Annotated in this window: 56 protein-coding genes (2 of these 56 only partly in view); 46 read left to right on the top strand and 10 right to left on the bottom strand. The window is 46.1% G+C overall.

Annotation, left to right across the window (positions count from 1 at the left end; all coding sequences use genetic code 11):
* The 21 genes from AC58VC_RS12040 to AC58VC_RS11940 all read left to right on the top strand — a co-directional run.
* Positions 1–576 carry the final stretch of a polysaccharide lyase family 8 super-sandwich domain-containing protein gene (locus AC58VC_RS12040; RefSeq protein WP_497368973.1) on the top strand. It extends 3,327 nt beyond the left edge of the window, so only the last 576 of its 3,903 coding nucleotides appear in the window; its start codon lies off the left edge, out of view; it ends in the stop codon at positions 574–576.
* 137 nt (positions 577–713) lie between these two features.
* A complete protein-coding gene (locus AC58VC_RS12035) occupies positions 714–1,616 on the top strand; it encodes an SMP-30/gluconolactonase/LRE family protein (RefSeq protein ID WP_497368972.1) in 903 nt (300 codons plus the stop codon).
* 4 nt (positions 1,617–1,620) lie between these two features.
* Positions 1,621–2,433, top strand: a complete 813-nt coding sequence (locus tag AC58VC_RS12030; RefSeq protein WP_497368971.1) for an MBL fold metallo-hydrolase — start codon at positions 1,621–1,623, stop codon at positions 2,431–2,433.
* A 214-nt stretch (positions 2,434–2,647) separates the two neighbouring features.
* Positions 2,648–3,508, top strand: coding sequence for an AraC family transcriptional regulator (locus tag AC58VC_RS12025; protein ID WP_497368970.1), 861 nt, complete (start codon positions 2,648–2,650; stop codon positions 3,506–3,508).
* Between the two features lie 1,016 nt (positions 3,509–4,524).
* Complete coding sequence (locus tag AC58VC_RS12020) at positions 4,525–6,486, top strand: ABC transporter substrate-binding protein (protein ID WP_497368969.1); 1,962 nt, start codon at positions 4,525–4,527, stop codon at positions 6,484–6,486.
* A gap of 125 nt (positions 6,487–6,611) precedes the next feature.
* Positions 6,612–7,610, top strand: a complete 999-nt coding sequence (locus AC58VC_RS12015; protein WP_145657296.1) for an ABC transporter permease — start codon at positions 6,612–6,614, stop codon at positions 7,608–7,610.
* On the top strand, positions 7,607–8,767 hold the full coding sequence (locus tag AC58VC_RS12010) for an ABC transporter permease (protein WP_497368968.1): 1,161 nt from the start codon (positions 7,607–7,609) through the stop codon (positions 8,765–8,767). Before AC58VC_RS12015 ends, AC58VC_RS12010 begins: the two co-directional genes overlap by 4 nt.
* 12 nt (positions 8,768–8,779) lie before the next feature.
* Positions 8,780–9,814 (top strand): ABC transporter ATP-binding protein, encoded by a 1,035-nt coding sequence (locus tag AC58VC_RS12005; RefSeq protein ID WP_497368967.1) that lies wholly within the window; start codon positions 8,780–8,782, stop codon positions 9,812–9,814.
* Complete coding sequence (locus AC58VC_RS12000) at positions 9,811–10,836, top strand: ABC transporter ATP-binding protein (RefSeq protein ID WP_497368966.1); 1,026 nt, start codon at positions 9,811–9,813, stop codon at positions 10,834–10,836. Before AC58VC_RS12005 ends, AC58VC_RS12000 begins: the two co-directional genes overlap by 4 nt.
* Positions 10,833–11,231, top strand: a complete 399-nt coding sequence (locus AC58VC_RS11995) for a hypothetical protein (protein WP_497368965.1) — start codon at positions 10,833–10,835, stop codon at positions 11,229–11,231. The genes AC58VC_RS12000 and AC58VC_RS11995 overlap by 4 nt, the downstream gene beginning before the upstream one ends.
* Positions 11,215–11,670 (top strand): hypothetical protein, encoded by a 456-nt coding sequence (locus tag AC58VC_RS11990; RefSeq protein ID WP_497368964.1) that lies wholly within the window; start codon positions 11,215–11,217, stop codon positions 11,668–11,670. Before AC58VC_RS11995 ends, AC58VC_RS11990 begins: the two co-directional genes overlap by 17 nt.
* Positions 11,671–11,697: 27 nt before the next feature.
* Positions 11,698–12,519 carry a sugar phosphate isomerase/epimerase family protein gene (locus tag AC58VC_RS11985; RefSeq protein ID WP_497368963.1) on the top strand — a complete coding sequence of 274 codons (822 nt, stop codon included), beginning with the start codon at positions 11,698–11,700 and terminating at the stop codon, positions 12,517–12,519.
* Positions 12,520–12,569: 50 nt separating this feature from the next.
* Complete coding sequence (locus AC58VC_RS11980; RefSeq protein ID WP_497369029.1) at positions 12,570–13,328, top strand: DeoR/GlpR family DNA-binding transcription regulator; 759 nt, start codon at positions 12,570–12,572, stop codon at positions 13,326–13,328.
* 75 nt (positions 13,329–13,403) lie between these two features.
* Positions 13,404–14,360, top strand: a complete 957-nt coding sequence (locus AC58VC_RS11975; protein WP_497368962.1) for an AraC family transcriptional regulator — start codon at positions 13,404–13,406, stop codon at positions 14,358–14,360.
* Positions 14,361–14,381: 21 nt separating this feature from the next.
* Positions 14,382–15,371, top strand: coding sequence for a Gfo/Idh/MocA family protein (locus AC58VC_RS11970; RefSeq protein WP_497368961.1), 990 nt, complete (start codon positions 14,382–14,384; stop codon positions 15,369–15,371).
* A gap of 19 nt (positions 15,372–15,390) precedes the next feature.
* Entirely contained in the window at positions 15,391–16,191 is an 801-nt protein-coding gene (locus tag AC58VC_RS11965) for a sugar phosphate isomerase/epimerase family protein (RefSeq protein ID WP_497368960.1), read from the top strand.
* Positions 16,192–16,222: 31 nt separating this feature from the next.
* Positions 16,223–17,671, top strand: coding sequence for a sulfatase family protein (locus AC58VC_RS11960; protein ID WP_497368959.1), 1,449 nt, complete (start codon positions 16,223–16,225; stop codon positions 17,669–17,671).
* Positions 17,665–18,660, top strand: coding sequence for a Gfo/Idh/MocA family protein (locus AC58VC_RS11955; protein ID WP_497368958.1), 996 nt, complete (start codon positions 17,665–17,667; stop codon positions 18,658–18,660). The genes AC58VC_RS11960 and AC58VC_RS11955 overlap by 7 nt, the downstream gene beginning before the upstream one ends.
* Positions 18,661–18,684: 24 nt before the next feature.
* Positions 18,685–19,224 (top strand): adenylyl-sulfate kinase, encoded by a 540-nt coding sequence (cysC, locus tag AC58VC_RS11950; RefSeq protein ID WP_497368957.1) that lies wholly within the window; start codon positions 18,685–18,687, stop codon positions 19,222–19,224.
* Positions 19,221–20,615: a sulfatase family protein gene (locus AC58VC_RS11945; protein ID WP_497368956.1), complete on the top strand. Its 1,395-nt coding sequence runs from the start codon at positions 19,221–19,223 to the stop codon at positions 20,613–20,615. Before cysC ends, AC58VC_RS11945 begins: the two co-directional genes overlap by 4 nt.
* A 5-nt stretch (positions 20,616–20,620) precedes the next feature.
* Positions 20,621–22,036, top strand: coding sequence for a sulfatase family protein (locus tag AC58VC_RS11940; protein WP_497368955.1), 1,416 nt, complete (start codon positions 20,621–20,623; stop codon positions 22,034–22,036).
* A gap of 103 nt (positions 22,037–22,139) precedes the next feature.
* On the opposite strand, the gene AC58VC_RS11935 is transcribed toward AC58VC_RS11940, so the two are convergent.
* Both AC58VC_RS11935 and AC58VC_RS11930 read right to left on the bottom strand, forming a co-directional pair.
* Entirely contained in the window at positions 22,140–22,319 is a 180-nt protein-coding gene (locus AC58VC_RS11935; RefSeq protein ID WP_497368954.1) for a hypothetical protein, read from the bottom strand.
* Positions 22,320–22,447: 128 nt separating this feature from the next.
* On the bottom strand, positions 22,448–23,380 hold the full coding sequence (locus tag AC58VC_RS11930; protein ID WP_497368953.1) for an NHL repeat-containing protein: 933 nt from the start codon (positions 23,378–23,380) through the stop codon (positions 22,448–22,450).
* Between the two features lie 186 nt (positions 23,381–23,566).
* Here AC58VC_RS11930 and AC58VC_RS11925 point away from each other — a divergent pair, with 186 nt between their 5' ends.
* Both AC58VC_RS11925 and AC58VC_RS11920 read left to right on the top strand, forming a co-directional pair.
* Positions 23,567–24,379, top strand: a complete 813-nt coding sequence (locus tag AC58VC_RS11925) for a phytanoyl-CoA dioxygenase family protein (RefSeq protein WP_497368952.1) — start codon at positions 23,567–23,569, stop codon at positions 24,377–24,379.
* A gap of 9 nt (positions 24,380–24,388) precedes the next feature.
* Positions 24,389–25,180, top strand: coding sequence for an aminoglycoside adenylyltransferase domain-containing protein (locus tag AC58VC_RS11920; protein WP_497368951.1), 792 nt, complete (start codon positions 24,389–24,391; stop codon positions 25,178–25,180).
* Between the two features lie 48 nt (positions 25,181–25,228).
* Here the strand turns inward: AC58VC_RS11920 and AC58VC_RS11915 are convergent, their stop codons facing one another.
* Positions 25,229–26,959 (bottom strand): sigma-54 interaction domain-containing protein, encoded by a 1,731-nt coding sequence (locus tag AC58VC_RS11915; protein WP_497368950.1) that lies wholly within the window; start codon positions 26,957–26,959, stop codon positions 25,229–25,231.
* A gap of 230 nt (positions 26,960–27,189) precedes the next feature.
* On the opposite strand from AC58VC_RS11915, the gene AC58VC_RS11910 reads away from it, so the two are divergent.
* Entirely contained in the window at positions 27,190–28,104 is a 915-nt protein-coding gene (locus AC58VC_RS11910; RefSeq protein WP_497368949.1) for a proline dehydrogenase family protein, read from the top strand.
* 27 nt (positions 28,105–28,131) lie between these two features.
* Positions 28,132–29,700, top strand: coding sequence for an L-glutamate gamma-semialdehyde dehydrogenase (gene pruA / locus AC58VC_RS11905; protein ID WP_497368948.1), 1,569 nt, complete (start codon positions 28,132–28,134; stop codon positions 29,698–29,700).
* Positions 29,701–29,771: 71 nt separating this feature from the next.
* Here pruA and AC58VC_RS11900 read toward each other — a convergent pair whose 3' ends face one another.
* On the bottom strand, positions 29,772–30,584 hold the full coding sequence (locus tag AC58VC_RS11900) for an ABC transporter permease subunit (RefSeq protein ID WP_497368947.1): 813 nt from the start codon (positions 30,582–30,584) through the stop codon (positions 29,772–29,774).
* Positions 30,581–31,471, bottom strand: coding sequence for an ABC transporter ATP-binding protein (locus AC58VC_RS11895; RefSeq protein ID WP_497368946.1), 891 nt, complete (start codon positions 31,469–31,471; stop codon positions 30,581–30,583). Before AC58VC_RS11895 ends, AC58VC_RS11900 begins: the two co-directional genes overlap by 4 nt.
* Before the next feature lie 148 nt (positions 31,472–31,619).
* Between AC58VC_RS11895 and AC58VC_RS11890 the strand changes: the two genes are divergently transcribed.
* From AC58VC_RS11890 to murI, 7 genes are all read left to right on the top strand, one after another.
* Positions 31,620–32,231, top strand: a complete 612-nt coding sequence (locus tag AC58VC_RS11890) for a TetR/AcrR family transcriptional regulator (protein WP_497368945.1) — start codon at positions 31,620–31,622, stop codon at positions 32,229–32,231.
* A 67-nt stretch (positions 32,232–32,298) separates the two neighbouring features.
* Positions 32,299–33,387 (top strand): lactonase family protein, encoded by a 1,089-nt coding sequence (locus AC58VC_RS11885; protein ID WP_497368944.1) that lies wholly within the window; start codon positions 32,299–32,301, stop codon positions 33,385–33,387.
* A gap of 1 nt (position 33,388) precedes the next feature.
* The gene (locus tag AC58VC_RS11880) at positions 33,389–33,706 is read left to right on the top strand and encodes an MGMT family protein (RefSeq protein WP_497368943.1); all 318 of its coding nucleotides are present in this window, start codon (positions 33,389–33,391) and stop codon (positions 33,704–33,706) included.
* A 123-nt stretch (positions 33,707–33,829) separates the two neighbouring features.
* On the top strand, positions 33,830–35,830 hold the full coding sequence (locus tag AC58VC_RS11875) for an MASE4 domain-containing protein (RefSeq protein WP_497368942.1): 2,001 nt from the start codon (positions 33,830–33,832) through the stop codon (positions 35,828–35,830).
* A gap of 148 nt (positions 35,831–35,978) precedes the next feature.
* Entirely contained in the window at positions 35,979–36,509 is a 531-nt protein-coding gene (locus AC58VC_RS11870; RefSeq protein ID WP_497368941.1) for an ATP-dependent Clp protease proteolytic subunit, read from the top strand.
* Positions 36,510–36,635: 126 nt separating this feature from the next.
* Entirely contained in the window at positions 36,636–37,406 is a 771-nt protein-coding gene (locus AC58VC_RS11865) for a Cof-type HAD-IIB family hydrolase (RefSeq protein WP_497369028.1), read from the top strand.
* A gap of 31 nt (positions 37,407–37,437) precedes the next feature.
* Positions 37,438–38,214: a glutamate racemase gene (murI, locus tag AC58VC_RS11860; protein WP_497368940.1), complete on the top strand. Its 777-nt coding sequence runs from the start codon at positions 37,438–37,440 to the stop codon at positions 38,212–38,214.
* Between the two features lie 81 nt (positions 38,215–38,295).
* Here the strand turns inward: murI and greA are convergent, their stop codons facing one another.
* A complete protein-coding gene (gene greA, locus AC58VC_RS11855; RefSeq protein WP_497368939.1) occupies positions 38,296–38,766 on the bottom strand; it encodes a transcription elongation factor GreA in 471 nt (156 codons plus the stop codon).
* 155 nt (positions 38,767–38,921) lie between these two features.
* Here greA and AC58VC_RS11850 point away from each other — a divergent pair, with 155 nt between their 5' ends.
* Positions 38,922–39,665 carry a hypothetical protein gene (locus AC58VC_RS11850; protein ID WP_497368938.1) on the top strand — a complete coding sequence of 248 codons (744 nt, stop codon included), beginning with the start codon at positions 38,922–38,924 and terminating at the stop codon, positions 39,663–39,665.
* Positions 39,666–40,009: 344 nt separating this feature from the next.
* Positions 40,010–41,761, top strand: coding sequence for a sensor histidine kinase (locus AC58VC_RS11845; RefSeq protein ID WP_497368937.1), 1,752 nt, complete (start codon positions 40,010–40,012; stop codon positions 41,759–41,761).
* A gap of 49 nt (positions 41,762–41,810) precedes the next feature.
* Here AC58VC_RS11845 and AC58VC_RS11840 read toward each other — a convergent pair whose 3' ends face one another.
* Positions 41,811–42,314: a metal-dependent hydrolase gene (locus tag AC58VC_RS11840; protein ID WP_497368936.1), complete on the bottom strand. Its 504-nt coding sequence runs from the start codon at positions 42,312–42,314 to the stop codon at positions 41,811–41,813.
* A gap of 300 nt (positions 42,315–42,614) precedes the next feature.
* Here AC58VC_RS11840 and AC58VC_RS11835 point away from each other — a divergent pair, with 300 nt between their 5' ends.
* The 7 genes from AC58VC_RS11835 to AC58VC_RS11805 all read left to right on the top strand — a co-directional run bounded on the left by AC58VC_RS11835 (position 42,615) and on the right by AC58VC_RS11805 (position 49,119).
* Positions 42,615–42,884 carry a late competence development ComFB family protein gene (locus AC58VC_RS11835; RefSeq protein ID WP_161406248.1) on the top strand — a complete coding sequence of 90 codons (270 nt, stop codon included), beginning with the start codon at positions 42,615–42,617 and terminating at the stop codon, positions 42,882–42,884.
* A gap of 223 nt (positions 42,885–43,107) precedes the next feature.
* On the top strand, positions 43,108–44,139 hold the full coding sequence (locus tag AC58VC_RS11830) for a BMP family lipoprotein (protein WP_497368935.1): 1,032 nt from the start codon (positions 43,108–43,110) through the stop codon (positions 44,137–44,139).
* A 90-nt stretch (positions 44,140–44,229) separates the two neighbouring features.
* Positions 44,230–45,729: an ABC transporter ATP-binding protein gene (locus AC58VC_RS11825; RefSeq protein WP_497368934.1), complete on the top strand. Its 1,500-nt coding sequence runs from the start codon at positions 44,230–44,232 to the stop codon at positions 45,727–45,729.
* The gene (locus AC58VC_RS11820; protein ID WP_497368933.1) at positions 45,722–46,789 is read left to right on the top strand and encodes an ABC transporter permease; all 1,068 of its coding nucleotides are present in this window, start codon (positions 45,722–45,724) and stop codon (positions 46,787–46,789) included. Before AC58VC_RS11825 ends, AC58VC_RS11820 begins: the two co-directional genes overlap by 8 nt.
* Positions 46,773–47,696 carry an ABC transporter permease gene (locus tag AC58VC_RS11815; RefSeq protein ID WP_497368932.1) on the top strand — a complete coding sequence of 308 codons (924 nt, stop codon included), beginning with the start codon at positions 46,773–46,775 and terminating at the stop codon, positions 47,694–47,696. Before AC58VC_RS11820 ends, AC58VC_RS11815 begins: the two co-directional genes overlap by 17 nt.
* 21 nt (positions 47,697–47,717) lie before the next feature.
* Entirely contained in the window at positions 47,718–48,395 is a 678-nt protein-coding gene (locus tag AC58VC_RS11810; protein ID WP_497368931.1) for a sulfite oxidase-like oxidoreductase, read from the top strand.
* Position 48,396: 1 nt separating this feature from the next.
* A complete protein-coding gene (locus AC58VC_RS11805; RefSeq protein WP_497368930.1) occupies positions 48,397–49,119 on the top strand; it encodes a nucleoside phosphorylase in 723 nt (240 codons plus the stop codon).
* Positions 49,120–49,240: 121 nt separating this feature from the next.
* Here the strand turns inward: AC58VC_RS11805 and AC58VC_RS11800 are convergent, their stop codons facing one another.
* Entirely contained in the window at positions 49,241–49,888 is a 648-nt protein-coding gene (locus tag AC58VC_RS11800; protein WP_497368929.1) for a response regulator transcription factor, read from the bottom strand.
* 14 nt (positions 49,889–49,902) lie between these two features.
* Positions 49,903–52,209 (bottom strand): sensor histidine kinase, encoded by a 2,307-nt coding sequence (locus AC58VC_RS11795; protein ID WP_497368928.1) that lies wholly within the window; start codon positions 52,207–52,209, stop codon positions 49,903–49,905.
* Positions 52,210–52,283: 74 nt separating this feature from the next.
* On the opposite strand from AC58VC_RS11795, the gene AC58VC_RS11790 reads away from it, so the two are divergent.
* The 4 genes from AC58VC_RS11790 (at position 52,284) to AC58VC_RS11775 (ending at position 55,161) form a co-directional block, all read left to right on the top strand.
* Positions 52,284–52,469 (top strand): hypothetical protein, encoded by a 186-nt coding sequence (locus AC58VC_RS11790; protein WP_497368927.1) that lies wholly within the window; start codon positions 52,284–52,286, stop codon positions 52,467–52,469.
* 223 nt (positions 52,470–52,692) lie between these two features.
* On the top strand, positions 52,693–52,863 hold the full coding sequence (locus AC58VC_RS11785) for a hypothetical protein (RefSeq protein ID WP_497368926.1): 171 nt from the start codon (positions 52,693–52,695) through the stop codon (positions 52,861–52,863).
* Positions 52,853–53,227 (top strand): hypothetical protein, encoded by a 375-nt coding sequence (locus AC58VC_RS11780; protein ID WP_497368925.1) that lies wholly within the window; start codon positions 52,853–52,855, stop codon positions 53,225–53,227. The genes AC58VC_RS11785 and AC58VC_RS11780 overlap by 11 nt, the downstream gene beginning before the upstream one ends.
* 167 nt (positions 53,228–53,394) lie before the next feature.
* Positions 53,395–55,161 carry a methyl-accepting chemotaxis protein gene (locus tag AC58VC_RS11775; protein ID WP_497368924.1) on the top strand — a complete coding sequence of 589 codons (1,767 nt, stop codon included), beginning with the start codon at positions 53,395–53,397 and terminating at the stop codon, positions 55,159–55,161.
* Between the two features lie 141 nt (positions 55,162–55,302).
* Here AC58VC_RS11775 and AC58VC_RS11770 read toward each other — a convergent pair whose 3' ends face one another.
* Entirely contained in the window at positions 55,303–56,520 is a 1,218-nt protein-coding gene (locus AC58VC_RS11770; protein WP_497368923.1) for a PASTA domain-containing protein, read from the bottom strand.
* A 464-nt stretch (positions 56,521–56,984) separates the two neighbouring features.
* Here AC58VC_RS11770 and AC58VC_RS11765 point away from each other — a divergent pair, with 464 nt between their 5' ends.
* Positions 56,985–57,671: the start of a hydroxysqualene dehydroxylase gene (locus AC58VC_RS11765; RefSeq protein WP_497368922.1), read on the top strand. 966 nt of this gene lie beyond the right edge of the window; 687 of the gene's 1,653 nt are visible here — the first part of the coding sequence; its start codon is at positions 56,985–56,987; its stop codon lies off the right edge, out of view.

Genomic DNA, 57,671 nt, shown 5'->3' with positions numbered 1-57,671 from the left:
GGCGTGCATCAAATTCGTTATTACAGTGTTGATCAAGCCGGCAATCAAGAACCAGTCAAAACGGTTGAAGTCAAAATCGATACAAAGGGGCCAGTTATCACATCTACGGTCACGAAGGATGTTTATTGGACAGATGGTGGCATTCTAAACTTCGACGTGAGTGATGGAGGAAGCGGAGTGGTTGCCAAATCTGTTAGACTTGACGGTGCAAGTGTTAGCCTTCCCTATACGTACAAACCGTTCTCGCTTCGTATTGGTGAGCATCAAGTAAATGTGGCGGCAACGGATGCTGCAGGGAATGAAGTGGCACTGAACTATGTGCTAAAGGTGCATATGGATGTCATGCATTTGGATGAAGCAGTGCGTTATGCCTACCAACAAGGCTGGATTACGAATCAAGGCATCTATAACAGCCTGTTGATGATGGTTGAGGCTTTGCAAAAGCATAAGGATGACAACGGCGTCAAAATAGCTCTAAATGCCATAGAACAGTATGTTCGAGCTCAATCAGGTAAAAAAATCGACAGCAATTTTGCAACATTTTTGCTGAATGCCATCTCATTTTTGAAGGCATAAACATCCTAATAGGGTTTTCCCAAAAGTCATGAATATGGCGGAGGGAAAGCCCTTTCTTTTTTTTGCGGAAAGGCATTCCTACTTCTTCCAATTCATACGAGGACGGTTTACAATAGCGGAAGAGGAGTTGATGTCTAATGGGTTCGAAGAACGTAAAGCTGGTTCTGGACGCTAAAGCCACTCTAGGAGAAGGACCAAGCTGGAATGAAGAGGAGAAAGCGCTCTATTGGGTTGATATTCTAGGTGAAAAGTTTTGTAGGTTTTATCCGGAAACGGGTCAAAATGAATCATTTCTTATTGGCGAATATGTAGGTGCAGTTGTTTGCTCTAGGAAAGATGAGGTCGTTTTGGCGACACAATCCGGTTTTCAATCCTACCACACGCAGCAGCACACTTTAACGCCTCTTGTTGATCCAGAAGCACATTTGCACTCCAATCGGTTCAACGATGGAAAATGTGATAGCCACGGCCGATTTTGGGCGGGAACGATGGAAATCATAGAAAAAGGGGCAACAGGCTCCCTCTATGTGCTTGAAACAGATTATAGCTACCGCAAAGTTCACGAGGGTGTGGGTGTATCCAACGGAATTGCCTGGAGCCTTGATGAAAAAGAGATGTATTATATTGATTCAATGAGAAAACAGGTGCTAGTTTTTGATTTTGATGTGGAAAAAGGAGAAATTAGCCGTCCTAGAACATTGATCGATTTCACTAGTGAACAAGGATTTCCAGACGGTATGACGATCGATGCAGAAGGGATGTTGTGGATCGCTCACTGGGATGGTTGGCAGGTGTCCCGCTGGAATCCTCGAACGGGTACTAAACTGGAGAGCATCGCAGTCCCAGCGGCGAAAGTAACCTCGTGTATTTTTGGCGGAGATGACCTGGACATTTTATACATTACGAGCGCACGAAAAGGGCTTGAGGATGAAAAAGCAGGAGATCAACCTCACGCTGGAGGCATTTTTGCTGTCAAACCTGGTGTTAAAGGAACGAAGACGCATGCATTCGGTGCACCATACATAGAGCAAAAGGAGTAGTTATATGTCATTAGAACCTAATCAACTAACCATTCAGTATATTGGACAGGTTGGCGTTATTTTGCGAAAAAACGACATTGCCATAGCAATTGACCCGTATTTGACAGATTCTGTCGATCAACTCGGAGGGTCTCCCAATGGGTTCTGGCTGAGAAGGTACGCACCACCAGTGAAACCCGAGACATTGACGGATCTGGATCTTGTACTTTGTACGCACGAACATATGGATCATATGGATCCGGGGACGCTGCGGGCTATTGCGGAGGCATCTCCGAGCTGCCGATTCGGTGCTCCTAAGGTTTGCTTGCCGGCGCTAGAGGCGATGGGGATTACCCCAAGTAGGCTGCAGGCGCTTGGTGTTCAGGAGGCTTGGTCGTTCACTGACGAGCTGAGTATTCAACCGATACCAGCGTGGCATGAAGAGCGTGTGCAGGATGAAGGGGGCTGGGACCATTATTTAGGCTACATGCTAAAATGGGACAACTTATGCCTCTATCATGCAGGCGATACGCTTTTGAAGGATGAGTTGGTTGAAGCGCTGTCGGGTTATACCATTGATGTAGGCTTCCTGCCGATTAATGGCCGGGATATTTTCCGCAACAGACTTGGCGTCGTTGGCAATATGAACGCTCTGGAAGCGGCAGACCTGGCTGCTTATCTTCATTTTGATATCGTGGTGCCTGTTCACTTCGATATGTATCCTAATAATAGTGAAGGCATTTCGCCGTTCGTGGAGAGGCTTTATCAGAAGCATCTGGGGCAGAAGTTTCATATTTTTCAACCAGGTGAGACGCTTGTGTATAGGAAAGTGAAATAGTGATAAGGCCGTTTAATGTCAGTCTGAGTTAGACACTAAGCGGCCTTATTTTCAGAACATTCGACATGACCGAGCGGTGAAAATAGGCCACTTAGGCTATTGTAACTAAGCACATCTTCATCTACAGATATCACATGTTCTGTGATATGCTGAAGAGGCTGGTACGAACCTAAACAGCTGCTAACATGACCATTATGAATGGAGTGTTGTTCAGATGAAAATGTACCAATCCGTTGACTATATCCAGCAAACTGAGAAAATCGCGCTTTACAAGCTTCATCAACAGGCGAATGAGCCGGAGCATACGCACAATTTTGTTGAGCTGGTTTATATCTGTCAAGGAGCCGGCTATCATCAAGTGAATGGGAAGTCATTTGCCGTGCAGCGCGGAGACTTTTTGTTCATGAATGTTGGGGATCGGCACTCATTTGAAATTCAGAAGAACATGCAGTATATGAATATCTTGCTGGACCCTGAGTTTTTGAGCAATCGTCTGCATGCTACCGAAAGCGCTTCCGAGTTTCTCCCGCTCAAACTGTTTCAGGAGTTTAAGTCCTCACTCGCGAATCCTTCACCGCACGTCACGTTCAGGGGGAAAAGCATGATTGAGGTCGAGCAGCTGCTCGAAACGATGTACACGGAATATTACGGTAAAAAGAGCGGTTACTTGGCTATGCTTCACGGCTACGCGACATTGTTGTTGACACGGATGTTCAGATCGATGCAAGAAAACTTACATAATTCAGAATTGCGAACAGCGTATCACATGCTCCCTCAGTTGTTGTCTTACATCGAGGAGCATTATGCGGGGCATATTACGCTAAATGATTTGGCTAAAGAGAGTTTTTATTCCCCCTACTATTTGAGCAAAATGTTCAAAGATTGCCTGGGGTTCACCTTTACGGAATACGTTCACGACGTTAGGCTGCGCGAAGCGAAGCGAATGCTGCTGGAAACGAAGGATTCTGTCGAAAGCATCGGACGAAGTGTCGGTTATGAGGATAAAACGCAGTTTTTCCGCCTTTTTAAGCAAACCTTGGGCATGACGCCTCAGCAGCTTAGGAAGCAGATGTGAAAGTGCGCTTGAAGAGCGACTACGATGGAGAAGTGCTTGAAGCAAATGCAAATATGAGGGATAAGCGCGTGAAAAGCGAGTACGAACAATTAGATTTGTAAACGCTTAATATGGGAAAAAGGATGATTGGCCTGCTCCGTTTTTGGAGTGGGCTATTTGTGTTTGGGTAGGTTGTTGGGACTGGGTGCTGGCGGCCAGGCGAGTGATAAGCGTTTGGAGCGAGTCGCGCAGGTTAGCGATGGAAAACAGCGTTAGAGCGAAGGAACACGTAGATTGGGGTGACTTCTACGATAGCTAAGGATGTTTTACATCGTTACAGCGGGCATTTGGAGCGAGTCGCGCAGGTTAGCGATGGAAAACAGCGTTAGAGCGAAGGAACACGTAGATTGGGGTGACTTCTACGATAGCTAAGCATGTTTTACATCGTTACAGCAGGCAATTGGAGCATTCAGCACACGTTAGCGATGAAAAACAGCGTTAGAGTGAAGGAACACGTAGATTGGGGTGACTTCTACGATAGCTAAGCATGTTTTACATCGTTACAGCAGGAAATTGGAGCGTTCAGGACACGTTAGCGATGAAAAACAGCGTTAGAGTGAAGGAACACGTAGATTGGGGTGACTTCTACGATAGTTAAGCATGTTTTACAACGTTACAGCAGGAAATTGGAGCGTTTAGGCCAAAACACAAGTCCTGTTTTGACTTTGTGGGACTTTCTTTGCAAATATGCGACTCAGCGCTTGAGTCCAGCTTTTGTCTCTATGCCGCCTCCATGTTGAGGCGGCATATCTTCATTTTCATAGCAGCAAATGATGTCGAGAAACTATTGGTAGCGATTACATTTTATGCGCAAAGAGCCGATTCGGTCTAATCTTGTCGAATCTTAACGATGAGTAGTGTGTTTAGTGAAGATAGTGAATTTTCAGAAAATAAGGTTGATTATTAGGGGCAATCTCCATAACAATGAGGATGAGTCCACAAACTCAAAAACATTTTATGAAATCGGAGGGTTGCAAATGAAGTCAAGGAGGAAGTCGATTATTTTACTCCTGGTTTCAGCACTCATGTTGACGCTTGTACTTGGGGGGTGTCAAGACAGTCCAGCTTCGACAACTCCAGCGCCAACGACTGCTGCGGTACAAGCAACGAAAGCGCCGGATCCAACAAAAGCACCTGACGGTGGGGGCGGACAGCCTGCGCAATTGACAGACTTTAAGGATTCACCGGTTTTGGCGTCAAAAGGGCTGCCACCCGTGAAAGATCGCTTGCCAAGCGATTATAAATTCACGAATGAAATACCGGAGAGCCAAATGAAATACGAAGTAGGTACGTTTGGCGGTGTATTGAGAACGGTTACATCGGCGCCAAACTGGGATGCTGACGTTTTCGTCATGAGCAATGAACCGCTGCTCAACACACCGGGTATTCTGGGCGACACGATTACAGGTAACGTGCTCAAAGATTACAAAGTCAGCGATGATCAAAAAACATTCACTTTCTCCATGCGCAAAGGATTGAAATGGTCCGACGGGAAGCCGGTTACAACGGAAGACGTCAGATTTACGGTTGAGGATATTTTGAACGATCCTGAGCTGACGCCAATCTTTCCTGTATGGCTGCGTGGCGGCGGTGAAGCGGATGCGGCTCCGATGAAACTGGAAGTTATCGACGACTTGAACTTCAAGCTGACGTTCGACCGTCCGTACGGAGGTATCCTGATTCGCTTCGCTATTCAAGGCTGGCGTGGATACACAGAGCTCATTCGTCCGGCGCATTACCTCAAACAGTTCCACAAAAAATATACACCGATGGATAAACTGGAGCCATTGATTAAAGAAGGAGGCTTCCAGCCTGGCGAATGGTTCAATCTTTTTAACGATAAAGATATTACGAACTGGGAACTTGCGAATAAGAAAGCTGTTGGATTCCCTGTCCTTTATCCGTGGATGATGACCAAAACAACAGAAAGCTTAACAACGTATGAGCGCAACCCCTATTACTTCAAAGTAGACAGTGCAGGCAACCAATTGCCGTACATCGACAGCATCCAAAGTACGCTCGTACAAGACATTGAGATGGTTGGTTTAAAAACGATTTCAGGAGAAGTCGACTTCTCCAGAGAATCAGCAGCTCTGATCAAAATGCCGCTTTATCGTGAAAATGAGAAAAACGGCTACAAAGCATTGCTGGCCAACATGCACGTTACGCCAACGGATATCTTCCTGAACGAAACGTTCAACGATCCGAACTGGCAAAAAGTCGTTCAGGATGTTCGCTTCCGCAAGGCGCTAAGTCTCGCGCTCAACCGCAAAGAGATCATTGACACGATCTACTATGGCTTTGCGAAACCGGGCAGCATCGAAGATCCGACATATGATCTGGCTGCAGCGAACAAATTGCTTGATGAGATGGGCCTCGCCAAAGGAGCAGACGGCAAACGTCTTGGACCGGATGGCAAAGTGTTCACGATTCCGTTCGAAGTTGGAGCCCAAGCACCGGATATCGTGCCATTGACGCAATTGATCGTGGAGATGTGGAAGCAGCTTGGTCTGAACGTCACGATGAAAACGATCGACCAAACGCTCTGGACCACTCGGAATACGAATAATGAATTGCAAGCAACCATGATTTGGACACATACACCGCTCTGGTACATGGGCGATTGGGGTACGCAGCTTTGGGGAGCACAATGGGATCTCTGGCGTACTTCAGGCGGTAAGAACGGTCAAGAGCCGCCTGCAGACATCAAGAACCTATACAAAATGATCAACGACGCTGCAGCTGCCAAACCAGAAGATGCTAAGAAAAAAGTAGCTGAAATTAAACAAGTAATGAAAGACAAAGTGTACTATTTCATTCCGATTACAGAAGTGAAGCAGCCTCTCATCGTCAATGCGAAGCTGCGCAACATCCCGAATGACACCAGCTTTGCGATCGGCGCGAACTTCAGCGGCGAGCAGTTCTTCTTTAGTAAATGAGATTAGTAAATAATTAGCAAATAATTGAACAGGAACCTTGTGTGAGCCCGGACGGCGGCAGGTCGTTTGATCCGGGCTCCACGGTTCGTTCAGAGACAGGGTACATTTTTGGAAGGAGGAATCACATGCTGAACTATATCTCGTATCGGCTCCTGCAGCTTATCCCGCTGCTTGTTGCCATCAGTATTATCGTTTTTGTGATCATTCAGCTTCCACCTGGGGATTTCTTGACACAATATATTGCCACGTTAAAGCAGTCCGGATCGGCGGTTTCAGAAAGTACGGTCATTAACCTCCAGCAGCTTTATGGGTTAGATAAATCTTTGATTGTTCAATACATCATTTGGATCAAAAATATTATTCTTCACGGTGACTTAGGTCGATCCTTTCAATGGAATCAGCCTGTGACAGAAGTCATTGGTCCAAGACTGGCGTTGACAGTTATCATATCGCTCATTTGCCTAGTTTTCGTGTGGCTGATCGCGATTCCTATTGGGATTTATTCAGCGACACATCAATACTCGGCACTTGACTATGTGTTTACGTTTATAGGCTTCATTGGTCTGGCAATGCCAGGATTTCTTATTGCTTTGATTATTGTGTATGTCATTTTTGCACAAACAGGTGTTTCGATCACTGGCTTATTCTCAGCCCAATACGTGGATGCCCCATGGACGATGGACAAAATCATGAATATGCTGCCAAGGCTCATTATTCCAGTCGTCGTTATTGGCATGTCAGGAACAGCATCGCTGATCCGTATTACACGTGGGATGCTGCTGGATGAGTTGTCGAAGCAGTATGTCATTACCGCTAGAGCCAAAGGTGTTCCCGAGGGCAAGCTGCTATTCAAATATCCAGTTCGATTAGCGATCAATCCGCTGATTTCGACCATCGGCTGGACACTTCCGGCGCTTATTTCAGGGGAAGCTATCGTTTCGATCGTGCTGAACTTGCAAACAACAGGGCCGATGCTGCTCAAAGCTCTGATGTTCCAGGACGTGTACTTAACGGGAAGCTTCCTGTTAATTCTAAGCGTGATGACGGTTATCGGGACGTTGCTGTCAGATATCTTGCTAGCGTTCGTTGACCCGAGAATACGCTTCGGGGGTGTTGCAGAATGAGTGCGATTACGACGATTGCGAATCGATTTCGGAGGACTAAGGTGAACAACCGGAACCGAGTCGGAGCCGATAATCAATACGAGGTTGCTTCCCAGTGGCAGCTGATGTGGTGGAAATTCATTAAACACAAAATGGCTGTTTTTTCTGCGGTTGTGTTGATTTTATTTTATTTGGTAGCCATCTTCTGTGAATTTTTGGCGCCAACGGTGCAGGAGGCGAGGTACACCGATTATAAGAACGCAGCGCCGCAAAAAATTCATTTTGTCGATCCGAATAATGGCTTTCAGCTTAGACCGTTTGTCTACGGGATGAGCGAGAAAGTCGATCCAAATACGTTTAAACGCACATTCTCGGAAGATCCCGCGAAGAAGTTTGAGATTTATTTTTTCACAAAAGGCGAGCCGTATAAACTTTGGGGGTTAATCCCGATGGAAAGTCATTTGTTCGGATTGAAAAATCCAAAAGATGCGCTCATTCTGATGGGAACCGATAAGCTGGGACATGACCTCCTGTCCAGAATCATTTATGGAGCTAGAATTTCGCTCTCTTTCGGACTGCTCGGCATCGTTGTAACCCTCATTCTGGGATTAGTGCTTGGCGGAATATCCGGTTATCTGGGCGGTGTGATGGACACTATCATTCAACGAACGATTGATTTGCTCATCTGTATTCCGACCATTCCGCTTTGGATGGCGCTTACAGCTGCTTTACCAAGAGATTGGTCAGCGCTGCAAACGTACTTCGGACTGATTCTCATCTTCTCCATCATTGGCTGGACAGGACTTGCTCGCGTTGTGCGGGGGAAAATATTGTCTCTGCGCGAAGAGGATTTCACTATGGCGGCCAGACTTGCCGGAGCAAGTGATTTCCGCATTATTCGCAAACATTTGCTGCCGTCTTTCGCCAGCTATATCATCGTGAACGTGACGCTTTCGATTCCCGGAACGATTCTGGGAGAGACTGCTTTAAGCTTCCTTGGGATCGGGCTTCAGGCGCCGGTTGTAAGCTGGGGAGTGCTGCTGCAGGATGCGCAAAACCTGGAAACACTAGCCCATCACCCCTGGTTGTTGTGGCCGGCAGCATTCATTATCATGACGGTCTTAATGTTTAATTTCCTTGGGGACGGACTGCGCGATGCGGCAGATCCATACAAATAGGAGGTGGAGTGAATGTCAAATAGGGATAACGTCATATTGGAAATGAAGGACGTGAAAGTTCACTTCCATTTGGATGAAGGCATCTTGAAAGCGGTCGACGGTGTTGATCTGCAAATCAAACGTGGCATGACACTTGGCATCGTCGGCGAAAGCGGCTGCGGCAAAAGCGTCACATCGCAAGCGCTGCTGCGTATTGTGCCCAAGCCAGGTCAAGTGGAAGGCGAGATCAAGCTGCAGCGAAGCGGTGCCGGGAGCAAGGAAGCCGTCGACTTGGTGAAGCTGGACCCGAGGGGGAAGGAAATTCGGGATATCCGGGGCGATGAGATCGCGATGATTTTCCAGGAGCCAATGAAGGCATTTTCTCCCATCCATACAGTAGGCAATCAAATTATGGAAGCGATCTTACTGCACGTGACACAGGATAAAAAAGAAGCTTACCGCATGGCGGTGGACATCCTGCGCAAGGTCGGCATGTCCAATCCCGAGCAGCGGCTTAGCGAGTATCCGCATCAGCTTTCGGGCGGGATGAGGCAGCGGGCCATGATCGCCATGGCGCTGTCCTGCAACCCCTCGATTCTCATCGCAGATGAGCCAACGACAGCCTTGGATGTCACTGTTCAAGCGCAGGTGCTTCAATTGATTAATGATCTGAAGGCTAATCATGATACATCGGTCATTTTCATCACGCATGACCTTGGCGTTATAGCCGAAATGTCGGACGAAGTGGCGGTCATGTATTTGGGTAAAGTCGTCGAATATACAGATGTTGACTCCTTATTTCATCATCCGAAACATCCGTATACGAAGGCGCTGCTGAACTCAATACCGGCTATCGGCAGGGAGAACAAAAGGCTGGAATCCATTGAAGGAACTGTTCCATTTCCGATGAATTTGCCGAAGGGCTGCGGCTTTTATACGCGCTGCAAAATGGCGATCGACGGTGTATGCAACGTAGCGGACGTGCCTCTTGTCGAGGTTAGAAAGGATCACAAAGTTCGCTGCTTATTGGTTGAAACGGAGCTTAAAGAAGCCGAGGTGGTCTCATGACAGTACAAACAGACGAACTCATTCTTGATGTGAACTATATGCGGAAATATTTCCCGATTAAAAAAGGGTTCTTACAAAAAAACGTAGGTTATGTCAAAGCCGTCGATGATGTCCAGTTTCATATCCGTCCTGGTGAAACGTTCGGGCTTGTCGGCGAATCTGGCTGCGGTAAAACAACACTTGGTCGCTGTATCCTTCGAGCAATTGAACCAACCTCGGGTTCGGTGCGTTTTCGGGACCGCCAAGGTCACATGCAGGAAGTGCTGCAGCTAGACGCCAAGGAATTGCGCGCTATTCGGCGAGACATGCAGCTCATCTTCCAAGACCCCTATTCTTCGCTCAATCCTCGGATGACGGTGCTCAACATCATTGCCGAGCCGCTCGTCTGTAACGGCATGTCACATGGCGCCGAGCTCAAAGAGCGCGTGGCTGACCTCATGGAGATGGTAGGCCTGAACAGTCGGCATCTGGAGCGATATCCGCACGCTTTCAGCGGAGGTCAACGCCAACGGATCGGTATTGCGCGTGCTTTGGCGACGAATCCGAAGTTCATCGTTTGCGATGAAGCCGTATCGGCTTTGGATGTGTCCGTACAAGCGCAGATTATTAATCTGCTGCAGGATCTACAGGAAAAGCTGAACTTGTCCTATTTGTTTATTTCTCATGATCTTGGTGTTATCCAGCATATATCTAACCGTGTTGGTGTTATGTATGTTGGCAAAATGGTAGAGACAGCGGCAACGAAAGATTTGTTTGCTGCTCCGAAGCACCCTTACACAGAGGCGCTGCTTTCTGCGAAGCCGGTACCTGACCCTCGCAAGAAGTCGAACCGCATTATTTTGCAAGGTGAAGTCGCTAACCCAGCGAATCCGCCATCTGGCTGCTATTTCCATCCGAGATGTGCCTACGCCAAAGACATTTGCAAAAATCAAGCCCCTGAGCTCAAGCAGGTTGGCGATGGGCATTACGCAGCTTGTCATTTTGCAGGGGAGCTTGACCTTAGGGGGGCAACGTCGATATGACGTATATTCTGCTTACACTGCTCATATTCTTCGTCTGCCTAAGTCTAATTATGCTGGGCTCGTTATGGTATATGAGGATGCTGCTCGAGAAAATGGTCGGAGGCAAGCTGCGTGACTTGGAGACACTTACAGCGACGGGTACAATCCCTGAAACGTGGACGGCCAAGTATAACGAGCGCATGATTCAACATCAAAAGCTGGGCAATAGCAAGCAAGTGGACCGAATTGAACGAATGGCACGAAAGTCATATTTGAACAAAATCGGTAAGCTGATAGCCTTTGTAAAGAAATCGACGCTGGTAGAAAGTGAAGAATCGCGAAAAGCTACGCTGCGCACCCTGCAAAGAGTGGAACGAGAATGGAGGGACGCTAACACGTATGGATCCTTTTCTTGAAATGAAGCAGCGTGATCCAGCAGCTGGGTACAAATCGGTAGGAATTACCGTGATTACTGCGGCGATCGGCATTATGAATTGGTTCGAACTGCGGAGCCTGCTGCTGGTTTTGCTTACTTTTTTTGGCGTTAAACGTTCCTCTTGGCAGGGTATTGATAATATGACTTTTTTACTTATGGGTGTCATTTGGCTCGCTTACGTGTTCTACTGCCAGTACTATTTGAAAAAGAAAGCAGAAGCTAAGCAGGTGCTGCAAGCTTCAGCCATGCTGTTAGCCATTCAGTTGGGGATTTTATTCGTATGCAATCTCCTCTCGCATGTTTTGCTGAGGGTACCGTTTGAAGCGTACATGATGCTTTTTTTGATCATTGAAGGCGTATTGACTGTATTGCTAGGCTGGTTTGCTTGGGGTTCGGCTCGCAAGAGGGTCTTGCGATAATTTGTAGACAAAGGTGGGTTAGCCCGTATGGATATAGGTGTTGTTTCACGCAGCTTTCCGAAATTATCGAACGAAGAGGTGGCAGCGCTGCTCGCTGAGCGCGGGTTCAGATGGACAGAGCTTTGCTTCTCGCAAACGGATTCTAACTACTGGCGTTACAATGGGCGGAGTGATCTCAGTGATTTGACGGATAAAAGAAGCCAAGAAATCGTAGAAACCTATCGCAAACATGGCATTGAAGTTGCCTCGATTGGCGTATTTACGAATTTGTTGGAAGCAGATGAGCAGGAAATGGAGGCGAATTTGCGGTATTTTGAAAGGCATATGCAAATTGCTTCCGGAACTGGTGTTCCCGTAGTTGCGACGGAGTGTGGATTCATCCCGGGAAAACGAGGTATTCAAGCAGATTCGTATGAGAAGGATTTCGAACGATTCAAACAGCAGTTGAGCTGGCTTGGTGAGCGTGCTGGTCACTACGGCATAAAGCTTGCGCTGGAGCCCTGTGTCCTGGATGTAGTGCCTAGTGCTAAGCGAACGGCTGATTTGCTAGCGCAGATTGGATCGCCGCACATTCAAGTGCTCCTTGATCCGGCAAATTTAATAGCGAATAGCTCAGAAGAAGAGATGTTCCAGTATTTAGCGCCGCATCTGGCTTACTTCCACGGAAAAGACCGTAAAGTTAATGACACTTACGGACGCTGCGTGGGGGACGGGGATATTGACTGGAGGAAGCTGCTGAATCTATATCATGAGCAAGCCGAAGGTGTTCCCTTTATTTTGGAATATGTGAATATCGATAATTTCTGTGAAATTCGTGATCGGGTGATCGCGTTTGACCAAACCCGCTAATTGTCCTCTACATCGAATCGGAATTCTGAAGTTCAGGGAGGTGTTTGATGATGCTAGTCGCGGAAAGGGTTCAGCACATTCTACGGCTGGTTAACGAGCGGGGAAGCATGCGCGTCACTGAACTCAGCCAGATATGCCGAGTTACGGAAGAAACGATCCGCCGGGACTTGGATCGCTTGGAGAACGAAGGACGTCTGCTGCGCAGCTATGGCGGAGCGATCCGTCTGCAGCCGCAAACGTCTGAAACGTCGTACGAGCTGCGGGAAACGGTGCATGTGACGGAAAAGCAGCGTATTTCGGCCCACGCTGTCAAATACGTGGAGCCCCACGACCGCATCGTCCTCGATGCGAGCTCCACGACCTGGCATTTGGCAGCGCTGCTGCCCGACATTCCGCTCACCGTCATCACCAACTCCTTGAAGGTGGCTTTGGTTCTTAGCGAGAAAAAGAACGTCAGCGTCATCAGCACAGGAGGCATTCTTGTGCCAAATTCACTTTCTTTCGTTGGACCGCTGACGGAGCAGGCCTTGGAGGAGTATCATGTAAATAAAGCGTTCGTTTCCTGCAAAGGCGTACATATGGAGCGGGGCATCAGCGAGTCGAATGAAATGCAAGCGAGGGTGAAACGGAAAATGGTCGGCATGGCCGAACAGGTATTTGTCCTAGCAGATTACAGCAAATTTGATATGCAGGCTTTTACGATGATTGGGGCATGGAATCAGATTCATAATCTGATAACGGATGAACAAACGCCGATTGATCATGTTCAGCTGCTGCAGCGTAAGTTCATTAATGTCATTCAAGTTTAAAGGCCATTTGAGATGGCGCAATCCCCTTGTAAGATGGCTGAAACCGCAATGAAAGCGTGAGCTGGATGCTTTATGATGAAGACAGAAGCAAAGAAAGGAATTGTACATATGGTTAATCTCCTGCGACAAAGTCAATTCATGAAAGATAAGCAAATACCGTTTAGCATTAACCGCTGCTTTCATCATCAAGATAATATGCCAACGGTTCATTCACATGACTTTATCGAGCTTGTTTATGTGGTTAACGGTCAAGCGGATCATGTGTTTGAAGGAGAATCCTACCAGATCCAAACGGGCGATGTCTTTATTATTAACCCTGGGGAAGTTCATACGTATCGTACGAAGCCGGGAGAAGGCATCGAGATTATTAATTGTCTCTTCACGCCAGAACTCATTCATGAGTCTCTACTGAAGGAATTGGGCGTGTCACAGTCCATGGATTACTATTATGTACATCCTTTCTTAAATCCAAGAGAGCGCTTCCATCACAGGCTGAATTTGATGGGGCAGGCATCCAAGCATGTTCTTACTTTACTTGAAGCCATGATTTCTGAATGGGAGCATCACCGGCCAGGCTATTTACCCCTCATTAAACTGCAAATGCTCCAGCTTCTCATCCTGTTATCTCGCTGCTACTCGGATTCTACGAACAAGGAGAAAAAGAGCTCACGATCAGCGAATCATACGATACTTGTACGCCGGATCACCGGGTTTCTGGAGCGTCATTTTGATAAAAAAATGACCATCCCCGACTTGTGCGAGTTGTTTAATGTGAGCAGCAGGCAGCTAAACCGGGTGTTTAAGCAGGAAACGAATCAAACCGTAACGGAGCGTATTCATGACATTCGGATTGAACGGGCGAAACAGTATTTGACTGAAGGCGATGAAAAAGTGATTCATGTTGCCCAGCGTGTAGGCTATGAGGACCCAGCCTTTTTCACACAATTGTTTAGACGGAGGGTCGGATGCTCGCCAGGGCAGTACCGTGATTTGCATGGGGAAGTGCTTGAGAACGCACAGGAAATCCAGTAGAAGAAACGGGAGGAATAAGCAATGACGTTAAAGGTTGGGGTAGTCGGAGTTGGCAATATCGGTTCGATCCATGCGAGTGTGTACCATGAACATGCGAAAACAGAGCTTGTTGCTGTATGTGACATCATCAAAGAGAAAGCAGATGCGGCTGCGGCCAAATTCGGCTGCAGAGCTTTTTATAGCGTGCAAGAAATGCTGGCTAGCGGCATTCAGTTGGATGCTTGCTCGATGGCGACCAAAGGGGAAGAGAATGGCGGAGAGCATTATCAACCTACCATGGAGCTGCTGGAAGCGGGCATTCCTGTGCTCGGGGAAAAGCCTATTTCCAACCGGATTGACGAAGGAGAGCGGATGGTGGCGCTTGCCAAAGAGAAGCAGATTCCTTTTGGCGTCAACCTGAATCATCGATTTACACCAGCAGCGCTGCGTGCCAAGGAATGGGTAGAGGAAGGCCGTCTCGGTCAATTACATATGATTAATATGAAAATGTGGATCAACAACCCAGTCGAAACTTCGCCTTGGTTTCACTTGCGCGCGCTTCACCCGCACTCTTTCGATGTGATTCGTTATTTCTGCGGCGATGTGAAACGGGTAGCGGCCTTCATGATGAAAGGTGAAAACAGAAAAATTTGGTCGAATACGCAGGTTATGCTCGAGTTTGAAAATGGCGCTATCGGGAACCTCGTCGGCAGCTATGATGCTGGAGCCAGCTACGGCTTGGAGCGCTGTGAAGTGGTCGGCTCCAAAGGCCGATTCGTGCTGGACGACGCTTGTGAGCACTTAACTTACTATCCTCGTCATAGTATTGCAACGGAAAGCTACAGCTATTTGGGCGGCATGCGCCATTTCAATGAAACATTTAAAAGCCGGATCAGTGATTGGATTGAGCAGTTGGATGCCAAAGTGCCCTACGATCAAATTAATGGCTCGGGGGAAGAAGCACTTAAGGCGCAAACAATCATTGAAGCAGCTATTCGTTCATTTGAAACATCAAGCATTGTTGAACTTTAATTTGGGGAGGCAGTAAGCCATGATGCAATTAGGGATAAATTCGGTCTTGTTCAAAGATTTCGATTTTAGGACGGCAGCGCAGCATATCAAGTTAAGCGGTTATGACGGTGTAGAGCTCTCAGCGATCAAAGGCATGTGCGAGCACATTGAACTTGACAATTGGCGGGAGCAGGCTCCAGAGATTCGGAGAATTGCCGAGGAAGTTGGACTGAAACTCCTGTCTATGGAAGTGGCTGAGCTGAATGAGACGAGGCTTCCGCTTGCTTTTGAGGCTGCGGCTGAGCTCGGGATACCCGTTGTTAATGTGGGGCCAGGCGGAAAGTCGGACGTCGAAGAAGATTTGCAGTTCACAATTGAAAAGCTGACCAGAATGTCAAAACTCGCTAGTGAGTATGGGGTTACGCTTTGTGTGAAAGCGCATGTCGGCGGCTCCATTTATAACACGCCTACCTCAATAAGAGCGATAGAAGCAATTGCAGATCCAGCTTTTGGCATCGATATGGACCCTAGTCATATTTATCGTGCTGGCGAGAATCCGGAAGCAGCGCTGCCGGCTGTGATTTCACGCGTGAAGCATATTCATATTCGCGACTGCAGTGGCAGGCAAGCGGGTCCAGGCACGATCGACAAGCAGGCATGCGGGCGTGGAGACATTGATTTGATCGGCTATTGCAAAGTGCTTGCGGATAACGGTTATGAGGGGCCGGTTTGTCTTGAAGTCATTGGCGCCAATGGGCACTCACTTGCGCAAGTTTCCATTGTAGCAGCTGAAAGCTATGGCTATTTAAATGCAGTGCTGCGCTCTTTTGGAGCGAGATAAGTCGATTATAAACGGAGAAGGAGCAATTCCCATGACATCAAAAATGCCGAATTTACTGCTGCTTGGTATAGATAGCTTACGTCGAGATCATATGAGCGGTTATGGCTATCACCGGCTGACAACGCCGCATATCGATCAATATAGCCAAGGAGGCGTGCTGTTTGAGCAGCATTTCTCCCCCAGCATTCCAACGACTCCAGGTTATGCCTCCATGCTCACAGGTATGGACTGTTTCGGAACAGACGTTGTCGCGCTGCGGCATGGCGGACCTGTTGGCGACCATGTCAAGATGCTTTCTGAGCTGCTGGAAGAGAACGGTTACAATACAACGTGTATCGGCTTCACAGGCAACCCCTCCGCACGCGGCTTTCAGAAGTACATTGATTTCGAAGGCTGGGGACCTGACGAAACAGGAAGAAGCCCGAAGGCGGACAACTTGAATCGTGTCGCGATTCCGGAAATGAAGCGTCTTAAAGAGGAAGGTAAGCCGTTTTTCCTCTTTTTGCGCCACATGGATCCGCATTCACCGTATTTGCCGCCTAAGCCGTTCGAGCGGATGTTTTATGACGGTAATGAGTGCGATCCTGATAATCACTCCTTGGATGAACTATATGATTTTAAACCATTCGCTGATTATTTCAGCTCCTGGTTTCCAGATGGATGTACAGACAGCAAATATATCGACGCGCAGTATGATGGCGCGATTGCCTACATGGATGCGGGTATTCAAGCAATTTTCACGGCACTTGAATCCCTTGGCATCGAAGACGAGACGCTCGTGGTCATCACCTCCGATCACGGTGAAACCTTAAATGAGCATGATTGTTATTATGATCATCATGGCCTGTATGAAACCAATTTGCGTATTCCACTCATTCTGCGGTTTCCGGGCAAGCTGCCGGCAGGTAAGCGTGTAGCCAGTTCCTCGCAAATTAAAGATGTGATGCCGACCATTGTTGAGCTTTTGGGCATACCGTGTGAGATTCCATTTGATGGTCGCAGCTTGATTCCCCTCGTTAAAGGCGAGGAGCGGGTGCCAGAGAGTGAAATGTACATCACAGAATGCACATGGATGCGCAAACATGGCTGGCGTACGCAGGAATGGAAGCTAATTGTAGCGCTTGAGCCGGATATACATTTCAAGCCTCCAGTAGAGCTGTATAATTTGGTTCGCGATCCTGAGGAGCTGCATAACCTAGTCGATGAAGAGCCAGAAGTAGCTGCCCATCTCATGAGTCGATTGAATGCGCATATTGCGAAGCGGGAGCAAGAAACTGGGCGGGAGAATCCGATCTATACGAATTTGAATTGGCATGGCTTAGGTTGCGGTCCGTTCAAGACTTCGCAACAGGCCTTTGACTCCATGCATATCGGTTCCCCGAGGACGGCACGATCCTTGCAAACGAAAGACAAGGAAGCAGAAGCAGTGGCAGAAGCGGAGGGCGAACCCGCAGAAGTAGAGGCTGATTCGACATGCTGAGAATAGCCGTTGTCGGAGTCAATCACATCGGACGTATACATTGCCGCTGTTATAAGGAGCACGCAGATAGCGAACTTATCGCTATCTGCGATTTGAACAAAGAACTGGCGGATTCAGTTGCAGAACAGTTTGGCGTGAAGGCTTATTACGACTTGGATACCATGCTTGAAGCTGAACAGCTGGATATCGTCAGCGTAGCTACTGGCGGAATCGAAAATGGCTCTCATCACCGAGAGCCTGTTATGAAAGCTATTGCGGCCGGTAAGGATGTAATCGTCGAAAAGCCCATTTCCAATTCCCTAGAAGAAGCCCGGGAAATGGTTCAATATGCCAAAGAAAAAGGCGTTCGTTTCGCCTGTAATCTCAATCATCGTTTCACGCCGGCAGCTAAGAAGGCGAAGCAGTGGATGGAAAATGGCGATGTTGGCCATCCGCTTTTTGTGAACATGAAGCTGACGATCGGCAATCCGAATGAATCCAGTCCCTGGATCCATTTGCGTGCGCTGCATCCGCATTCGCTCGATGTGATGCGTTATTTTGCAGGCGAGGTCCGCCGTGTTCAAGCATTTTTGACGAAAGCCCCTGGTCGTACGGTCTGGTCAACAGCTTCCATTAATTTGGAATTTGCTTCTGGCGCGGTTGGTCATTTGCTGGGCAGCTACGATATGTTCGGTATTCACCCCATTGAGGCTTGTGAAGTGGCAGGCGATCGAGGCAGATTTGTGCTGGATAATGTTTATGAATCACTTACGTACTATCCGCACCGCCAGGAAGATTTGCGGGTTTATCGGAATTCAATTATGAGCGGCATGCGAGGTTTCGAGGATACGTTTCGGCTTCGGCTGGACGCCTTTATTCAGGAAGTGAAGCAGGGTGTTCCACCTGAGCAGATTGCCGCTTCCGGCGCGGATGCCTTGGCTGTGCAAGAAATCATTGAAGCAGCTATCCGTTCCCATCTGGCGAATGGTGCTGTTATTCCAATTTCCTAAAGACCGATCCGAAGGAGGAAGGTTATGAGTAAAGATGGAGAGGTACTGTGGTTCACCGGTCTCTCAGGCTCAGGCAAATCAACGACGGCTCGTGCCTTAGTTGAGCCACTTCGCGTCAGCGGCAGGAAAGTTGAGCTGCTCGATGGAGACGAGCTTCGGCGGACGATTTCCCAAGGGTTGGGCTTTAGCAGGGAGGACCGCATCAAGAATGTGGAGCGTATCGTCTTTCTTTGCAAGCTGTTATCGCGTAACGGTGTTACGGTCGTCGTGTCCGCCATTACGCCTTATGAAGAAATGAGAGCGCATGCCCGTTCCGAGCTGCCCGGTTATGTCGAAATTTACGTAGATTGCCCACTTGAAGAGTGTGAACGCCGAGATGTGAAAGGGTTGTATGCCAAGGCCAGAAACGATGAGATTAAGCAATTTACTGGCATTGGAGACCCGTATGAAATGCCGGAACAGCCGGACATTGTTATTCGTACGCATGTGGACGAGGTAGAGAGCAATGTCTCTTTTATCATGGATTATTTAATGACAAAAACAGGGCGGAGTGAGGCCGTATGAACATTGTTTTCATCTCCATGGACACGATGCGCGCCTCCCGGCTGGGCTGTTATGGCTATGAGAAGCCGACTTCGCCCTACATGGATCAAATCGCAGAGCAAGGTGTTCTGTTCGAAAGAGCGTATGCGGCAGACATTCCAACGGAAGTAGCGCATACCGGTATATTTACGGGAAAAGTAGGGCTAAGAACGGGCGTCGTTTCTCACGGTTCGCCACTTACCCAGCTGCCGAAGAAAGAGTCGTGGCTGCCTTCCCTTTTACAGAATCAAGGCTTCACGACGGCTGCTGTTGATAACTTGTACCAATTAAAGGAATGGTTCGCTAGGGGCTATCGGTATTACATCAACTCGGTTCAAAAAACGCGCAGCATTGACGGGAAGTCAGTTAACGAACTTGCTTTCAAGTGGATTCGTGAACATAAAGAGGATGACTTCTTTCTGTTCCTGCATTATTGGGACCCGCATACCCCTTACCAGCCTCCGGCAAGTTATGTGCCAGCCTTCTATGATCAAAGCCGTGATCCTTATGATCCTGCAAATCGCAGTATGCATGCCGCATATAACCATGCGGCTTATCCGTTTTTTAAGCATCACCATTATGACTTGCTTGGCCCAGTCACAGATGCTGCTTACGTCAATGCACTTTATGATGCAGAAGTGCGTTACCTCGATGACCGCTTGAGAGAGCTCGATGAGCTGCTCATTGCGGAAGGGGTCTATGATGACACCTTATTGATTCTGTTCGGCGATCATGGGGAAAGCTTGACGGAACATGACATTTACTGGGATCACTGCGGTTTATACGAAACCTCGGTTCAAGTCCCGATGATTATGCGGTGGCCTGGCAGAATTCCAGAAGGACGCCGAGTCAAAGGATTAGTTCAGCAGGTCGATATGCTGCCGACCATTCTGGAAGCAGCTGGAATAATGACACCTACTAGTATTGACGGGCGCAGCTTGTGGCCAAGTATACGAGGAGAAGCGGATGGGACGCATGATGCCATTTATTTGAGCGAGTGCGCTTGGCAAGCCAGCAGAGGAATCGTGACGAAAGATTACAAGTTTATTCGTACGCTCGATGCAGGACCTTTTGTACGTCCGCCAAGGGAACTATTCGATTTGCGTGTTGACCGTGATGAAACGGTGAATATCGCCGAAAGCTCCCCGACTATTGCCGATGAGCTAGCCTATCAATTAGACAATTGGACGGAAAAAATGCTGAATGGTCGGGCGGATCCCATGCTGACACAGATTGAAGCGGGACTCCCGTTTCGCAATCGGATTCATGAGATCTTGCTGCAATATGGCTTGACATGGGATGAATGGATCAAGGATCCTCGGCGAGACCGATTCGATGAAGCATCCGCCGCAGCCAGGCATGCGGGGAGGTAATCATTATGGCGGAGATGGCTGAAAAGCCTAATTTGCTGATCATCATGGTTGATCAACTGCGGTATGACTGCCTTGGGTATAGCAAGCAGGCGCCTGTTTTGACACCTCATCTCGATAAGCTCGCATCTGAGGGGATGTGGTTCGACCGCGCTTATAATCATATCCCTATATGTGGTCCCGCGAGGCAGTCTTTCGTCTGTGGCAGGAGGGCTGAATCCTTCGGCGGACTTTGGAACTTCTCCTTGGGGATGCGGATCGGTGCCTTAGAGCCCACGAGCTACTCGTGGGCCCGTTCTTTGCAAGGGGCAGGCTACAGGAACGGCTATATCGGAAAATGGGATGTACATCCGACCTATGATCCGACGTATTATGGGTATGATATTTTTGTTTCCAGCGACGAGAAATACCGGGAACGGCTAAAGGTGAAGTACCCGGAGCTGGCGTATACTGGCGGGTTCTTTGGTGAGACGGACCCATTGCCGCTTGCGGATACTCGCACGCATCAGACTGCCGAAATGGCCGTGAGTTTGATGAAGCAGCTGACAGCGGAAAGCGCGGGCGCACCTTGGCAGCTGCGAGTTAATTTCCAAGAGCCTCATCTGCCTTGTCGCCCAGTTGCCGAGTTCGCTGCCATGTATCCTCCGGAGGAGATTCCTGAATGGGGAAGCTTCCGTGAAACGTTCGCGAATAAGCCGTATATCCAAAGTCAGCAGCTTAGGAATTGGGAGATCGAGAATTATGACTGGGCGGATTGGGCGCCTATCGTAGCGCGATACTATGCGATCATCTCCCAGTTAGATGATGCTGTTGGGAGGCTTCTCGCGGAGTTAGACGCGCTGGGGCAAACTGAGAACACGGTTGTCATTTTTACAACCGATCATGGCGACATGTGCGGCGGTCACCGGATGCTGGATAAACATTACGTCCTATACGAGGACGTCGTCAAAGTTCCGCTAATCATTAGGTGGCCTGGTGTTATTGCCCCTGGCAGCCGCTGCGAGCGATTCGTCCAGACCTTGCTGGACCTGCCGCCGACACTGCTGGCGATCAGCGAATCGGAACCGCCGGCCGACCATCGGCTTCATGGGGAGTCTTTGCTGCCTCTTCTTTTCGGTGCTGAACCTGAGAAGTGGCGAGAGGAGGTCGTCGCCTCCTACAATGGCGGACAATTCGGCCTGTACACGCAGCGAATGATTCGCACCCGAGAGTGGAAATACGTATGGAATTGTACGGATGTGGATGAACTTTATGAGATGGACCATGACCCGCATGAGCTTCATAACGTGATTCATCATCCGGCTAACGCGTCTGTCGTAGCTGAACTGCGGAAGCGGCTGTACCATATTTTGTACAAGGATGGCGACGGCATCGTGCAAAATGATTGGATGCGGGATCAGCTGCTGCAGGGGCGGAAGGGGTAGTAGGTGGATGAAGTGTCCAGCTTGGTTATCTTTCAAAGGCTTTATGGAGTTTCATTGGACGAAATCCAATGAGGATGCCCTCTGTAGGGGGAATTTCTACTTCTCATTGGACGAAATCCAATGACTTACGATAAAATCGCTTTATTTGAATCATATTCCAGCCTCTCATTGGATTTACTCCAACGAAAATAACATTTGCACGTCCAATTTCGGCATCTCGTTGGATTTCATCCAATGAACTGCCCGCGTTCATCTCTAAGTAGAACCTTAAACGGAACTTCATCCCCCTTTTGAGACAAAAAAAGCGAGGTCTCGGGTTTCGTAGGAGCGTAGCAGCCAGATTTTGCTTGCGTCAATAAAGAAAGACTATCTACAAAGTCATCAGTGATGACCTTGTGGATAGTCTTTTTTTTATCGCTGCCTAACTAACTTCGTTACTCGGCCATCGGAAATCCACTCGGCCAAGTAGACGTTGCCCCCCGAATCCACGCAGATACCGTGCGGGGAGCTGAAGCGATCCGGGCGGTAATAGCTTTTGGGAAGATTCGGCCAGCCTTGCTGTTTATAGGCTTGCTGATCCTCGCCTAAGTGTGTGATCAACCGATCATTTGCGTCCAAAATGGTCACTCGACTGTGAAGATCGGGCAGATAGACTTCATCGCCGAAGAAGTAAAAAGAGCAAGGCAGATCCAGATTATGCTCAACGAAACGCAGATGCTCCCCTTCTAGGGTGAAGACTTGAATGCGGTTGTTGCTGCGGTCAGCTATGTATATTTCCGGCACTTCTCCGCGTTGATTAATGGAAATGCCATGAGGCGAATTAAGCTTGCCTGGCTCAGAACCCCGTCCGCCCCACGAGCGGATGTAAGTCCCCTCTGCATTGTAGTGATGGACGTAGGATTGACCATAGCCATCGGAAACATAAATGTCGCCGTTTGGAGCTACACAGACATCTGTTGGCACATATTTGCGCTCAGCATCATAGAAATCAGGCCGATCTGGCGGAGTGATCCGCAGAAGCACTTCACCGGTTAATGTCGTTTTGACGATCATAGAACGTTTGGTGTCGGCAAAATAAAGGTACTGCTGTCCATCCGGATCGCGGTGCAAGTAAAAACCATGGGCACCGCCTTCAAATTCACTCCCCCAGGAAGTAAGGAAGGTGCCGTTTTTATCAAACACAACTACGGACTCTTTGCCAGTGTGATGTACATACACACGATCTTCATCGTCTACGACTATCCCATGTGTGTAACCATACTGGATGTTTGCTGGCAATTGACCCCAGCCTTCTTGCACGGCATAAAGATGTGAAGCGTTTCCAATAATAAGCTGCTCAGACATATGAAACCTCCTTAGTGGTTGACAAGCTTCCTTTATCATCATACACCATGCCCTAACAAAATAGGGTGGTTAATTTCTTTGGTTTGATTTTTCTGTGAAAAGTGCAATTTGAGGTTGGAAATATCTAACGACTCAGAGGCTTGCTGACCGTACAATAAAGATATACCAAGCGAGGAGGAATCAATCATGCTATCACAAGAGCAGATCAAACAATTCGATGAGTTGGGGTTTCTTAAGGGCGATGTCGTTTTATCCGATGAAGAAGTGGAACAACTCCGTGAAGAGCTGGAAAATGTCATGGAAGGGAAATCTGTTAAAAAGCCAATCCTTAACCGGAATATGCTTGATAATTCCCATTACGGGATGACCATAACGAAGAAGGAAACCGTTGTCCAGATCGTGAATATATGGATGGCGAGTGACGTGTATTTACAGCATGCGGCCAACCGCAGAATTTGTGAGGAAGTTGCGCAGCTATGCCGTACGGATACACTTCGGATCTGGCACGATCAGATTCAATACAAACCGCCAGTCATGGGAGGACCGACACACTGGCATCAAGATCATCCGCTATGGCCGGTGATTCAGCCTGCTGAGCTCATTAGCGCATGGGTAGCGCTAGATGATGCGGTCATTGAAAATGGCTGCATGTGGATGGTGCCGGCCAGTCATAAATGGGGCAATCATCAAAAATATTTGGGCTCGAACGACGAGTTCATGCCGGTTCACAAACAGCCGGATTTGCTGCCTGAAGGAGCAAAGGTGGAAGCGGTGCCTTTTGAAATTAAAAAAGGTCAAGTTGGCTACCACCACTCTCTGACATGGCATGGGAGTCCGAATAACCGTTCAGAAATGAAACGCAGGGCGATTGCGGTTCACTATATGCCAGGTCATACGTATTACGCTCCGACAGGCGGTCATCCGATGGAGCCCCATATTCATGTGGCGCCAGGCGAGATCATGTCCGGAGAGAGCTTCCCGGCGGTTTACCAGAGATAGCCCTTCGGTATGAAAGGGGATTTACTTATTTCTAATTCGAATCCTACACCTTTTTCAGATATCAACGAAATGCTAGCGGAGCTTCTGTTAGGTATCAAACGTGTACTCGATCAGGACATTGTCGGCGTTTATGTTCACGGTTCCTTGGCACTGGGGGACTTCAATCGTGAAACGAGTGATGTTGATTTTCTTGTGGCAACTCGGAATGAACTGCCTGCGGAAAGGCTTCCGGCCTTGGAACAGATGCATGCTGAACTCCGAAATCAGGGGTTCAAATGGGCTTGCAACATGGAAGGCTCCTATATTTCGCAGGCATTGCTGAAACGTTATGATCGTAAGCGTTGTTGGCATCCTGCGTTACGCTCGGACGGAAGCTTTGGTGTAGACGGACATGCGAGTGATTGGATCATTCAGCGAGCCATCATTCGTGAGCATGGCATCACGCTATTCGGTCCAGTACCGGAGACTCTGATTGACCCTGTTGCACCAGCCGAGCTCACTAAAGCTGCGCAGGCGATTTTAACGCAGTGGTGGGCCTTGTTATTTGAGGATGCGTCACGCATTGACACGAGTGAATATCAAGCCTATGCCATTCTTACGATGTGCAGATGTTTGTACACGATAGAAGAGGGACAGGTCGCGTCCAAACCTGCCGCAGCCCAGTGGACGATAGACACACATGGAAGCAAGTGGGAGTCGCTGATCCGTCAAGCACTGGCATGGCGCAGGGGAGATGAGCTGAACGCAATCGATGAGACGTTGGCGTTTGTCAGGTATACCCTTGATCATGCTGTTAAATAAGAAAAGTCCCTTTTCCATCTGGATATGGAAGGGGGACTTTTTTTGTGTTTACTCCATTTGATATTCCTTCATCTTGTTATAAAGGGTGCCTCGGGAAATACCGAGCAGTTTGGCGGCTGCGCTTTTGTTTCCTGCTGTCTTGGCCAGCGCTTCCTCGATTAGCGTGATTTCTTCTTCGTCCGATACCTTCGCTTTTAATAATATAGCAGCTGTTTCTCCTTCAAAGGAGGAGAGACTAGGCTGCCCCTCTTGTAGAGCTGTAGGCAGATGTTCCAATTGGATGATATCCTCATCACTTAAAATGACGCAGCGCTCGATGACATTTTTTAATTCTTGTATATTTCCAGGCCAAGCATAGTTCGTGAGCGCCAAAATGACTTCTGGCGATAGCACAGGAACCGGCTTCTGATATTGTAATGAAAATTGTTTCAGATACATATGAACCATAGCAGGAATGTCTTCCGTTCTATCGCGTAAAGGCGGAATCCGGATGGAAATAACATTGAGCGCATAATACAGGTCAGAGCGGAATTCTTGTGTAACCAATTTAGCGGCCAAATCCTGTGTAGTTGCAATGATAATCCGTGTGCGAACCCGGATGGGTTGGCTTCCTCCCGAACGGACAATGGTTTGTTGCGTGATAGAGTGGTAGAGCTTGGCTTGCAGTTCTAGTGGAAGCTTTTCGACTTCATTAATGAATAAAGTGCCGTCTTTGGCTTGTTCCAGCTTCCCGGCTTCCCCTGTTTCACTTCCTGTGAAAGCGCCGCCTTGATAGCCAAATAATTCAGCCTCAAGCAACCCCGCGGGCACAATGCCGCAATTAAGTGTCAAGAAAGGTTGCTCCGACCGCGAGCTAGACTGATGAATGATATGAGCAAGCTGCTCTTTTCCGACACCCGATTCTCCAATTAGGAGGACGGGTGTTTCTGTTGCGGCTACTTTTTTGGCCCACCCAATAACTTTGCCGATTGCAGGCCCTTTGCCTTTGATCAAAGTAAATAAATCTTCCGTTTGCTCTCTATTAGGAAGTCCGAAGGAGTCCGCAGCTGTTAACTGTTCATTTAATCTTACCAACTGTGTAATATCTTGTTCAGTCGCAATACCGCCAATGATATACCCCTCGGCATCCCGTATCGGGGAGGCGTTAATAAGTACATGTGTGTCTGGGCGCGGTCGGTGATAGGTATTTCGGATCATGCGGCCTTCGTCCAAAATTTTGAGCACCATCAGGGTTTCTACGTCAAAATGCTCACCAATCCGCTTCCCTAAAATGTCCCCGCTCGGAAGCTGATACAGCTCCTCGGCAACCGTATTCCAGCAGATCACAGCGCCGTCTCGATCAACTACGGTGACAGCATCGGTAACGGTATCGGCAAGGGAAGTGAAGTAAGATGCCCACTTTTGTTGTTCTAAGTTCGCAGCATGGACCAGGCCCGATAAGGAGGAGTATCCCCGAATGTTCCCCTTGTTATCCTTAATTAGAAGAGGCCGGTTCGACGCGGGCGGCAGCGGATTGCTGCTTAGCAGGTTTTCGTTGTCGTCCCATTGCATAGATTCAGCAAGAAAAAAGGAGCTGCTCGTGAGTAAAGCCTCGATGTTCTTAGCTGATAAAGCAGGTAGAAGCGCGGCATCTTCCGGTGTAATTAAAAAGGTGTGGTTATCCAAATGGGCGATAATAGCCGTGCCATTATTTAAATAGGAGGAAACTTCTTCGAGTGTTGTATCTATTGAAACGGTTACTATCTTGGTGTTTAACAGAGAGTGTTCATTTTTGAACATAGTCGACCTCATTTATGGAGCATTGATTTGCTATAAATTTACCACGAAGCTAATGGCGATTCAACACGTTATGCAAGGGCGGCGAGTATGATAGGAATATAGTTGATAATGTGTTCAAAATTATGAAAAATATACACATAAACAAGTAGTGTTCAAAATATTATTTATAGTGTACAATTAAAACATGAATTAAACACTATTGTACAAATTCCATTGGAGGAATAACACAGATGGAACTCATGATGAGGAACATGTTTCAATCTTTAGGGAAAAGCCGCACCGCGAATCGCTTAGCGAAGCGATATGGTTTACGCTTTGGCGCTGCACGTTTCGTTGCCGGTGAAACCATTCAGCAATCCATTAATGCTGTGCGCGGACTCAATCAGGATGGCCGTATTGCCACACTGGATCATTTAGGGGAGTTTGTTTTCAGCGAAGCAGAAGCTTTGGAGTCTGCGGATATGTGCATCCAAACGTTAGATGCCATTGCAGAGTCGGGTGTCACCTCCAATCTATCTCTAAAAATGACCTCACTTGGTCTGGACATAAGCAGAGATTTGTGTCTAAACAGTATGAGACGGATTCTTGACCGCGCACGCATGCACGGCAATTTTGTCCGGATTGATATGGAAGATTACGCGCATTGCCAAATTTCTTTGGACATCTATCGTGAGCTTCGAAAAGACTACGACAACGTAGGCATCGTTATTCAAGCTTATTTGTTCCGTACGATGAAGGATATGGATGATTTGCACGAGCTTGGCGCGAACTTGCGTCTTGTGAAAGGGGCTTATAAGGAATCCCCGCAGGTTGCTTTTCCAGAGAAAAGTGCTGTTGATGATAATTACAAAAAAATGATTCAAAAACATTTGCTAAATGGCCATTATACGGCGATTGCCAGCCATGATGAAGCCATTATCCATTTTACAAAAGACTTTGCTAGGACAAATGGGATCCCAGGCAGTCAGTTTGAGTTCCAGATGCTGTATGGGATTTGTGAAGAATTGCAGAAGCAATTGGTGAAAGAAGGATATCGGGTGCGCATCTACGTTCCTTATGGTGTGGATTGGTTCGGTTATTTCATGAGAAGGCTAGCAGAACGTCCAGCCAATGTCTGGTTTGTTCTTAAAAATATGTTTAAATAAACTTCCCATTCGGAGAGGAGAAATACGATGACAACATTTACAAAGGTGAGCCCATACGCGAACGAGCCGTTTACAGATTTTAACCTTGAGGTAAATAAAAAGGCTATGCAAGCAGCTATTTCGAAAGTAAAAGAGGAAATGGGCCGCGAGTATCCGCTCTACATCGGGACGGAGAAGGTAACGACTGAAGCGAAAATTACTTCCATTAACCCAGGTAATGTGGATGAAATTATCGGTTATGTAAGCAAAGCAGACCAAGCCCTTGCTGAGAAGGCGATGAACGCTGCGCTTGAAACTTTTGAGTCTTGGAAAAAGGTTCCGGCAAGAGAGCGTGCCGAATACTTGTTCAAAGCTGCGGCATTGATGCGCGCTCGCAAGCATGAATTCTCAGCGCTAATGCTGCTTGAATCCGGCAAAAACTACGTGGAAGCCGATGTCGATACAGCAGAAGCAATCGACTTCATCGAGTTCTATGCGCGCGAAATGATTCGCCTGAGTGAAACTAACGAGACGCAACCACTGGTCAAAATCCCTGGCGAAAACAACAAGCTTACGTATATTCCACTTGGTGTTGGCGTTGTTATTCCTCCTTGGAATTTCCCGCTTGCGATCTGTGTTGGGATGACGATGGCGGCGGTTGTTTCCGGTAATACCGTTCTGCTTAAACCAGCTTCCACGACGCCGGTGATTGCGCACAAATTTGTAGCACTTATGGAAGAAGTGGGTCTGCCTGCAGGTGTCATCAACTTCATTCCGGGCAGTGGTGCTGAGGTTGGGGACTACTTAACGACTCATCCGAAAACACGGTTTATCTCCTTCACAGGCTCCAAAGAGGTAGGATTACGCATTAACAAGCTGGCTGCTGACACCGTTCCGGGTCAAATTTGGATTAAGCGTGTTGTAGCTGAAATGGGCGGAAAAGACGGTATCGTCGTGGACGAAACAGCTGATCTTAACGCGGCTGCAGCGGCAATCGTGGCTTCGGCTTTCGGCTTCCAAGGACAAAAATGTTCCGCTGGATCCCGGGCGATCATTGTAGAGTCCGTATATGACGAAGTGGTTGAAAAAGTGGTTGCCCTGACGAACCAGCTGCAAAGCGGCTTGCCTGAGCTTAATTTTGCGGCAGGTCCAGTTATCGATAAAACGTCTTATGATCGGATTCTGGATTACATTGAAGTTGGTAAAAACGAAGGAACACTTCTGGCTGGCGGCGGCAAAGCTGAAGGCAACGGCTATTACATTCAGCCTACCGTATTCGGTGATGTGAGCGGTAAAGCTCGCATTATGCAGGAAGAGATCTTCGGGCCGGTTCTGGCCATCGCTAAAGCGAAGGACTGGAAAGAAGCTATCGCGATGTACAACGATACGGAGTTTGGTTTGACAGGTTCATACTTCTCCACCAACGAAGAGCGTATCTCCGAAGCGCTTGACACTGTACATTGTGGCAACTTGTACATTAACCGCAAATGCACAGGCGCATTGGTTGGTGTTCATCCTTTCGGCGGCTTTAACATGTCGGGAACGGACTCCAAAGCAGGCGGTTATGATTACCTGCTGCTCTTCACGCAAGCGAAGCTGACATCTCGCAAGGTATAATAAAGCTGAAAGACGGACGTATGTGTCCGTCTTTTTTTTGTGTTGTAGGTACCATAGTTCCCCAACACCGCCTACAAAGGCAAATCCCGCCGGCGAAACAGCACAATCCCCGCCGCAAAAGCCACAACGCCAATGGCGGCCAAGATCGACCAAGCAAGCAAAGTGTGCGCCTCGCCACCAATGATCCCACTCGGATCATAGAGCGAGAAGTAGCTCAGGCTGCGCAGCCAATCTATTTTCTCGCTTAGCTTGCCGATAAAGTCCAAAGAGAAAAATCCAAACGTTAGCACCGCGGAGATACCGAGCGCCTTCTTTTCATCATTCGCAAGCGACGATACGAGAAAGGCGATACCGCCGACCGCGAAAAACAGCAAGAAAGCCGCGACGTTCATTCGAAGATAAGCCGCGCCATGGAAGGCGCTCAAATCTCCGATAAACAGAGCATACCCCGCAAAGCCGCACAACGTTGTGACTGCCATGATCGTCACAAGCCCAGTAACAAAGACAGCGGCCTGTGTCAAAGCGACCTTGCCGCGAGTCGTCGGTGCTGCGAGCAAATAAGCCATCGCACCTTGGTCAACGAGCTTCGCCATCAACTGAGTGGAGAACAGAATACAGAAGATGGCTACGATAAGAACGAGCAGCAAGCCATAATACTCCCCGGAGATGAACCCTTCTACAGTCCCAAAACCGCTGCCCAAGTTGAAGGCATTGGTCATGCTGGCCGGAAGGGATTTTATCAAATCATTCAGCGCTTCGTTATTCCCCGCGAAGCTTGGAAACAACCAAAACATAAGCAGGATGTAGAAAGCAGATCCGAACGCATAATTGATCATGCCTTTGAAATGAATCTTCATCATATGTTTATAGAGCGCGGTATTCATTGCAAGACCCCCTTCCGGTCATAGTAGTTCATGAACACGTCTTCGAGACTTTGCGTGAACACATCGAGGTTGCGAATCGCGTACTTCGACGTTTCCGCCAAGAAATGAGCGTACTCCCCCTGCACAGCAACCCGCACCCGGTTGCCGTCAATAAATTCGATCACCAAGCCGGATGTTCTAATAAATACTTCCGCATCTATTGTCTGTTCGAAGGTCACTTCGAACAATTTCCGCTGCATGGATTGCAGCTCATGGATGTCTTTGACGGTAAGAATGACACCGTCCTTAATGATCGCTGCCCGGTCACATGTCCGCTCAATTTCGGCAAAGCTATGCGATGACATCAGGAAGGTGGTGCCTCGCGCTTTTTCCTCCAGAACAAGGTTGATGAACACCTTTTGCATGAGTGGATCCAACCCAGAAGTCGGTTCATCCAAAATGATAACCTCCGGCTGATGCATGAACGCGGCAACAATGCCGACTTTTTGTTTCATGCCTTTGGACATTTTGCGAATAGGCGTCTTTACGTCGAACTGAAAGCGATCGATAAGCTCATCTTGCCGTGACAACTGCTTCATGCCATGCATTTCAGCCATAAAATCCAAAAATGTTTTCCCCGTCATTCCTTCTATAAAAGCAATTTCACCTGGCAAATACCCAAGATATTTTTGCACATTTCCTTGCTGTGTCCACGTGTTCAGCCCGCCAACCGTCACTGACCCTTTATCCGGCTTCATAAAACCCATGATATGCCTTATCGTCGTTGATTTTCCAGCGCCATTTGGACCGAGAAATCCGAAAACCTCGCCTTTTTTTACTGAAAAAGAGACATCGAAAATGCCTTTCCCGTTCGGGAAAGTTTTGCTCAAGTGCTCTACGGTCAACATGCGCGGCCACCTCCGAAAACATAAAGTTATGAAATATAACCGACAATTTATTTCAAAACTCATGTTACTCCTCCATGAATCCTTCGTCAATAACTTTTGAAATATTATTGTGCTATAATTTCATTATTCCAACAAATAGGTGATGTAAATGAACGGCTTTGAAAAAAGAGCCCAGCAAAAAAAACATAGCATCACGCAGGCCACACTGCGTATGCTCCAAACGACGGATTCCAAAAAACTACGAATTGCCGATATTGCCGAGGAGGCCGGTGTTTCGCAGGTTACGATTTATAATTATTACGGCAGTAAAGAAGCGTTGGTAAGAGAAGCAATTATGGATTATATCCGTAACACGATCAACGAGTTTGCAGACTTTCTAGCGGGCAGCCATACGTTGAAGGAGAAAATTGAATATATTATTTTTCAGAAAAAGCAATCATCCAAAACCTTCAGTTTGCAGATGATGAAGGAGATTTGGCAAGGTGATCCGGAACTCGCGCGCTTCGTTAGAGAAGAATATATGGCGAAAGGCATTCCACTTGTGGTCAAGCTAATTGAAGATGGCAAGAAAAACGGTGAGATCACCGACAAACTCTCCACATCCACGATCATCATGTATATGCAAATGCTGACCAACCAAGCGGACACGATGCTTGAATATGCCCAGCAGCAAGGGGATATGGAAGTGCTGATCGAGGAGATGGCTCATTTGTTTTTCTATGGCATTGGGGCGCTCCCTCAGCCGTCAGATGTTTCCTAAATCCTGGGCATATTGCTCCTGGGGACTGGATTTGAGATAATGCTCATAGGAAATTGAGAAATAGGAGATGGTTATTTTGTCTAAAGCCCACAAAACGTTAGCATTTATTGGTTCCTATGCGGATTCAAGCAATCCAGGTGTGTATACGTGTCAATATGGGGAAAGTAATGGAAGTCTGGAAATCCTTCACGAAGTGGATGGTTTGCAAAATCCAACGTTTCTTTCCGTCGATAAGGAAAATTGGAGGCTCTATGCCATATCCGAAGGTACTGACGAAGGTGGGCAGCGGTGCGGAGCAGCAAGCTCTTATGACATTGACACAGCTTCGGGGAAATTGTCCTTTTTGAACAATGAGATCACGCTTCCAGCAACCACTTGCCATATCCAGCTTGATCATTCGAATCAAGTGATTATGGTTTCGAGCTATCACGGGGGCATGGTGGGTTTGTCGCCTGTCTTAGCGGATGGACGCATCGGTGAGAATTCAGATATTCAGCAGCACGAAGGCTCCAGCCTTTTGGATGTACAGGATAGACCGCGCGCTCATTCCGTTTTCTTGGATCGTACGAATACCTATGTAGGCGTTTGTGATTTAGGATTGGATAAAATAAAGCTGTACAAGCTCGACCTTGCTGCGAAAATGCTTCATCCTCATAGTGAGGTGTCTGTGGCTCCTGGGTCAGGCCCGCGGCATTTTGCCTTTCACCCGTCCTATAAATATGGTTATGTCATTAATGAGTTAGGTTCCACTGTAACTGCGTTTAGCTACAAGGAGGAGCAGGGCGAACTTTCTGAAATTCAAACGATTTCTACCTTGCCTGAGGCGTTCGAAGGTGAAAATGCTTGCGCGGATATTCACGTATCGCCTGATGGAAAGTATCTTTACGGCTCGAATCGCGGGCATGACAGCATAGTCGTGTACGCCATCGATGCAGAAACAGGCAAATTGACTCCTGTTGAATATGCACCTACGCTTGGAAAGCATCCGCGTAATTTTGCTATTTCACCAGACGGAGCACATCTATTAGTCGCAAACAAAGACTCCGATAACGTTGTATCGTTTGTAAGAGATGCGGCAAGTGGGAAGCTTCTGCCAACTGGAAGCGTGCTGACGCTGTCCAAACCGGTATGCATCAAATTTGCAATTGTAGAATAACATGACACCGTACACGGAGCGCGTTATCGAAATTATCCGTTCCATCCCTGAAGGCAAAGTGATGACCTACGGGCAGATTTCGCGGTTAGCGGGAAGTCCAAGAGGAGCCCGTCAGGTGGTGCGGATTTTGCATGCCATGAGCAAGAAGCATAAGCTGCCCTGGCATAGAGTTGTTAATGCGAAAGGTGAAATTGCGATTGCTGATGACGAGGGAGCCGAGCTGCAAAGCTTTCTGCTTCAAGCTGAAGGTGTTGAACTCGTAGAGGATCGCTTAATCTCGCTGGAGCGCTATCAGGCTCACATGGAAGAAAATAGTTAAACTGTCACATAAGCAGCCTCATTTCTTGCAACAATAAGAAGTGAGGCTTTCTTATGTCAGAAGGAAACTGTAGAATCTTGTCGAAGTGTAAAGCACAAAGCTAAGCATTATCGGGGGTTTAGAATGAGTCAACATCAAGCGCTGCCTTCATCGGTATACAATTTATTAACGATGCCGTCTAATCGCGCGCAGCGGCGGTTTGCTTATATCATTGGGGCTCTAGTAACTCTTATTTCTTTGTTTTCCGTGCCTTTTGTCCGCATTCAACTAGGAGAAATGGCAGCTTTCCAGCCAGCTATTTTCTCTACGGTTGTTTGTTTTGAAATCATCACGGCATATGTGATCTATAGTCAGTTCAAAATTTCCCGCCTACCAGCCGTACTAGCTCTTTTCGCGGGCTACTTGTTCTCCGCCGGCATGAGTTTAGTGTACATCCTCGCGTTCCCACGTGTATTTGCTGACAATGGGTTGTTCAACTCAGGACCACAAACATCCGTTTGGGTGTATGCGCTTTGGCACTTGGGCTTTCCGTTGGCAATCCTGCTTTATTTGTGGTTAGATGCCAAATATAGCAATGTGCGGTACAGCGCTCGAAAGGCAAAGCTAGCCGGCTGGTGTACATTAATCGGTACAATCGTATTGCTGGCAATATGCACGTTGTTTACAACACATTACGTCGAGCAGTTGCCAACCGTTTTGTCACAAGGACAGTTGCTGCCTGCTTTTGTTAAGCTTGTTGGAATACCAATCGTGGTACTAACGTTCATCACATTGTTGATTTTCTACTTTCGGACGAAAGCTAGCACGGTAACCTCTACCTGGCTGTGCGTTGCCATCCTTGCGATGATGCTGGATGTGATTATTGTCCTTTGTGGCGGTGGGCGTTTCAGTCTGGGCTGGTATGTGGCCAAGTGGAACTCCTTTGTCTGCTCGAATGTTGTGCTCGCTGGAATGATTTATGAATTTACGAAAATGTATCTGAACATGGCTGATCTTTTTAGAAAAGTCAAAGATAGCGAGCATAGCTACAAGGTGCTTCTTGGGGAAAGTCAGCAAGCGGAAAGAACAATCTCTGAGCAGAACACGATTATCGAGCAAATGCTGGAGTCCAGCCATGAAGCTATTGTCATGTGTGATACCGTAGGTCGAGTTGTTTTCGCAAATCGTCGTGTGGAGCTCTTTTTTGAAAATCCGATTAACAAAGGGGACTGCTTGTCAACGTATTGCCAAGGCATGCGAGCATCTGACGCTGCTTTTAAAGATGTCATTGAAGCCTATTTTAACCAAAGTATACCGCCTTTTCTGAAAAGGATTTCAAGGGTGTCGCTCTCTGGGGAAATGAAGCATTATGAGTGTTACGTGAATCCGATTGTTGACGAAGGTGCGGACACGCTTAGGGGGCATTTATTCGGTTTCAGGGACCGGACGGAGGAAGAGCGGATCGATGAGATGAAAAATGAGTTTGTTTCGATCATTTCCCATGAAATCCGAACTCCGTTGTCTTCGATCATGGGGTTTATTGAAATTTTGGCGACCCGCAGCGTCACTGAGGACAAGCGAGCCAAGTACGTGGAGACGATTCATAAGGAATCTATGCGGCTATCCAATTTAATCAACGATTTTTTGGACTTGCAGCGATTGGATTCAGGCCGGCATGCCTTTCATTTTCAAACGCTGAACGCAGCTCATTTGTTAGGTGAAATCGTGGATCAATGGCAGGGTAAAGACGGCCATGAGATTGAACTGCACATCCTTGACGAATCTCTCTTTATTCACGGGGACGAAGAACGTCTGAAACAGGTTTTTCATAATCTGATCTCCAACAGCATTAAGTATTCGCCTGATAAATCGAAGATTGATGTGTATGTGGAACGTGAGGATGGCTATGTTTTCATCAAAATCCAAGATTATGGACTCGGCATTCCAGCTGATGCGTTGGATAAATTATTTGCGAGATTTTATCGCGTGGATAATTCGGATCGCAGGAAAATCGGGGGTACGGGACTTGGACTCTCCATTGTTAAAGAAATCGTTGAAGCCCATCACGGTAAGGTGCTGGTAGAGTCGGAACTTGGCGGTGGGTCGATCTTTACTGTTCGGCTATCGGAAAGCTGGGAAGAATAGTTCATTTATTACATTTCACAACTATTGATTGAATGAATCCGTTATGTACCGCCCAAAAAATTAGCAAAAACATGCAAAAGAGTTACAAAGTCCATCTGTCGGGAATAGACTATCTGTATCAATAGGCCTTAGGACAGGAGGCATTTCTATGAATGAAAGAACCTTATATCTATTCGATGGCATTAATAAAAGCTCTGTGAAAACTATTGTCGAGCAAATCATGAAAATAAACCAATTTGATGATGACAAAGATAAGAAAGAAAAGGATTTTAAACGCGTTCCAATCGACGTTATCATTAATAGCAACGGGGGGAGCGTCTATGACGGTCTAGGTCTCATTAATGTGATCGAAAACAGCAAGACGCCTGTGCACACCTATGTGTATGGACTAGCTGCCAGTATGAGCTTGCTGATCGCTGTAAGTGGCCACAAAAGATATGCAGGCAGGCTTAGCACCTTTATGTATCATGCGGTTTCGACCCATATTGACGGTCATCTGGAATATTTGAAAAACCGGGTGGATGAAACGCAGAGGCTGCAAAACATTTATGATGAATATCTTTTATCCAAAACGAAGTTAACTCAGGATGAGATCCTTCGTGTGCAGGAGCATCAGCGTAATTGGTATATGAGTCCTGAGGAGGCTTTATCCCACGGTGTGATTGATGAAATTGTATAGCAATTGGGGAGAGAAGCCTAGGGGATTCTCTTTTTCTTTGTTTTTTATCTCTTTTTGGTGTTTAATGAGAGAAAGAGAGAAGGCTGGCAGCGACAGCTGCCGCCAAGTGCAAAGGAGACCCCAACTGTGTATAAAATTGTGTTTTTTGATATCGACGGTACACTTGTCAATGAGGAAAAACAGGTTCCTGCTTCCACGGTAACAGCTATTCATCAATTAAAGCAGCAAGGCATTGAACCGGTGATTGCTACCGGACGAGCCCCTTACTTCATCAAGCCCTTGGCCGAGCAGCTCGGGATCGATTCCTATGTATGCTTGAACGGTGGATATGCCGTATATCGGGGGGAGCCTCTGTACAGACGCATCATTGCCAAAAGCAGCATTGAAGCTTTGGTAAAACTTGCCGCGAAGTATAAACATTCCCTTGTATTTGAGGGGGAGCACCAGTTTTTTACGGACACGGAAGATCATCCATTCGTAACAGGATCCGTTTCGTCATTGAAGGTGGATTTGCCAGGTTATGACCCGGATTTCTGGAAAACGAACGATATTTATCAAATTTTCCTGCACTGTGAAGATACGGATGAGCATCTGTATGAAGAGCTCCAAACGGAACTTAAGCTCATTCGATGGCATCAGCATGCCATCGATGTTTTGCCGGCTGGAGGTTCCAAAGCCCAAGGGATTGCAGCACTGCTTGAGCTTGTAGGTATTAAACCGGAAGAAGCGGTTGCATTTGGTGATGGCTTGAATGATATGGAAATGCTTTCCTTTGTTGGCATGGGCATCGCGATGGGCAACTCCCACAAGGATTTGCTTCCTTATGCTGATCATGTGACAACACACGTGGATGAAGATGGCGTTCGCAATGGACTTATAACAGCAGGATTGCTCTAACATCGAAAGAACAAGATCAGGGTGAAAACAAATGAGAATAGCTTTTTTTGATTCAGGAATAGGCGGGATTTCCGTCTTACACGAAGCCATGAAGCAGTTGCCTCATGAGGATTTTCTTTATTTTGCGGATACGCTTCATGTGCCATACGGGACGAAATCCAAGGATGAGGTCCTTTCTTTTGTGAAACAAGCCGTGGAAACTATCAGCAAAGAAGAGGTTAGTGCGCTTGTTATTGCTTGTAACACGGCGACGAGCATTGCTATCTCGGAGCTTCGCAGCATATACGATATGCCGATCATCGGCATGGAACCTGCGGTAAAGCCGGCGCTTGCAATGAACCGTTCTTCGGGTAAAAGAGTGCTCGTGCTCGCAACGCCATTAACGCTCAAAGAATCCAAATATCGTGAGCTTGTTTCCCGTATCGATGATATGGGGATGGTGGATTCCCTGCCAATGCCGGAATTGGTCCAATTCTGTGAGCAATTAAATGTGGATAGCCAGCAAATTATCGATTATTTCCATGCTCAGTTAGCACCATTCGATCTGAGCATGTATGGTACGCTTGTCCTTGGATGCACGCATTATCCTTTTTTCAGGAGTGTATTGAAAAAGGTTTTGCCGGATCATATTCATATTGTTGATGGAAGCGCGGGGACGGTCAATCGGCTGATACAGCTGCTTAGCGATCGAGACCAGCTGCTAGGCAAAGGGAATTCCGATCTGAAATGGATGTGCTCGGATGGTAATCCGGCCTACTTGGAGAAGATGCGGAAGGCTCTGCAGCTTTTTGAGGTAGTTGGGGTATAAGAGTTGAATATGAGAACCCAAAAAGGCTGTCCTCCAGTAGATAAATCTACGTAGAGGACAGCCTTTGTTGTGCTAACTAAACTATATGCGAATCTCAAGTAGTTCGTAAGAAATAACACCCATTGGCGCATTTACGCTGATCTTATCGCCAACTTTTTTATTCATGAGTGAAACGCCAAGCGGGCTTTCGTAGGAAATTTTGTTTTCATTGACATTCGCCTCAGAAGAACCAACGATTTTGTACTCAATTTTCTCGGCGAATTCTACATCATTGAGCACGACTGTTGATCCAACTTGGACTTTAGACGAATCAAGATTCGTTACAACACGCGCTTTCTTTAACATTCTTTCGATCGTCAAAACTCTAGTTTCCATGAAGCCCTGTTCTTCTTTGGCCGAATGGTATTCGCTGTTCTCTTTCAGATCACCGTAGCTGATGGCAGTCTTAATACGGCTGGCCAATTCTTTGCGTTTAACGGTTTTTAATTCCTCAAGTTCTAGTTCTAAACTGCGTAATCCTTCGGGAGTTAGAATGATTTCATCATTGGACATTTTTACAGCTCCTCATGTATTCGATACTTGTTATAGTACTAAAGTAGCGAGGTCAAGTAAAGCAATCGTAAAAAAGCAACTTTTTAAGTGAGGAAACCTCTAAATAATGGAAGTAATTTACTTGAATTGGATGCGGAAGCAGTGAAATGAAGATGATGAGAATAAAACTGTTCACTTTCATGGTTGTTGCAGCAGCATTTGGTTTGGTTGGATCTGTGTCTCAGGCAGCTGCGGATACGATGTATGGAGGCTCATTTGCGCCTGAGGGACTTCGATTCCCTGCCGAGATAGAGTTGCTAGCCGAACGGCTTCATTATGAAATTAGCACCACCATAGGTAAGGATGAGGTTACACTCACCAAAGGTGACTATGCCTTCGATATGCAAGCGAACCAAAGCAGCGCTGTGGTACGCTGGAATGCTGGAGAAGGTAGGAAAGTTCCTCTGGAAAAGCCTGTTGTGCTTAACGAAGACGGTTGGTATTTGAATTTGAAAGATGTGATGGCTCTCTTTGGATTAACGAAGGTATTTGCTGGAAAGGACTACAGTTTATTCGAGAAGAATTACTCCGTAACGGCAGTTGACACTCCGGTAACCCTGAATAACGGACGATTGGAACTACAGGCATTCGTTGATGATTGGACCAGCAGGGAAGATTTTGAAGCAGGGAGAATGCCGCCGCTTCAACTGACAATCGTCGAGGACGGAGATGACGGAGGAGTAGGACATATTTCCGAGACCAAAGGAATTGTGAATCAGCCGGACCAAAGTTCAGCTGTTACTCTGTTTAGCATGAAAACATCATGTGCGTTAGCTGTGGGGACGCATCAAGTTGATGTTGTCTTGCACATTGGCGAAAGAATTATTTGGAGTAAAAACGTTGAGATAGCGGCTAAGTAACCTAAACATGCAGCCCGGTTCCTGAGTGGAAATGGGCTGTATTTTCTTTTTGGCTCGCACGTAGGATGGCGTATTTAGCAGAAATAGCGCCCTGTAGTTCCCTACGCCCGACAGAAGGGAACCGGTGAGAAACTCGCCCTGCAATTCCATCCTGTTTCTTGGCATTTTTCCCTATCTTACCAATGGTTTAAAAGCCTCAACATTAATTGATAGACAAGGCTTTCCTATCCTACTATACTACTGAAAGAGACAATTATTTTCGGATGGTGTCGAAAAACCAAGTTTTACATAGTGTCAACTTTGTAATATCCATTTTACAACCTATAGAAAGTGTGAACATCTTCATGAGAATAAACTCCAAAGTCATCTACATTACCTTAATTATCGTTATTCTGTTGCTGGTGACGAATAATACTTCGTATTATTGGTATACGAAATCACTGTTAACAGAAGCATTATCGATGAGGATGGAGTCGACGGCCAACCAAATACGAACTTCCATTGAACTGTCAGAGGAAGGATCCTTCTTCGTGGAAGATTTAGTTGGAGAGAATCTGCGCTCTGTCGCTGTATTCGCCGCGAGCAAGCTTGATCCAGATATCGATAAAGTATCCAATGAACAATTGGTTCAGCTTGCCAAACAAGCGGGGGTCGATGGTTTTTCGCTGATGAAGCGGAGCGGTGTTGCAAACGATATCATGGTTGGCAAGTCATCAGAACCCAAAGAACTTCAAATCAAAAGCACGATTCCTTTCGGCTACTGGTTTACTGCCTTCGATCAATTAATGACAAACCATAAAGTCACGATTCCTGAAGGTCAGAAGCTGCAGAATTTCTGGTCCGGTATTTACGAGGTTCCAGCATCAGGCTCAAGCAATGTCAGTAAATTTGGTTACTATTACGATGGCTCAACCAATTATATTATCTGTGTGTTTGTGAATGCCGATAAAATTCAGCGCTTTAAAGAAATTGTTGGTGCGGATACCGTTGTAAAGAAAACGCTTGCGGCTAATCAGGATATTTTGGAAATATCAGGACTGCACGGGGTTACGTTCGGCACGAAGCCTATTGAGTACAAAGGCAGTGATGGCAAAGCTTTCATTTCGGTGTATGATCGGCCGTTGCTGTTTGGTTCGTACAACATTACGAGCGACAATGATTTGAAGCATTATAAAGAGTCCATTGAAAACAATAAACCGGTTAGCATTGTAGAGAGTTGGAATGGTAAGCCGATTCTCAAAACCTTCGTTTACGTTCCTGTTAAGAACAAACTCACCGAAGTGCAACGAGAAGTTCCGTATGTCATCTCAATTACGTCAGATTATCAATCGATTCAAGAGACTTTAAACAAGCAGCTCGTTCAGCTTATGCTTATCGTTGTTCTGTTTACCGTTTGCAGCTGCATTTTTATTTATTTTGTATTCCGATTTATTACCAAAAGCCGTGAAACCGCGGTTCAATCCACGCAAGAAATGTATATTCAAAATGTGGATTTGATGTTTGCAACGATTCGCAGCCAGCGGCATGACTTTTTAAATCATGTGCAGACGATGTATGCGCTGCTTGCGAATGGCAAAAAAGAAGACCAAATGAAGTACATGAAAGAATTGCTGGAAGAAATTAACGAAGTGAATGATATTATTCGTATCGGCCATCCGGCGATCGCAGCTTTGATCCAGGCGAAGTTTGCACTTGCTATGCGTACGAAGATTGATTTTCATTATGAATTTACGGGACTTGATGGCTTAGCTTTAGGGGTAAAATCCGTTGATCTCGTGAAGATTATCGGTAATTTGATTGATAATGCTTTCGACGAGGTTAATAAATTCCCGCCAGGCGAACGCGAGGTTAGTGTGAACGGATGGTCGGAATCGAATCAAGTGACGATTTCCGTTTCCAACCCTGTACTGCCGGATTTCCAAGTTGAGGACTACAATCAAATGTTTACGATCGGCTACAGCACCAAAGGTGATGGTGAACATCAAGGATTAGGTTTATCGGTCGTAAAAGAGCGCATTGAGCACTACAAAGGGACGATCGAAGTGAGTGTGGAAGATGGCTGGATTTGCTTTAAAATATCAATTCCGATGCAGTAAATATAAAGCCCCTTCCTTTCTGTTTAAGCAGAGAGGAAGGGGCTTTTCTTTAAAGAACGGGATACACATAAAGCTTAAAAGGGATCAACAAGGTGATTGCCAAAAGCAGCCAACGGAATACGGTTTCACTTGTAGATCCAGTATCAATGGCAATGAATTTTGGCAGCAGACGAATTTTCATAGGGAGAGGCCAAAATAGTTGAATGCCTCGCTCATTGAGCAAATCAATGAGGGGATGAGATGCGTAAGACACAATGAAAACCCAGAAGTACAAGGGTGACATCGGCAATGAGATCATCATCAGCAAAAGAATAAAGATAATGGAGTGGGTTAACGTCCGATGGCGCACCTTCAGGATTCGAAGCAGGGCAGACAATGGGAATAGAACTTTGGCCATCGTCGAGCCCGGTTTGTCGACATCGGCCAGCGTCCCTGCTAAGCAGCCCAGCAGGAGGGCTCCAGCCGTGTCCCATGAAAAAAAGCTTACATGTTGATAAGCGAGTACGAGTTCTGCCGATATGAAACCGGCAATACTGTGTGTTTTTTGCAGCATAAGTTAACCCCTAAGTCTAATTTATTTATAACTGTATAGCATTCGGAGACGAAGCGATTTTTTAGTCGGATTTCGCTCACACGAAGCATATGCAACAAACAGCGTATCACATCCTAGTGAATTGTGTGGTCATTTCTTTCAAATTGGTAGGAAGAATGCGAGATTAGGGTGTTTGGAACTAGGAGCAGTTACCTACCATGAGTCAATATTGAGGGGCTTACTAGTCTATGAGCACTTTTTGAATATACTTTTATACGTTATAATAGACATATAGTTGAAATAGTGAAGGGGCTAACTCCGATGCCAGTCTTTAATGCCATGGAAACGATCGTCGTCAATATGTTTGATGAGTTTCAGAAAAAATATGAATTGAAATGTGATTGCAATAAGTGTAAAGACGATATGCTAGCTTTGGTTTTAAACAAAATCCCGTCCAGATATACGTCAAGTGAAAAGGGAACTTTATTTGTTAAAGGATTGTACATTAACCCGCAGCTGCAGTCCGATGTCATGCGTGAGTTAATGGAAGCAGCGAATATTGTCGCTGATCATCAGCATCATGAAGTCTAGCAACCATATTGAATAGTGAGCTAGTCTCCATTTCAGGGGACTGGCTTTTTTATATGGCATGTCATTCGACAATATAGTATAATTATCGACGAGTTTCGTATATTTCGAACATAATTCGTTAACCTTTGTCGAACAAAAATACTTTGACTAATTCCGAGTTATTTAGTAGGATATACAAAAGAGTATTCTATATAAAATATATTCATCAAGGGGAGAGATTCACATGAAAAAAGCTTTAATTTCTATGTTTGCTGTTACAGTGCTGTTAACAGGCTGCGCAACTGCAAAGACAGACACAGCAGCACCTAGTGCTGAAGCGACGAAAGCAGCTACAGCTAAGTCAGATAAGAAAGTCATCCTTATTACGCCAGAGAAGATTGGTTTGAATCCATTTTTCGCACAAGAAGATGAAGGTGTTAAGAAAGCAGGTCAAGAGTTTGGTGTTACGGTCAAAACGGTTGAATCCACCGATGCAAGCGCTATTGAACAAAATTTACGCGCTGCTGTTGCTGATAATTATGATCTCATCATTACAAGCTCTTTCGAGTCCGAAGATGCTCTTAAGAAAGTAGCGGCTGAGAATCCGAAGAAATCCTTCGCAATTATTGATACGGTTGTTGATCTTCCGAACGTTCGCAGTGTAGTTTTCCGTGAGCATGAAGCTTCCTACTTGCTAGGCGCAGCAGCTGGTCTTGCAACTAAGAAAAATGTCGTAGGTATGGTTGCGGCACTTGATATCCCGCTCATTAAGAAATACACAGTTGGCTTCCAAGAAGGTCTGAAGTCAACGAATCCTAATGCCAAATTCATCGTTAACTACGTAGGTAGCTTCACGGATCCAGCCAAAGCTAAAGAATTAGCGTTAACGCAATTCTCACAAGGTGCAGATTTCATTGCTGCCGCTTCTGCTGTTGGTGATCTAGGCGTGTTCGAAGCTGCGAAAGAAAAAGGCTTCTTCACATCTGGACAAGATATCGATCGTACAGTAACGGATCCACAGCATATCGTCCTTTCTCAATTAAAAGGAACAGATGCCGTGGCCTACCAAACGGTGAAAGATTTCGTAAATGGCACGTTTAAATTCGGATCCGTTGATTACGGTTTGAAAGAAGACGGCGTTGGTCTTACTTTCGTGACCAAGGATAGCAAATCTACACTAAGTCCGTTCATTGGACAAGACGTCGTCACGAAAGTTAAAGCGATTCGCGATGATATCGTTTCTGGTAAAGTGAAAGTTGAGAATCCAGTTAAATAATTAGCACGATCATTTCATATCGACCTTGGGAACTGTTTACGGAGACGTAAACAGTTTCCTCATGTCTAGACAGAGGAGCGAAAAACCGTCATGCTGCTTCAAATGCGTCAAATTATGAAAACATATGGCAATTTAACAGCGAATTCAAGTGTTGATTTTTCGCTGCGTCAAGGTGAGATTCATGCATTAGTGGGGGAAAATGGAGCTGGAAAAACAACGCTAATGCGTATTTTGTACGGCATGGAGCAGCCAACGGCAGGCCACATCCTTTTGAATGGCAAAGAAGTGGCCTTCACGAATCCTACGGATGCGATCCGTCATCGAATTGGCATGGTGCATCAACATTTCATGCTCTTTCCTTCTTTTACAGTTGCCGAAAATATCGTTATTGGTAATGAACCTAAGTCAGGGCTCAAATTCGACCGCAAAAAGGCTGTTAAGCAAGTAGAAGCATTGTGCGAGCAGTATCGCTTGCCGATTGATCCGAATAAGAAAGTGGCGGATATTCCTCTTGGAATGCAGCAGCGTGTGGAAATTCTGAAGGTGCTGTATCAGGGAGCAGATATTATTATTTTGGATGAGCCTACGGGGGTACTGACGCCGCTTGAAGCGAAGGAACTTCTTGTTATTATGAGAAACTTAGCCAACCAAGGAAAGAGCTTTATTATCATCACCCACAAGCTTCATGAAGTGATGGAAATTGCTGACCGGGTTACCGTCCTTCGTGATGGGAAAGTAACTGGGGAGCTGGATGCAGGGGCAACCAATATAGAGGAATTGTCCAAGCTGATGGTGGGCAGGGATCTGCTGCCGACGACCAAAAGCAAAGTGAAGCTTGGTGATACCGTTCTACAGGTCAAGGATGTTTCGATTATGGGAGACAAAGGTAAGCCTGTGCTGGATCAAGTCAGCTTTCAGGTCAAAGCGGGGGAGATTGTTGGCATCGCTGGTATTTCAGGGAATGGTCAATCTGAACTCATTCAAGCTATTTCAGGACTCCAATTAATTGACCGCGGGGAAATTCGATTGCTTGGCGACAGTCTGAAGGGGCGCTCCGTACGGGAGATTAGAGACATTGGTCTTTCACATGTCCCGGAGGATCGTTATCAATGGGGTGCGGCCAAAGAGGGCACTGTCATAGAAAACGGAACGATGGGTCATCACAGAACCCGCAGCCGTAAAGGTTTTTTACAAGGAACAGAGCTGCGACAAATGGTTAATGGCTTCATTCAGCAATTTCAGATTAAAGCAGGCTCACAAGATGCGAAGGTGAAATATTTATCCGGCGGTAATCTGCAAAAGCTGATCGTAGCTAGAGAAATTGCGCAGAAACAACCATTTCTTATTGCAGCAGAACCCACTCGTGGCGTTGATATTGGAGCTATGGAGCTGATTCATGAAGAATTGCTTCGCAAACGTGACGAACAGGGCGCGATATTATTAGTTTCCTCGGAGCTAACAGAAATTCTCAAACTATCGGATCGCATTATTGTCATGTACGAAGGACGAATAGCTGGCGAGATTTCTGCAGAGAAGGCAACGGAGGAACAGATTAGCTTGTGGATGGCGGGAGGAGTTTCTCATGCTTAAAAGTCGGTTTCCTATAAGCGCTTGGGTCCAACCGCTGCTTGCCGTCATCATCGGATTAGTTGGCGGTGCCATTGCCATTTCTTTGATTGGCGGATCCATTATTGACACATATGCACAGATGTGGAAAGGTGCTTTCGGCAATTTCTTTTTCATTACGAATACGCTAACCCGGGCGACGCCGCTGATTTTGGTAGGTTTAGGCGTATCGATTGCTTTCCGTGCAGGCTTTTTCAACATGGGATCAGAAGGACAGATGATTCTGGGCGCATTATCCAGCGCAATGATCGCTCTGTATTTGCCTGGGCCTGCACTATTTAAATTGTTAGCAGCTATACTGGGCGGAATTATTGCCGGCGGCATTTGGTCGGCTTTTGCAGGGTGGCTTGACGCCAAGTTCAGAATGAATTTGATCATTACAACACTGCTGATGAATTACATAGCTGCTTTATTTGCTGGCTATATGGTCGCCTATCCTTTTAAAGATAAAACAGGTTCAGCTGCTCTCGCTCAAACGATGATGATTGAGAAAGGGGTATGGCTGCCCAAATTATTTCAAGGGATGAGTATTCACGGCGGATTTATTATTGCGATTGCTCTCGCTGTCCTCCTCTATTTGTTTATTAAATATACGGTTGCAGGTTATGAAATTCGGATGTTAGGATACAATCCGCTTTTTGCTGGATACGGGGGCGTGAATAGAGGGAAAGTGATGCTGACCAGCATGTTTGCCAGTGGCGGTTTTGCTGGGCTAGCTGGTGCTATCGAGGTTCTCGGCATGCAGTATCGCTACACAGATGGAATGATAACGAATCCTGGTTATGCGTGGTCTGGCATTATGGCAACCCTGCTATCAGGCGCTCATCCATTAGGTACAGCAATTGCGTCTGTACTTCTTGCAGCTTTGCAAACCGGAGGTATGGGTGTTGAGCGAAATACGAGCATTCCATTAGAGATTTCAAGTGTTATTCAGTCTTTGCTCATCTTGTTCGTTACAGCGAAGTTCAGTTATACCCTTTGGAAACGACGGAAAGGAGGTAAAGGCGATGCAGCATCTTCTTGATGTGTCTTTATTCAGTTCGATGATTCGGATGGTGGCACCAATCCTGCTTGCTGCACTCGGTGGGGCGATTTGTTCCAGAGTCGGCTTGTTTAACGTGGGTTTGGAAGGTTTCGTCTTAGTCGGGGCATTCTCGGCGATAGTAGGCAATTTTTACACAGGCAATGTGTTGGCAGCTGTTCTTATTGCCGTTGCGGTCACGATGCTCTTTTCATTGATTTTTGCTTATATAAGTATTCATTTGCAAGCGAATGTCATTGTAGTTGGTATTTCTTTTAATTTCCTGGCGCTGGGGTTGACTGCGTTTAGCTTAAGAGCGATTTTTCATGTCAAAGGCGCTTTCTATGATAAAAATATGATCGGACTGCCGAAATGGGATATTCCGTTTATCAAAAATATTCCCATAGTCGGCGAGATTATTTCCGGGCATTCACCGCTTGTCTATTTGGCCTTTATCCTTGTATTTGTCCTGCAGTATTTCCTGTTCAAGTCCGTACTCGGATTCCGATTGATCGCGGTTGGTGAGAATCCGGTTGCCAGCAAAAGCATTGGGATCAAGGTAAATCGGATGCAGTATTTGGCTGTGCTTATCTGCGGAGTGCTCTGCGGACTGGCTGGGGCTCAGCTTTCGCTGGGGCAAGTGACGATGTTTACAGAAGGGATGACAGCTGGAAGAGGGTTTATTGCGCTTGTAGCAACGATGTTAGGGCAAGCTAATCCGATCGGTGTCATGGCTTCCAGCTTGTTATTCGGTTTGATGGATGCGTTTAGTATCCGATTGCAGGGCTTCTCCCTGCCCACCCATTTCACACAAATGCTGCCTTACGTTGTGACGCTGCTGGCTATGCTTTTCTTCCGGAGAAGCAATTATTTGGCTGATGCACAGAAGGCGAATGGCAGTTCCCGATAAGGAAGAAACGGAGGATGACAGATGAACAAAGATAGCAAAGCTGAACGTATCAAGCGGATGAGTATTCCTGCTGTAGAGGTTCCCCAGGAGATTGCAGACAGGGTCCCGCCTGGACAGGTTGTCACTGAGAGATTTCCGATCCTTCACGAAGGTGAAGTGCCGAAGTATGATATGTCCACGTGGTCGTTACGTGTGTTTGGTGAGGTTACGGAGGAGAAAACGTTTAGCTACGAAGAGTTGCTCGCGTTACCTCGAACGCAAATCGTTTGTGATATTCACTGCGTAACGCGTTGGTCCAAGCTGGATACGGTTTGGGAAGGCATACTCTTTCGAGATTTCCTTAAGCTGATCAACGTAAAACCAGAAGGCAAGTACGTCATGCTGCATGCAGATAATGAGTATGAAACGAATGTTCCACTCGAAGACCTTATGGGCGATCAGATTTTGCTTGCCATGAGCTATGACGGCAAACCGCTTACGCCTAAGCATGGGTGGCCGCTGCGTCTTGTAGTACCGCATTTATATTTCTGGAAAAGCGCCAAATGGATTCAGGGCATCGAATTCATGAAGGAAGACCGTGAAGGATTCTGGGAACGCAATGGTTTCCATAATGTAGCTGACCCTTTTGAAGAACAGCGATTCTCAGGGGAAGCCATTCCGATTCCGGAAGACGAGTGGGTCAGAAAGGAGTTCGATTAAATTGAAATTATCCATTTTACAGGTAAATTCAGAGGATTTGAGTCCATTCGCGATTGTCTGTGGAGATCCGTTCCGAGCAGAAGCAATCGCACGCAAGCTGGACAACGTTCGCGAGCTTGCTTTTAGCAGGGAATATCGGACTTTCGTCGGCGAAGCATCTGGCATAGCCATAACCGTGGTCAGTCATGGCGTAGGATCTCCAGGAGCAGCTGTCTGCTTTGAAGAGTTGATCAAAGGCGGCGTAAAGACGTTGATTCGTGTTGGAACAGCGGGCTCTTATTCAGAAGACGTCCCTCCAGGAAGCTTGGTGGTAAGCACTGCTGCGGTAAGGGAAGACGGTTTGACCCGTCAGCTAGTACCGCTAGGCTTCCCCGCAGTAGCCGACTCAGACGTTGTACGAGCGCTGTTTGAAGCTGCAAGCGAGACGGACGGTCTTGTGAAGAAGGGGATTACAGTTACTTTGGATGCCTTCTTCCAAGGTGTGGAGGAATTCCCTCACAAGAAATATAAGCGTGCAGGGGCTTTGGCCGTTGAGATGGAAATCTCTGCGTTATACGTCATTGCATCGCTCCGCGGAGTGCGTGCAGGAGCGATTGTCGCATTGGATGGTTACGCAGATGCGGATCTGAGAGAAGTATATAACCCCCACACGGACGTGGTTTCCCTTGCTGTTGAGCGGGAGATTGAAGCCGCTATACGTGCCATTGTCAAACTGAACCAGTAGCATGGTGAAATAGAAAAGAGGTCAATCAGCTTAAGCTGGTTGGCCTCTTTTAACATTCATACTACTGCATAAGTCCCTAATTCACCCCGTTTCCATCTGTAGGCTGAAGCATCTTATTCCCTTATCTGCGGTTAACATCGAAAATGTGCTTGAACTGATTAAACTTATCGACCGCTTGCGCACGGGATTTGACGCCTAGTTTTTCGTAAATTTTGCGAACATAATTATCGACTGTACGTTTGCTCATATGGACTTCATCTGCCATCTGTTCATTGGTTAAGCCTTGAACGATCATCGTCATCATATTTACTTCATCATCGTCCAATAAATCCGTCTGATGCAAATTCCCGCTTGATACTCTCATTTTGTGAAAAACAGGAACAGGTACAACCGTAAAGTTCTCCATCAAGAGGATTACTAAGCTCTTGATGAGCGTCCCGCTGGATTCTTTTGAAATTACCGCGCTAACCTCCAGCCCAATCAAATGATTGTAGAGATGGGATAATTCGATGCCAGAGAAGATCACTAGATGTGTTGTAGGATATTTTCCTTTGATGATTTTGGCAACTTCATCACCGTACTGGTCCGGTAAATTAAAGTCTAGAAATACAATGTCCGGTACATGCAAGTCCATGAGTTCTAGGCATTGTTTGGCATTACCGGCAATTCCAACAATTTGCACGCCGTCAATCTGCATTAAAGTACTGGAAGTTGCTTCAGCCATTAATGGGTGATCATCTACAATTAAAATTTTTGATTGCTTGTTCATGCAGTACTTCCTTCCTAAGTAGGTATGGGAATCCGAATGGTAAGCTCAACGCCGCTTCCCTTATCTGATAGAAGCTCTAGATGTCCACTCAAATGTAAGACTCGGCTTTTCATCTGTTCTAATCCAAAGCCGGAGTTAGCAATCGTTAGAAGCCTTTTGTCCTTGGCGAGGGCTTGTGGATCTATACCAATCCCATCATCCTTATAAAATAAACACAAGTAATTCTCAACGACAGTTAATTTAATGATGACGTTAGAAGCATTTGAATGCTTCTTGGCATTGTGCATAAGCTCTTGAAAGATACGGAATAAGTGCTTCTTGATATCGATATCGAGCCTTTCAATCATTAATGCTCCTTCAACTTGGAACTCAGTTTCATATTCATTTAACCCAATATCCAGATCCAATGTTGCTTGAATGGTTTGAATTAAACCAATATTTTGAAGCAAGTGTGGATTTAGCTCGAAGCAGCTTTGACGTAAGCTTTCATTGACCAAATCCAGATGCTTGATAGCTTGAATCACCTGCTGTTTATCTTCGTTATTGTTGATAAAAGATATTAATCTTCTACGCACTAATAAAATGTCCTGCATAGTCGTGTCATGCAGATCCGTAGCAATTCTATATCGCTCTTGTTCTTGTAGTTCAAAAAGCGATTTACGAAGCCAAACAACGTCTTGCCCGGCCTCTTCATTGGGAATTTGAGAGGCTAAATCATGTAATTTGACCGTTAGCTTGCGGATCAGATAGATATTTTCCAAGCTTACAGCCAAATAAGAGATGATCAGACTTAACCACTGACGTTCCTCTAGACTAAGCAGGGTGTTGGTCTTTTTCCTTGCCGTGACTAAATAGCAGGAATACTCTTCGTTTTGATTAATAACAAAAATAGAATACTTCGAGTCATCCAATCGATTTTCGCGCAGATATTGTTCGATTTCGTTTAAATTCAAAACTCCCTCGCCAATGGTTTCCATGGAATTCGGATATTGAAAAACGATAGCGCCACCGTAGACGTTGAGTGTACTTACGATGTCTACTAGAATGATATCTTTTAATTCACGAAAACTCGTAATTGTCCGCAAATTTCTTGCAATTTTCTTTAGTGCAAGCTGCAAGTAAAACTTTTTTGGAAACATGATGGCATCCAGCTTTGTTACGAAATATTCAAGTACATAAAGCAAGAAGGAGATCGTAGTTAAAATAAATAAAAAGCTTAGCGACATATTTTTCACGGTGACTTCTTTGCTGAAAATCAAGGCAATCATGAGAACGATTAGTATGCTGGGAACCATCGAAATAAGCGTCGTATACACAATTCGACGAAGTAAAATATGAATATCAAACAATTGCTTGGTTACGATCATATAAGTGAACGATAACGGAAATAACACGACAAAATATCCGGTGTACAGTGATTTAACGAGCGGCGCGCCTGTGAACAAAATAGGTAGAAAGGATAGAAAAGCTAACGGTGCGGTCGAAATAAAGAGGGCGAACCAGACAAGCTTAATGATGGCTTGAATGGAAGAATTCTCCCTGCGATATTTGAAATACACATAAAATAGCAATCCGATATTTAGTAAGAATCCGCACAAGAATAAAAGTAGGACAGAAAGATAGTCTAGTATATAAAACTTGTATGTGTCCAGCGGCGTGAAATAGATGCATCTTCCAATAAAACTGAGCAGCATAAAGCTATATACATATTTCAAATAGGTGGTCGGCAGTGAGACTCCGCTCTTTTCTTTGAAAAACAACGTTAGAAAATGAGCAAAGACAAACGGCATGATCATGACAAGATTACTGATCAGCACTTTCGCCAAACTATCTCCGCGAGCGGAAGGGGGGATGCACATGAAAATGATACCTATAATGAGAAAGACAAGCGATAGCAGACGAGCTGATTTGGAATGGGGAATTTTCCACAAGATCATAAATGAGATACAAAGACAAATAATTTCTCCAAACAAAGAGATAAAGTCAAAGGCAGGTTGAACGATCTCTTCTAATGAAATCGTTGCTTGCTGGCCATTCCTGGTGAAAGTAATCGTATTAGCTTGCTCGATCGTGGCCCATTTTCGGACAATTTTATTTTCGTTAGGGTCTTTTCCGTTCACGTATATAATTTTGTCGCCAATTCGAAGCCCCAGATCCAGCTGGATTTGTTCAATTTGAAACGACTTGATACGCCATTCCATTTGCTCATTTCTTTCTAACTGAATCCCATAAAACGTGTGCTGAAAGGTGACAAATAAAAACCAGATCTGCATGCCTACCAAACAAAATGATAGAAGAATTTTATATAATTTGTGATTCAACCACTATATCTTCCTCTCAATGACTGCTATAATAGCAGATGTTACTTAACTTAGGTCAATAAGGGGGTATGTGTATGATTAGTGCAACATGGTCACCAGATTTATCAACAACAATTGCTTCTCTGAAAAAATTGGATTTGAGCGAGAGATTGTCTGCACTTAAAGGTCTGACTGGTGTCTCAGATCCCGAAAAACAGGCAATTATGAAAACGTTTACCAATTCTAGGAAAAACGAACCGAAAGAAGAATTTTGGTTTTAATTAAATAATGTTGTTACTTGATTTTACCAAATCTCTCAAAAAGATTGCAATTAGATTTTTAAAATCTAGCTGTAATCTTTTTTTTGCGCAATAAAATGTGCGTTTTTTTGAGAGTCAGAGGTGTATTTACGAAAATAATTATTGCGCTGATATTCCGAGCGCTTCGATATATGATGTAAGTAGGTAATTTTCCAGAATCATGTAAATAAGGAGGGATTTCATAATGAATAACGAACAGTTTGAATGTATGTTTGATACGGTGTTAACGGATGTTGTTAATCAAACCTACAGCACGCTTTCTCTGCCCTCAAAAGAACAAATCCAAATTTCCATGAAAAAGATGATGGATCTCATCGAAGCCAATCATCGGTGGAATACTGGGAATGAGCGATAAGAAGATGAATCGGTGGAGTACTTACGAGCCTTTCGCTGCTGAACTTTCAGGTAAACAAATCGCTGACCTCGTCGTAACCGGTCATGCTCATTCCCGCTTTGGGGAACGCGTTACGCATGAAAAAGCGAATCTCGAAGAGGTTAACTTATTTGTACGCAAGAAACTTGAAGACGAACGAATTAAACCAAGTAGCCGCAATGAACCGACGATGTTTATCATTGATGATGATGTAGAAATGGTAGCTGAATTCGAACTGATCGAAGCAAATGAGCTTCAGGCAGGCCATTCGCAATATAAAATGATCGTCGTGACCTTCTTGGGACGGTTGTCTGATAACAGTGAATATACGGATTTACAATCTTAATATATATCTCAAAAATGGTTGGGCAGAGCAATTCTGTCTGATCATTTTTTATTTACGAGGACTTTGGAACTAAATTAGTATGGGTGGAAGAAGGATTTTCCAATTCATTGTCGAAAACAATTGTCGAAAACAATCGAAAAAGATGTTGACGACAAAGGGGATATCATATGTTACATAGTGTTCGTTGGTTCAGAAAACACTTGGTGGTTCGTATTGTAGCCGCTGTCATGATCGTTATTTTGGCATTGTCTGCTGGTTATATCACAATGGAATTTCGAAACGCCAAGCATGCGGGGATGGAGGCGATATCCAGTTACGGTATAAGGCTTTCAGATAGCTATACCAAAGGCATGGACATTGGTCAATTAGAACAATTTTTGAAAGATCCTAAGGAAAATGATCTCTATTGGCAAATAAGACAGCAACTGGACACATATCGTACGCAAATTGGAGCGCTATATGTCTATGTGGTGCGTTTCGATGATCAGAAGAGACCCCTCATCATGATTGATGGACAACCTAAGGGCTCGGACGTCGCTTCTCCAATCAATGAGGAGACGGACATAGCTGCAACTGAAGTTGAAACGTTGTTGAAAGGCGTTTCGGCAAGCTCAGCGATTATCGATAATCCGAAATACGGCAAATACATTTCAACCTATTCACCTGTGAAAAATGCCGAGGGCAAAGTCATTGCTGTTCTTGGTATTGATACCGAGGCAGGCGTGACGGAGCAAATATCCTCCAGTGTCCTGAAAAGCAATCTGCCGATTTATGGACTTATGCTTGTTCTCACAATTCTTGGACTTGGACTCGTTATGCTTGTTGTATCCCGTGCTCTACGTCCTTTGCAGTGGATTGGGGCAGGTGCGGAGAGCATAGCTAAAGGAGATTTCTTAAACGCAAGGAAGCAATTAGCTGCTAACCCGGTCAACTCTATCGACGAAATCGGTTTGGTCTATCGAGCGATGATGAAAATGTCTAATGACATCAATGATATGCTTCGTACGATTGTATCCAATGTTTCGCATACATCGGAGCAGTTTGTGGTAACCACCCAGCATTTCAATGTACAGGCTCATCGTTTGCTGGAGATGAATACGAATGTGAATACGTCACTCCAAGTGGTGGCTGATGGTGCAAATACCGTACAATTCAGTACCAATGAGAGCGCTCGCTCCATGGAAGAAATGGCAACGGCTATCCACCGGATATCCGAAGCATCCTTGACTGTTGCTGATGCATCAGGCAACGCACTGCAAAGTGCACAATCGGGGCAATCGATCGTTCAGAATATGAATGGACAATTCGTGACGATTACCACGGCTACGGAAGAAGCACTCCATCGAGCGGCTACCCTTCGCGGTCATTCAAAGGAGATCGGCATTGCCTTATCTTCCATCTCCGATATCTCGGAGCAAACGAAATTGCTCGCCTTGAATGCATCAATCGAAGCTGCGAGAGCCGGAGAACATGGAGCAGGCTTCGCGGTAGTAGCCGGAGAAGTACGTAAGCTAGCGGATCACGCTGCAGAATCGGCTAAGCTTATCGCGTCTTTATTGCAAAATATTCATCGCGAGATTGAGCGAATGGGAGAGGCGATGGAAGCAGGGCGGAGGGAGATTCAAACGGGTGCGGAGCTTTCCAAAAAAGCAGAAGAGTTTTTCCGTCATATTGTGGAACAATTCCGCTTCGTATCTCAGCAGATTCAAGAGATATCTTCGGTAACAGAAGAAATGTCCGCTGGCTCCGAGGAAGTTGCAGCCTCTGTTGTCGATATCGCGCATATTGCGAAATCGTCATCGGACGGCACGTCGAATATCCATAAGCTGACCCATGAGCAGCTCAAAATTGCCCAGGAAATCGCAGATTCGGCAGATGCGTTAAGCGGACTTACAGATGAAATGCGGAAGTCGATCGAGCAAATCAAGGTTTAATTGATTTCGGCGTCCCAAATTATATATAAAAGAGGCTATCCCTCGGTCATTTGATGACTTTGGGACAGCCTTTTTTGTCTACGGAGAGGAACCCGAGTGAGTGTGTTCTTTTTAACTAACGCCGCTCTCCTGTGGTCAGTTTTACTGACTTTCCTTGCTCACCCAAAACGTCACAACATCACCTTGTAGTCCTTTTGTCCCAGGTTGAGGGTCTTGCTTAAAGACCGTACCGTTGGGAGAAGTGCTTGCTTCAATGACATATTTGTAACGTATTCTCAAAGCTAAGGCTTGTTGTTCGGCATCAGCAAGTGTACTTCCGACCAAGTTAGGGATTTCTACCTCCACCGGCTGCTCATTGGTATCCCCAACAGATTTCGTTGGGATAGGCGTAGGGGAGGGGCTACTTGACTGTGGAGTCGGGGTAGCGGTTTGTACAGGTGTATTGACAACAGGCTGCTTCTCCTCCGAGGATGGCCAAAGAATCCAACCAGCAATTACAACAACGAGAACGGCAGATGCTCCGATACCAACTTTACGTAGCCGGCTCTTTGTGTAAGTTTGCTCAGTTTCTTCTTCCTCATCCATTTCCTCTTCCTCTTGGGCGACCTCCTGCGCCTTCTGGGACCGTGAAGGACGCTGAATGGATGCAGCTAAGGTTTCTTCCTTAAAGCTGGATGGCTGCAAGCTGCGCAAGCCAAAGACGAAGGAGGACAAGGAGGCTTGGCCTTGACAGATGAGCTTCACCAGCTTAATAAGTGCAGCTTTCTGTTCGGGAGTAGCAGATGGGATCGGAGTACGTTCTAGCTGCGTATGGATCACTTCAAACGGAGTAGTGCTCGGCTGTGTACCGCTAAAGAGCTGCAGCATCAAGCGGCATAGACCGATAGCGCCTTGTGTCTGCGCATCTCCCTCGTCCCAATAATTGATAACAGTAAGCTTATTGTGATCGTCTAACCACAGGTTTTCGGCGGCAACGGAAAATCCAGTAATCCGCTCCTCCAAGGCGTCAAGCAGGGAGACACCCAGATCTGCGATCATGGCGATATTTTGATGGAACGTCCACGGCTTCTTATTGATTAGGCGAGAAAATAAAGATCCTGGCTTGGCTTGTAAAATAATGGTTACAGAATCTTCTTCTACGGAAGTGTCCAGAATATGCTGAAAACCGTCATGGATGAAAGCGGCCTTGTGATGAAGGGTTCGCATATAATCTGCGCCAATCTGTCCGGGAACAAGTTTTATGTTATAAAGAAGAACTTTACGAGTCAGAAATACATCTTCTCCATCATGAAGAGTGCCCTGAGGTAAACTGATGATCCGGGTTCCCGGTATGTATCGTGTACCCATCTTGTTATGCATGGAATATCCATCCTCTCTTGATGGCATCATTTGAGCATTGCCTATATTATATATGATTCGGTGAGATATAGGAATTTTAGTAGTCTACTCGCTAAAACAACACGGAAAAGCGAATTTTTTGGTTATAACAAATCAAGATTGTTCGGATTAGGTGGGGTGAAAATAGGAGTAAAGTCGAGTTAAGATCTAGAGGTGAAGATAATTACTTCATTGACTTTACTGTACACCTTTTCGCCTAGTTTTGGAACAAGGCTTCAGCAAATTAAATGAGAATTTTATAATTCTTAGCTTATCTAGGCTACAATATTTACGAAAATAATTACAAGACCCAATTCCGCTGAAAAACAGTGTCGTTTTTCAGTTTTTTCTGTTTCTATTGAACTAAAAGTCTATGATTCAAATTGCCTAGATGGTATGATAGTTTACAGATGATTTTACAATATGATCCAAATCGAGGGGGAATTATGGTGAAAAAAGTCGCAATTTTGGGTGGCGGTGTCGCTGGAATGAGCGCAGCGCATGAATTGATTACAAGAGGTTATGAGGTATCTGTCTATGAGTTTAAGACTATACCCGGCGGGAAAGCGAGAAGCATGCCTTATGTAGGAAGCGGAGTTGATGGGAGAAGAGATCTTCCGGGTGAACATGGCTTTCGACTATTTCCACGTTTTTACAGACATGTTATTGATACTTTACAACAAATACCCTATGAAAACGGAACCGTGTATGATAATTTAATGGAAGTGACGAGGCTGGATATTGCGACTTTTACAGCACCATTGCTCCCATTGCTCGCGAAGATTGAATTCAGTCTTGATAACTTCCTAGTTGTTATCCGTGATCTTTTCGATAATAATCTGGGTTTGACGATGGACGACATGGAGCAATATGGTAGAAAGTTATGGCAAGTCATGACCTCCAGTGAGGAGCGTATCCGCGAGGAATATAATCTGATCGATTGGTGGACATTCATCGAAGCGGAGCAGCAATCCCCGGCCTTCCAAAAAATATTCGCGGGTTTCACCAAAACACTTGTAGCTTGCCAGTCCAAGATCGCTAACACACAAACGGTAGGTCCTGTAGCCGCACAGATGACACTAGACATCACGACACCAGGTACAAGCTTTGTTCGACTTTTGAACGGCCCTACG

The sequence above is a fragment of the Paenibacillus sp. J22R67 genome, from assembly GCF_059692175.1.
The sequence above is the reverse complement of the archived record's forward strand: the minus strand, read 5'-3'. Positions and strand labels throughout refer to the sequence as shown.

What these genes read in the sequence shown, in the direction of transcription:
- AC58VC_RS11920 (WP_497368951.1), top strand. Translation starts at nt 24,389, where the DNA reads ATGAAAGGGGATTTACTTATTTCTAATTCGAATCCTACACCTTTTTCA.
- AC58VC_RS11910 (WP_497368949.1), top strand. Translation starts at nt 27,190, where the DNA reads ATGGAACTCATGATGAGGAACATGTTTCAATCTTTAGGGAAAAGCCGC.
- AC58VC_RS11775 (WP_497368924.1), top strand. Translation starts at nt 53,395, where the DNA reads ATGTTACATAGTGTTCGTTGGTTCAGAAAACACTTGGTGGTTCGTATT.
- AC58VC_RS11810 (WP_497368931.1), top strand. Translation starts at nt 47,718, where the DNA reads ATGAACAAAGATAGCAAAGCTGAACGTATCAAGCGGATGAGTATTCCT.
- AC58VC_RS12005 (WP_497368967.1), top strand. Translation starts at nt 8,780, where the DNA reads ATGTCAAATAGGGATAACGTCATATTGGAAATGAAGGACGTGAAAGTT.
- AC58VC_RS12030 (WP_497368971.1), top strand. Translation starts at nt 1,621, where the DNA reads ATGTCATTAGAACCTAATCAACTAACCATTCAGTATATTGGACAGGTT.
- AC58VC_RS11915 (WP_497368950.1), bottom strand. Translation starts at nt 26,959, where the DNA reads ATGTTCAAAAATGAACACTCTCTGTTAAACACCAAGATAGTAACCGTT.
- AC58VC_RS12000 (WP_497368966.1), top strand. Translation starts at nt 9,811, where the DNA reads ATGACAGTACAAACAGACGAACTCATTCTTGATGTGAACTATATGCGG.
- AC58VC_RS11820 (WP_497368933.1), top strand. Translation starts at nt 45,722, where the DNA reads ATGCTTAAAAGTCGGTTTCCTATAAGCGCTTGGGTCCAACCGCTGCTT.
- greA (WP_497368939.1), bottom strand. Translation starts at nt 38,766, where the DNA reads ATGTCCAATGATGAAATCATTCTAACTCCCGAAGGATTACGCAGTTTA.
- AC58VC_RS11890 (WP_497368945.1), top strand. Translation starts at nt 31,620, where the DNA reads ATGAACGGCTTTGAAAAAAGAGCCCAGCAAAAAAAACATAGCATCACG.
- AC58VC_RS11960 (WP_497368959.1), top strand. Translation starts at nt 16,223, where the DNA reads ATGACATCAAAAATGCCGAATTTACTGCTGCTTGGTATAGATAGCTTA.
- AC58VC_RS11790 (WP_497368927.1), top strand. Translation starts at nt 52,284, where the DNA reads ATGATTAGTGCAACATGGTCACCAGATTTATCAACAACAATTGCTTCT.
- AC58VC_RS11885 (WP_497368944.1), top strand. Translation starts at nt 32,299, where the DNA reads ATGGTTATTTTGTCTAAAGCCCACAAAACGTTAGCATTTATTGGTTCC.
- murI (WP_497368940.1), top strand. Translation starts at nt 37,438, where the DNA reads ATGAGAATAGCTTTTTTTGATTCAGGAATAGGCGGGATTTCCGTCTTA.
- AC58VC_RS11880 (WP_497368943.1), top strand. Translation starts at nt 33,389, where the DNA reads ATGACACCGTACACGGAGCGCGTTATCGAAATTATCCGTTCCATCCCT.
- AC58VC_RS11970 (WP_497368961.1), top strand. Translation starts at nt 14,382, where the DNA reads ATGACGTTAAAGGTTGGGGTAGTCGGAGTTGGCAATATCGGTTCGATC.
- AC58VC_RS11975 (WP_497368962.1), top strand. Translation starts at nt 13,404, where the DNA reads ATGAAGACAGAAGCAAAGAAAGGAATTGTACATATGGTTAATCTCCTG.
- AC58VC_RS11990 (WP_497368964.1), top strand. Translation starts at nt 11,215, where the DNA reads ATGGATCCTTTTCTTGAAATGAAGCAGCGTGATCCAGCAGCTGGGTAC.
- pruA (WP_497368948.1), top strand. Translation starts at nt 28,132, where the DNA reads ATGACAACATTTACAAAGGTGAGCCCATACGCGAACGAGCCGTTTACA.
- AC58VC_RS11780 (WP_497368925.1), top strand. Translation starts at nt 52,853, where the DNA reads ATGAGCGATAAGAAGATGAATCGGTGGAGTACTTACGAGCCTTTCGCT.
- AC58VC_RS11940 (WP_497368955.1), top strand. Translation starts at nt 20,621, where the DNA reads ATGGCGGAGATGGCTGAAAAGCCTAATTTGCTGATCATCATGGTTGAT.
- AC58VC_RS12015 (WP_145657296.1), top strand. Translation starts at nt 6,612, where the DNA reads ATGCTGAACTATATCTCGTATCGGCTCCTGCAGCTTATCCCGCTGCTT.
- cysC (WP_497368957.1), top strand. Translation starts at nt 18,685, where the DNA reads ATGAGTAAAGATGGAGAGGTACTGTGGTTCACCGGTCTCTCAGGCTCA.
- AC58VC_RS11930 (WP_497368953.1), bottom strand. Translation starts at nt 23,380, where the DNA reads ATGTCTGAGCAGCTTATTATTGGAAACGCTTCACATCTTTATGCCGTG.
- AC58VC_RS11995 (WP_497368965.1), top strand. Translation starts at nt 10,833, where the DNA reads ATGACGTATATTCTGCTTACACTGCTCATATTCTTCGTCTGCCTAAGT.
- AC58VC_RS12010 (WP_497368968.1), top strand. Translation starts at nt 7,607, where the DNA reads ATGAGTGCGATTACGACGATTGCGAATCGATTTCGGAGGACTAAGGTG.
- AC58VC_RS11770 (WP_497368923.1), bottom strand. Translation starts at nt 56,520, where the DNA reads ATGCATAACAAGATGGGTACACGATACATACCGGGAACCCGGATCATC.
- AC58VC_RS11965 (WP_497368960.1), top strand. Translation starts at nt 15,391, where the DNA reads ATGATGCAATTAGGGATAAATTCGGTCTTGTTCAAAGATTTCGATTTT.
- AC58VC_RS12020 (WP_497368969.1), top strand. Translation starts at nt 4,525, where the DNA reads ATGAAGTCAAGGAGGAAGTCGATTATTTTACTCCTGGTTTCAGCACTC.
- AC58VC_RS11870 (WP_497368941.1), top strand. Translation starts at nt 35,979, where the DNA reads ATGAATGAAAGAACCTTATATCTATTCGATGGCATTAATAAAAGCTCT.
- AC58VC_RS11815 (WP_497368932.1), top strand. Translation starts at nt 46,773, where the DNA reads ATGCAGCATCTTCTTGATGTGTCTTTATTCAGTTCGATGATTCGGATG.
- AC58VC_RS11835 (WP_161406248.1), top strand. Translation starts at nt 42,615, where the DNA reads ATGCCAGTCTTTAATGCCATGGAAACGATCGTCGTCAATATGTTTGAT.
- AC58VC_RS11800 (WP_497368929.1), bottom strand. Translation starts at nt 49,888, where the DNA reads ATGAACAAGCAATCAAAAATTTTAATTGTAGATGATCACCCATTAATG.
- AC58VC_RS11900 (WP_497368947.1), bottom strand. Translation starts at nt 30,584, where the DNA reads ATGAATACCGCGCTCTATAAACATATGATGAAGATTCATTTCAAAGGC.
- AC58VC_RS11895 (WP_497368946.1), bottom strand. Translation starts at nt 31,471, where the DNA reads ATGTTGACCGTAGAGCACTTGAGCAAAACTTTCCCGAACGGGAAAGGC.
- AC58VC_RS11840 (WP_497368936.1), bottom strand. Translation starts at nt 42,314, where the DNA reads ATGCTGCAAAAAACACACAGTATTGCCGGTTTCATATCGGCAGAACTC.
- AC58VC_RS11985 (WP_497368963.1), top strand. Translation starts at nt 11,698, where the DNA reads ATGGATATAGGTGTTGTTTCACGCAGCTTTCCGAAATTATCGAACGAA.
- AC58VC_RS11785 (WP_497368926.1), top strand. Translation starts at nt 52,693, where the DNA reads ATGAATAACGAACAGTTTGAATGTATGTTTGATACGGTGTTAACGGAT.
- AC58VC_RS11955 (WP_497368958.1), top strand. Translation starts at nt 17,665, where the DNA reads ATGCTGAGAATAGCCGTTGTCGGAGTCAATCACATCGGACGTATACAT.
- AC58VC_RS11935 (WP_497368954.1), bottom strand. Translation starts at nt 22,319, where the DNA reads ATGAAGTTCCGTTTAAGGTTCTACTTAGAGATGAACGCGGGCAGTTCA.
- AC58VC_RS11825 (WP_497368934.1), top strand. Translation starts at nt 44,230, where the DNA reads ATGCTGCTTCAAATGCGTCAAATTATGAAAACATATGGCAATTTAACA.
- AC58VC_RS11830 (WP_497368935.1), top strand. Translation starts at nt 43,108, where the DNA reads ATGAAAAAAGCTTTAATTTCTATGTTTGCTGTTACAGTGCTGTTAACA.
- AC58VC_RS11875 (WP_497368942.1), top strand. Translation starts at nt 33,830, where the DNA reads ATGAGTCAACATCAAGCGCTGCCTTCATCGGTATACAATTTATTAACG.
- AC58VC_RS11925 (WP_497368952.1), top strand. Translation starts at nt 23,567, where the DNA reads ATGCTATCACAAGAGCAGATCAAACAATTCGATGAGTTGGGGTTTCTT.
- AC58VC_RS12035 (WP_497368972.1), top strand. Translation starts at nt 714, where the DNA reads ATGGGTTCGAAGAACGTAAAGCTGGTTCTGGACGCTAAAGCCACTCTA.
- AC58VC_RS12025 (WP_497368970.1), top strand. Translation starts at nt 2,648, where the DNA reads ATGAAAATGTACCAATCCGTTGACTATATCCAGCAAACTGAGAAAATC.
- AC58VC_RS11850 (WP_497368938.1), top strand. Translation starts at nt 38,922, where the DNA reads ATGAGAATAAAACTGTTCACTTTCATGGTTGTTGCAGCAGCATTTGGT.
- AC58VC_RS11945 (WP_497368956.1), top strand. Translation starts at nt 19,221, where the DNA reads ATGAACATTGTTTTCATCTCCATGGACACGATGCGCGCCTCCCGGCTG.
- AC58VC_RS11980 (WP_497369029.1), top strand. Translation starts at nt 12,570, where the DNA reads ATGCTAGTCGCGGAAAGGGTTCAGCACATTCTACGGCTGGTTAACGAG.
- AC58VC_RS11845 (WP_497368937.1), top strand. Translation starts at nt 40,010, where the DNA reads ATGAGAATAAACTCCAAAGTCATCTACATTACCTTAATTATCGTTATT.